The following is a 56,561-nucleotide window of genomic DNA, read 5'->3' as shown; positions in this document are numbered from 1 at the left end:
GCGGCTTCCTGCTGGGCGGTTGGACCTGCACGGTGGAGGCGGCGCAGTTGGTCGAGAGCGGCTGGGCCCTGCCGCTGGCCGCCGACCGCGAGCAGGTGCGCGCCGCCGCGCCGCTGGTGCGGACCGTCGGGGACGGCGATCTCGCGCGCGACGAGGCGGCCCGCGCCGCGCGGCTGCCCACACTGGCCTGGCAGGTCGTACGGGAGGGGTTGCGGCGGGGGCCCGTACTGGTCCAGGTGCCCCGGCGTGGCTATGTGCCCCGGATGGCGTGCGCCCAGTGCCGGGCGCCCGCCCGCTGCCGGCACTGCGCGGGCCCGCTGGAGGCGCAGGACGCGCGGGCACTGCGCTGCGCCTGGTGCGGGCGCGACGAGACCGCCTGGCACTGCCAGGAGTGCGGCGGCTTCCGGCTGCGCGCCCAGATCGTCGGCGCGCGCCGGACCGCCGAGGAACTGGGGCGCGCGTTCCCGGCCGTGCCGGTGCGCACCTCCGGGCGCGAGCAGGTGCTCGACACGGTGTCCGGGACCCCCGCCCTGGTGGTGAGCACCCCGGGCGCCGAACCGGTCGCCGAGGGCGGGTACGCGGCGGCCCTGCTGCTCGACGGCTGGGCCATGCTCGGCCGCCCCGACCTGCGCGCCGGAGAGGACGCGCTGCGCCGGTGGATCGGCGCGGCGGCCCTCGTGCGCCCGCAGGGCGAGGGCGGCACGGTCGTGGTGGTGGCCGAACCGACCCTGCGGCCCGTCCAGGCGCTCGTGCGCTGGGACCCCGTCGGGCACGCGGTGCGCGAACTCGCCGAGCGGGCCGAGCTGGGCTTCCCGCCGGTCTCCCGGATGGCGTCCGTGACCGGCACCCCGGAGGCGCTCGCCGGATTTCTCGCCGGCGCCGAACTGCCGCCCGACGCCGAGGTGTTGGGGCCCGTTCCGGTACCGGCCGCGGAGGCCGCGCGCGGACGCGGGCCCGGTGGGCCGCCCGCCGGGGAGCCGGTGGAGCGGGTCCTGGTCCGCGTACCGCCGGGCAGCGGCGCCGCCCTGGCGACGGCCCTGAAGACGGCCCAGGCCGCCCGCATGGCCCGTGGCGGCCAGGAGCCCGTACGGATCAGGATCGATCCGCCCGACATCGGGTGACGCCGGACCTGGACGGGCACGTGCGCCGGTACGAAGGCCCCCATCCCGGGGCGAGGCGGGGCGGACATGCGACTGCCTCCCGGGGCCCTGGCCGGGAGGCAGTTCCTGTGTCCGTGCGGGGGAGTGGTCAGCCGTTGCGCGGGCCCGGGAAGGCAGTGGGCCTGACCTCGTCGCGGAACGAGCTGCCGGCCGTCGGCTGGGTCGGCATCGAGCGGGCGGCGGGGACCGTGGGCACCGCCGGGAGCCCCGCGCCGACGGAGACCGTACGGGTGCTCGCCGCCTCGGTGGCGCGCTCCGCCTCGGCGGCGGCCTGGGCGGCGGCGCGGCGGGCGCCGTAACGCCGGTGCACCGCCTGCTTGGTGACGCCGAGGGCCGATCCCACCGCGTCCCACGAGAAGCCGAGTGAGCGGTCGAAGTCCACGGCGGCGGTGACCAGGGTCTCGACACTGTCCCGCAGCTCCTGGGCGAGGCGGACGGTCGGCGCGGGGGCACGCCCGTAGACGACGAAGCCCGTGGAGGGGCCGGAGCGGCGCGGGCGGTAGACGTTGCCCAGCTGGGCGGTGAGCGTGCGCAGTGCGTCCACCTGCCGGCGGACCCGCTCGATGTCCCGCACCAGCAAGTGCAGGCTGGCCCGAGCCTGGGCGTCGTGGGTTGCGTGGTCGGCCATGAACAAGCCTCTCGAACCGGCGTTGAATAGGATCGGGCCGCGATCGCGGCCCGCTGTGGTCAACTCTTCCTTGACCAACGCGTGGACGGGTGAGTGGTCACGCTGCGGGGGCGTGAGGACATACGCACGGGGCGCACCGGGGGACGTACGCCCCCTGTGATGCCGTCGGCGCGCCCCCGGGGCCCCGCGTCCGCGAGATCGGCTGCCCAGGCCCCCGGACCCGGCCCGGGAGAACCCCCGAGCCCGCCCGCCACGGGCGGCATAGACTGGTGCGCTGCCCCGCGCCGTGCCCTTCCGGGCTCGCGCGCGGGCCCGGAACAGCTCCCGCCCGAGAGGCCAACCGCCACCCATGAAGCTCGTCTTCGCAGGCACCCCCGAGGTCGCCGTTCCCGCCCTGGACGCCCTGATCGCCTCCGGGCGGCACGAGGTGGCCGCCGTCGTGACCCGGCCGGACGCGCCCGCCGGACGCGGGCGACGGCTCGTCGCGAGTCCGGTCGCCGCGCGCGCGGAGGAGGCCGGGATCGAGGTGCTCAAGCCGGCGAAGCCCCGCGACGAGGAGTTCCTGGCCCGGCTCCGGGAGATCGGCCCCGACTGCTGCCCCGTCGTCGCCTACGGCGCGCTGCTGCCCCGCGTGGCCCTCGACGTGCCCGTGCACGGCTGGGTCAACCTGCACTTCTCGCTGCTGCCCGCCTGGCGCGGCGCCGCCCCCGTGCAGCACGCGATCATGGCCGGCGACGAGATCACCGGCGCCTCCACCTTCCTGATCGAGGAGGGCCTCGACTCGGGCCCCGTCTACGGGACGGTCACCGAGGAGATCCGGCCCACCGACACCAGCGGCGACCTGCTGACGCGGCTCGCGTTCGCCGGTTCGGGCCTGCTCGCCGCCACCATGGACGGCATCGAGGACGGCACCCTCAAGGCCGTACCGCAGCCCGCCGACGGGGTCAGCACCGCCCCGAAGATCACCGTCGAGGACGCCCAGGTCGACTGGGCCGCGCCCGCCCTGCGGGTCGACCGCGTGGTGCGCGGCTGCACGCCCGCCCCCGGCGCCTGGACCGCCTTCCGGGACGAGCGGCTCAAGCTCATCCAGGTCGCCACCGTGCCCGACCGCACCGACCTCGCCCCCGGCGAGCTGTCCGTCGCCAAGAACAACGTGTACGTGGGCACCGGCTCGTACGCCGTCGAGCTGCTCTGGGTGCAGGCGCAGGGCAAGAAGCCGATGCGCGCGGCCGACTGGGCCCGCGGGGTGCGCATCCCCTCCGGGGAGCGGCTCGGGGTCTGACCTCGCCCCACGGCCGGCCCGCGCCCCGCGGCGTAGGCTGATGAACGCACCTTTTCCCGGATCCGGAGCACCTTTTTCGTGAGTGAGCAGTCCCGTCGGCCGAACAAGCCCGGCAAGCCCTACCGCCGCCCCCAGAAGGACCCGGTCCGCATGCTCGCCTTCGAGGCGCTGCGGGCCGTGGACGAGCGGGACGCGTACGCCAACCTCGTCCTGCCGCCGCTGCTGCGCAAGGCACGGGAGAAGGGCGACTTCGACGGCCGGGACGCCGCGCTCGCCACGGAGCTGGTCTACGGCACGCTGCGCCGCCAGGGGACGTACGACGCCGTCATCGCGGCCTGCGTCGACCGGCCGCTGCGCGAGGTCGACCCGCCGGTCCTCGACGTGCTCAGCCTCGGGGTCCACCAGCTCCTCGGCACCCGCATCCCCACCCACGCCGCCGTCTCCGCCTCGGTGGAGCTGGCCCGGGTGGTGCTCGGCGACGGGCGCGCCAAGTTCGTCAACGCCGTGCTGCGCAAGGTCGCGCGGCAGGACCTCGACGCCTGGCTGGAGCAGGTCGCGCCGCCCTACGACGAGGACCCCGAGGACCACCTCGCCGTCGTGCACTCGCACCCCCGCTGGGTCGTCTCCGCGCTGTGGGACTCCCTGGGCGGCGGCCGGGCCGGCATCGAGGACCTGCTGGAGGCCGACAACGAACGCCCCGAGGTGACGCTCGTCGCCCGGCCCGGACGCTCCACCGCCGACGAACTCCTCGGCTCGCTGGAGGAGGACTCGGCGCTGCCGGGCCGCTGGTCGCCGTACGCCGTGCGGCTCTCCGAGGGCGGCGAGCCCGGCGCGATCGACGCCGTGCGGGAAGGGCGCGCGGGCGTCCAGGACGAGGGCAGCCAGCTCGTCGCCGTCGCGCTCGCCAACGCGCCGCTGGAAGGGCCCGACCGGGTCTGGCTGGACGGCTGCGCGGGCCCCGGCGGCAAGGCGGCGATGCTCGCGGGTCTCGCCGCCCGGCGCGGGGCCACGCTGCTCGCCTCCGAGAAGCAGCCCCACCGGGCCGGACTGGTCGCCAAGGCGCTCGCCGGGAACCCCGGCCCCTACCAGGTCATCGCCGCCGACGGCACCCGCCCGCCGTGGCGCCCCGGCACCTTCGACCGGGTCCTGATGGACGTGCCCTGCACGGGCCTGGGCGCCCTGCGCCGGCGCCCCGAGGCCCGCTGGCGGCGCCGGCCCGAGGACCTCGACGGCTTCGCCCCGCTCCAGCGCGGGCTGCTGCGCACCGCCCTCGACTCGGTGCGGGTCGGCGGAGTCGTCGGCTACGCGACCTGCTCGCCGCACCTCGCCGAGACCCGCGCGGTCGTCGACGACGTCCTCAAGCACTACGAGGGCGGCTCCGCCGAACTCCTCGACGCCCGCCCGTTGCTGCCCGGCGTCCCGGCCCTCGGCGACGGGCCCGACGTCCAGCTGTGGCCGCATCTGCACGGCACGGACGCGATGTATCTGGCGCTCATCCGCCGCACGGGCTGACCGGCTGACCAACCGACCGGCCGACCGGGCCGGCGAGGTTCCTTGGCCTCAGCCCTGGGGAGCGGCCCGTGGCGGTGCCTCCCCGGGCTTCGGCGGGCCGGGATCGGGCGGGCCCGGATCAGGCGGGAGCGGATCGGGCGGGGGCGGTGATCCGCCGTCCTTGCGCCCGCCGTCCTCCTGCCGGCCGTCCTCGCGCGCCAGCCGGCTCGGCCACCACACCCTCGCGCCCACGTCGAGGAAGAGCGAGGTCACCAGCACCGAGCGCACCACGAAGGTGTCGAGCAGCACGCCGAAGGCGACCGCGAAGCCGATCTCGGCGAACCCCACCACCGGCAGGGTGCCCAGCGCGGCGAACGTGCCCGCGAGGACCAGGCCCGCCGAGGTGATCACCGCCCCGGTGGTGGCGAGGCCCGTGACCACCCCCGGCCGGGTGCCCTGCCGGGCCGCCTCCTCGCGGACCCGGGTGGTCAGGAAGATGTTGTAGTCGATCCCGAGCGCCACCAGGAACACGAAGACGAACAGCGGGAAGGACACGTCCTCGCCCGCGTAGTCGAAGACGTGCCGGAAGGCCAGCGCGCTCACACCGAGGGCGGCGGCCAGCGAGAGCACCACGGTCCCGATCAGCAGCAGCGGCGCGACCAGGGCCCGCAGCAGCACACTCAGCACCAGCAGGACCACGACCAGGACGAGCGGAATGACCAGGTAGTTGTCGTGTGTCTGCGCGTCCTCCATGTCCAGCAGGGCCGCGGTGCCGCCGCCCACCTTCGCGTCGGCGTCCGGCAGCGCGTGCACGGCGCCCCGTACCCGGTCGACCGTCTCCTTGGCCGCGTCGCTGTCGGACGGATCGCGCAGCGTCGCCTCGAACAGCACCCGGCCGTCGTGCTCCGGCGCCGTGCCCGGCGGCACCCCGATGCTCGCGGGCACCACCCCCGGGTCCGCCGCCACGGTACGGCGGACCCGGTCGCCCGCCGCCGCGTCGGACACCACCACCAGCGGATCACCGGCGCCCGCGGGGAAGTAGCGCTCGGAGACCTGCTGGCCGACGACCGAGTCCGGTTTCCCGGTGAACTGGTCCGCGCCGGGGATGCCCGCCGCCCGGAGCTGCACGAGCCCGACCGACAGCGCCGCCAGGACCAGCGCCGTACCGATCCAGGTCGTCCGGGGCCGCCGGGCGATACGGGACCCGACGCGTGCCCAGAAGCCGCCGCGCGTCGGGTCCGACGAGCCGACGTGCGGCACGGCGGGCCAGAAGATCCAGCGCCCGGACACCAGCAGCAGGGCGGGGAAGAGGGTGAGCATCGCCAGCAGGGCCACGGCCACGCCGATCGCCGCGACCGGACCGAGCCCGCGGGTCGAGTTCATCTCGGCGACCAGCAGCACCAGCATGCTCAGGACCACCGTCGCCCCCGAGGCGAGGACCGCCGGGCCCGCCCGGTTCAGGGCGAGCGCCATCGCCTCGTGGCGGTCCTCGTGCCGGCGCAGTTCCTCCCGGTAGCGGGCGACCAGCAGCAGGGCGTAGTCGGTGCCCGCGCCGAACACCAGCACCGTGAGGATGCCCGCGCTCTGCCCGTTGACGGTCAGCCCGGCACGGGTCGCCAGCAGATAGATCAGCGCCTGGGCGGTGAACAGGGCGACGATGACCCCGAGCAGCGGCACGAACAGCAGGGTCGGGCTGCGGAAGGTGATCAGCAGCATCACGATGACCACGGCCATCGCCGCGTAGAGCAGGGTCGAGTCGATGCCCTCGAAGGCCTTGGCGGAGTCCGCGGAGGTGCCGCCCGGCCCGGTGATGTGCACGGCGAGGCCGTCGCCGCCCCGGCCCGTCACATCGCGGACCGAGTCGACGGCGGGCGCGATCCGCTGCCAGCCGGCCGCGTCCATGGTGATCGGCACGTAGATCTGCGCGGCCCGCGGAGCGGCCGGCCGGTCGAAGACGGGCCCCCGGGTCTCCGCCCCGCGGATGCCGTGGTCCCGCAGCGTCCTGAGCTGCCGGACGTCCTCGGCGATCTGCCTCCGGTCGCGCGCGGTCAGTCCGCCCTCACGGGCGTAGACGACGACGGCCGGGATCTGTTCGGGACGGAACTCGCCCGAGATGTCGAGGACTTGGGTCGACTCCGCCGAGCCGGGCAGCCAGGACTGGGCGTCGTTGTCCTGGGCGTCGCTGAGCTTCATGCCGAGCGGGGCCACGAAGACGAGCACCAGCAGCCACAGGACCAGCACCAGCCACTTGGACCGGCGCCCGCACACCACCGCGATGCCCGCCCGCTTCCAGGCGCCGAGCCGCTTCATGCCCACCCCCGAGGCCGGACGCAGTGCCGCCGAGACGCCCAGAATGGCACGCGCGGGGCCCGTCGCACAGCGGCGAGGAGACCGAGGTCCGGACCGAGGAGAGCAACCGGCCCGGAACATGGCAGGCTTGGGGCATGGCCGCGCAGATCAACCCCAGCATCCTGTCCGCCGACTTCGCCCGACTCGCCGACGAGGCGGCGGCGGTGAAGGGCGCCGACTGGCTCCATGTCGACGTCATGGACAACCATTTCGTACCGAACCTCACCCTCGGGGTGCCGGTCGTGGAGTCCCTGGCGCGCGCGACAAAGACTCCGCTGGACTGCCATCTGATGATCGAGGACGCCGATCGGTGGGCGCCCCAGTACGTGGAAGCGGGGGCCGGCTCGGTCACCTTCCACGTGGAGGCGGCCGCGGCGCCGGTCCGGCTCGCCCGCGAGATCCGGGCCAAGGGGGCCCGCGCCTCGATGGCGCTCAAGCCGGCGACGCCCATCGAGCCGTACGAGGATCTGCTGCCCGAACTCGACATGCTGCTGATCATGACCGTCGAGCCCGGATTCGGGGGCCAGGCCTTTCTCGACATCATGCTCCCGAAGATCCGCCGCACCCGCGAGTTGATCAAAAAGCACGGTCTCGAGCTGTGGCTCCAGGTCGACGGCGGCGTCTCGGCCGCCACCATCGAGCGCTGCGCCGACGCCGGAGCCGATGTCTTCGTCGCCGGATCGGCCGTCTACGGGGCCGCGGACCCCGCCCAGGCGGTCCGTGCACTGCGCACCCAGGCCGAGGACGCGACGGCGCGCGCCTCCTGGGCGTGCGACCACTGAACCAAGGGAACGTGAACGCCGCCCATCGGGGCGGATCAAGTCCGCCGGATCTGCGAGGATGAACGGCGAATCCAGAGTGTGAACAGCAGTGAGGAGATCGCCGTGTCGGGTATGTCGGCGGGCCGGTCAGCCATGCGGATGGGACCCGCCGAGCTGGTGCAGGCGGCGGCCATGGCCCGCCGCTTCTACCTCGAGGGCAAGTCCAAGATCCAGATCGCCGAGGAGTTCGGCGTCAGCCGCTTCAAGGTGGCCCGGGTCCTGGAGACCGCTCTCGAACGGGATCTCGTGAGGATCGAGATCCGCGTCCCCGCCGAGCTGGACGCGGAGCGCTCGGACGCGCTGCGCGCCCGCTACGGCCTGCGGCACGCCGTGGTCGTCGAGTCCCCGGCGGACGCCGAGGAGTCGCCCGACCCGGAGAACCTCGGCGAGGTGGCCGCCGACCTGCTCGGCGAGCTGGTCAACGAGGGCGATGTGCTCGGCCTCGCCTGGGGCCGCTCCACCATCCACATGGCGGCGGCCCTGGACCGGCTCCCGCCGTGCACCGTCGTGCAGCTCACCGGTGTCTACGACGCCGGAACCGCCGAACGCGGCTCCGTCGAGGCCGTACGGCGCGCCGCGCAGGTGTCGGGCGGCGACGCCCACCCCATCTACGCGCCGATGCTGCTGCCCGACGAGGCCACCGCGGCGGCGCTGCGCAACCAGACGGGGATCGCCCGCGCCTTCGAGTACTTCGACAAGGTCACGGTCGCCTGCGTCTCCATCGGCTCCTGGGAGCCCGGCATCTCCACGGTGCACGACATGCTCAGCGACGAGGAGCGCGCCCACTACGCGTCCCTCGGTGTCGCCGCCGAGATGTCCGCCCACCTCTTCGACGCCGAGGGCCGGCGGGTCGGACGCGATCTGGGCGAGCGGTGCATCACGGTCGAGGCCGACCGGCTGCGGCGTATCCCCGAGGTGGTGGCGATCGCGGGCGGCCAGCGCAAGGCGGCCGCCATCGACGCGGTGCTCCGCTCCGGACTGGTCACCAGCCTGGTGACGGACACCTCGGCCGCCGACTATCTGATGACGGCGGGCACGGCCCCCCGGCCGGCGCTGAACCGGGCGGACCCGGACGGCCCCTGAGCCCGCTCCCACACGTGCCATGAGGGGACGGCCGTGGCAGCATCGACTCATGCTGCCGCGGCCGTCCCCTCGCACGTTCCCGGGCCTTGTGACGGCCGCCCTGCTGGTCTGTCTGGTGGCCTGCCTCGGGGCGCTGCTCGCGGGCTGCTCCTCGACGGACACCGCCGCGCCCGAGGGCCGGGTGACCCCCGCCGCGAGCCGCTCCGCCGCCCTCCCGTCCTGGGCGGACGGCATGCGGTCCGTCCGCGCCGCCGACCTGCCCGCCGAGGCCCGCGCGACCCTCGCCCTCATCGACCGGGGCGGCCCCTACCCGTACGCCAAGGACGGCAGCGTCTTCGGCAACTTCGAGCGGGAGCTGCCGCAGCGGCCCCGGGGGTACTACCACGAGTACACCGTGCGCACGCCCGGCGAAGGCGACCGCGGCGCCCGGCGCATCGTCACCGGGCGGAGCGGGGAGATCTACTACACCGATGATCACTACGACTCGTTCAAGGCGGTACTGAGATGACCCCTGGGCCGCTCGCGGAGCTGTGCCGCTCGGCCGGGTGGCAGGTCAGCGAGCTGGACCTCACCGGCGTCCTGGACAAGGCCGGCTTCATGGCCCGCTGTGTCCGCGCCCTCGACCTGCCCGAGTGGTTCGGCCGGAACTGGGACGCGCTCGCCGACGTGCTCGGCGACCCGGACTGGGGACCGGCCAGCCCGGGCAGGCTCCTCGTGGTGACCGGCTGGCGTCCGTACGCGCGGGCCCGGCCCGAGGAGTGGGAGACGGCCCAGGAGATCCTGGAATCCTCCTCCGGCCACTACCAGCAGTTCGACGCCACGCTCTCGGTCGTCCTCGTCCTTGGAGGATCCGACCAATTGCCCCCTGACCTGCCTGGATGATCCGTCCGGGCAACGCATACCGGCCGTCATGGGACAATGAAGTACGTGCTCTTCCCCCTGGCTGACCTGTCCGGGGGCCACCTCTGATCGACTGGGATGTGCAGCACGTGCGTTTCCTCAACGACATCCAGCCCCCGTACGACCTGACGTACGACGACGTGTTCATGGTGCCGAGCCGCTCCGCGGTCGGCTCGCGTCAGGGCGTGGACCTCAGCTCTCCGGACGGCACGGGCACCACCATCCCGCTCGTCGTCGCCAACATGACGGCGATCGCCGGCCGGCGCATGGCGGAGACCGTCGCCCGCCGCGGTGGCCTCGTCGTCATCCCGCAGGACATCCCGATCGAGGTCATCACCGAGGTCGTCTCCTGGGTCAAGGGCCGCCACCTGGTGCTCGACACCCCGATCATTCTCGCCCCCCACCAGACCGTCGCCGACGCGCTGGCGCTGCTGCCCAAGCGCGCCCACAACGCGGGCGTCGTCGTGGACGAGGAGGGCCGCCCGGTCGGTGTCGTCACCGACGCCGACCTCACCGGGGTGGACCGCTTCACGCAGCTCTCCGAGGTCATGTCCAAGGACCTGCTGCTCCTCGACGCGGACATCGAGCCCCGCGAGGCCTTCAACCGGCTCGACGCCGCCAACCGGCGCTACGCCCCCGCCGTGGACACCGACGGCCGGCTCGCCGGCATCCTCACCCGCAAGGGCGCCCTGCGCGCCACGCTGTACACGCCGGCCACCGACGCCGACGGCAAGCTGCGCATCGCCGCCGCCGTGGGCATCAACGGCGACGTGGCGGGCAAGGCCAAGCAGCTGCTCGACGCGGGCGTCGACACGCTCGTCATCGACACCGCGCACGGCCACCAGGAGTCGATGATCAGCGCCGTGCGCACCGTGCGCGCGCTCGACCCGCAGGTGCCGATCGTCGCGGGCAACATCGTCGCCGCCGAGGGCGTCAAGGACCTCGTCGAGGCGGGCGCCGACATCATCAAGGTCGGCGTCGGCCCCGGCGCCATGTGCACCACCCGCATGATGACCGGCGTCGGCCGGCCGCAGTTCTCCGCCGTCCTGGAGTGCGCCGCCGAGGCCAGGAAGTACGGCAAGCACGTGTGGGCCGACGGCGGTGTCCGTCACCCGCGCGACGTCGCCATGGCGCTCGCCGCCGGTGCCTCCAACGTCATGATCGGCTCCTGGTTCGCCGGGACCTACGAGTCCCCGGGCGACCTCCAGCAGGACGCCAACGGGCGCCTGTACAAGGAGTCGTTCGGCATGGCGTCGGCGCGCGCCGTCAAGAACCGCACCAGCGAGGAGTCGGCGTACGACCGGGCCCGCAAGGCGCTGTTCGAGGAGGGCATCTCCACCTCGCGCATGTTCCTCGACCCGTCCCGTCCGGGCGTCGAGGACCTGATCGACTCGATCGTCGCGGGCGTCCGCTCCTCCTGCACCTACGCGGGCGCCAACTCGCTCGAGGAGTTCGCCGAGAACGCGATCGTCGGCATCCAGAGCGCCGCCGGATACGCGGAGGGCAAGCCGCTGCACGCCAGCTGGAGCTGACCCCCGTACCGGATTCGGAACCGACCCGTACCGGTCGCCGGCCCCTGTTCTCCCTGCGGAGGACGGGGGCCGTCCGCGTACCCGGGGGACTGGCTCGGGGAATTGACGGGCCGTCGGTTCAGCGCGACGCGAACCCCTTTCACCTGCGAAAAGACGGTTTGCGCAACCATCGAAAGGCTCGGCGCAACGAACGCCCGCCGCACCGCGATGAACGCAACGATCATGCGAGTACGCGCAAGGTTGCTGCATTACGCCCGCGAAGCCGGACTCATAGGGTCAAGCGCTGTACACAGGCGTGGCGGGAACCCCGCTCGGCGGGTCCCTCCTGTCAGGGGTGCCGCCGGTCCCCGCCCTTTTCGACCGGCAGCGATGAAGGAGCCACCCGCGTGCTCGACCACGGCGCACCCCCGCAGTCCCGAACCACCTCCGCCCCACCGTCCCCGGGGCTCGGCGCGCGGCTGACGCGCCGCAAGCCGGTGGAACGCCTGGTCGCCGAGGGCGGACAGGGCGAGGGAGGCACCCTGCGCCGCTCCCTCGGCCTGTGGCAGCTCACGATGATCAGCATCGGCGCCACCCTCGGCACCGGCATCTTCGTCGTCCTCGGCGAGGCCGTCCCCAAGGCCGGCCCCGCGGTCACCCTCTCCTTCGTGATCGCCGGCCTGACCGCGCTCTTCTCCGCCCTCTCCTACGCCGAACTGGCGGGCACCATCCCGGTCGCCGGGTCCTCGTACTCGTACGCGTACGCGACGATGGGCGAGCTGATCGCCTGGATCTGCGGCTGGTGTCTGGTCCTGGAGTACGGCGTCTCGGTCGCCGCCGTCGCCGTCGGCTGGGGCGAGTACCTGAACGAACTGCTCGACGGCACGATCGGCGTCACCATCCCGGACGCGCTGTCCGCGCCGCCCGGCGACGGCGGGATCTTCAACCTGCCCGCCCTCATCGTCGTCCTGCTCGCCATGGCGTTCCTGCTCGGCGGGGCCAAGGAGTCGGCGCGCGCCAACACCGTCATGGTGACCGTGAAGATCGCCGCGCTGGTGATGTTCTGCGCGATCGGCGTCCAGGGCTTCCGCTCGGGCAACTACGAGCACTTCATGCCGCTGGGCATGGCGGGTGTCAGCGCCGCCGGCGCCACGCTGTTCTTCTCCTACATCGGCTTCGACGCCGCCTCCACGGCCGGCGAGGAGGCCAAGGACGCCCAGCGCGACCTGCCGCGCGCGATCATGCTCTCGCTGGTCATCGTGACCGCCCTGTACGTCCTCGTCGCGGCCGTCGCCGTCGGGGCGAAGCCCTGGCGCCGTTTCAACGACTCCGAGGCCGCGCTCGCCGAGATCATGAAGGACGTCACCGGGCAGACCTTCTGGGGCACGCTGCTGGCCGCCTGTGCCGTCGTCGCCATCGCCAGCGTCGTGCTCACCGTGCTCTACGGCCAGACCCGCATCCTGTTCGCCATGTCCCGCGACGGTCTCGTCCCCAAGGTCTTCGCCCGGGTCCACCCGAAGACCGGCACGCCCCGCGCCAACACGGTGATCGTCTCGCTGTTCTGCGGTGTCCTCGCCGCCGCGATCCCGCTCGGCCAGCTCGCCGACGCCACCAGCATCGGCACCCTCTTCGCCTTCGCGCTCGTCAACATCGCCGTCGTGGTGCTGCGCCGGACGCGCCCGGGCATGCGGCGCACTTTCCGGGTGCCGCTCGCCCCGGTGCTGCCCGCGATCGGCTTCCTGCTGTGCCTGTGGATGATGGCCAGCCTCTCCGCCGTCACCTGGGTGGTCTTCGGTGTCTGGATGGCCGTCGGGCTCGTGTTCTACTTCAGTTACGGCTATCGCCGGTCCCGGATGGCGACCGCGGCACCCGCCACCGACCAACCGTAGAACCCCGGCGAGCCCCGCGAGCCGGACAAGGACCCGGCCGGCCCCCGCGAGCCGGCGAAGGAACCCCGGCGAGCCGCCGCGAGCCGGACAAGAAACTCCGCAGGAACTCGCAGAAAAGTGAACCACCCGCAGTGCTGAACGATCTCGACGAACGCATCGTGCACGCCCTCGCCGAGGACGCCCGCCGCTCCTACGCCGACATCGGGCAACAGGTCGGTCTGTCCGCGCCCGCCGTGAAGCGGCGCGTCGACCGGCTGCGGGCCACCGGCGCCATCACCGGGTTCACCGTCCGGGTGGACCCGGCGGCGCTCGGCTGGGAGACCGAGGGGTTCGTCGAGATCTACTGCCGCCGCAACACCTCGCCGGAGACGATCCAGCGCGGTCTTGAGCGGTACCAGGAAGTCGTGGCCGCCTCCACCGTGACCGGGGAGGCGGACGCGGTCGTGCAGGTCTTCGCCTCGGACATGCGGCACTTCGAGCGGGTGCTGGAGCGGATCGCGGGGGAGCCGTTCGTGGAACGGACGAAGTCCGTGCTGGTGCTGTCGCCGCTGCTGCGGAGGTTTTCCTCGGGGTCGCCCGCGTAGCCGGCGTCTCCGGCAACGCCTTTGTGCCCGGGGGCCGCCGGTGCGCGGGTGCGGGTTCGTGGCGGCTGGTCGCGCGGTTCCCCGCGCCCCTTGGGGCACTTCCGCGCTCGGCGCCCGGACAGCGGCGGGCGGCGGGTGTTCTACTCGGCTGTTTTTCTCGCCAGGGCGTTGTTGTCTATCGAGTTGTGGACGCTGAAGCTCACCGCGTCGGAGCGGTAGCGGTCGTCGGACCATTCGACCGGGCGGCCCTCGCGGGTGGTGGTGACCCGGCGCACCCGCAGCAGGGGGCTGGTCCGGCGGACGCCGAGCAGGTCGGCGTCCTGGGCGCCCGCGGCGACCGCGTCGATGACGTGCTCGCCGTAGGCGAAGACCAGACCGGTGTCCTCGAAGAGGCGCTGGGTGACGGACGGGCACTCGGGTTCGATGGCCGCCACGGAGGCGGAGATCCAGTCCGCGTACACCGTACGCTCCAGCAGCACCGGCTCGCCGTCCAGGCCACGGACCCGCAGCACGTGCAACACCGGTGTCCTCTCCGGGAGTTGAAGCCGGACGGCGTCCTCCGCGGTCGCCGGGAGGTACTCCTGCGACACCACGTGCCCGGTCGCCTCGCGGCCCATCGCCCGGGCCCACTGGGCGAAGCTGCGCAGTTCGGCGAAGCTCTGGCTGCGGCGGCCGGTCAGGACCAGACGGCGGGCACCCTGGCGGGAACCGATCAGCCCCTCGGCGGTCAGGGCCGCGACGGCCTGGCGGACCGTGCCGCGCGAGACGCCGTAGTGGGACGCGAGATCGGTCTCCGCCGGCAGCAGGCTGCCCACGGTGTACTCCTCGCGGTCGATCGCCCGCCGCAGCTCCTCGGCGATCTCCTCGTGTCGCGCCGGCATGCTTCCCCTCTGACCGAACCACTGTGCACAGCGTGATCAGCCTAATCGACCGCCCGAGGTGGTCCGTGTCGGCCGGGATTGTGCAGGGAATCGAGGGTCACGGTTTCGCCAAAGTTTACGAACAGGACACCATCGCCGGGCCTACTGGGGCCAACTTGTTCAGACAAGTTCTCCCCGTCCCACCACCCTCGTGCGTCATCCTGGAGAGACCGTGACCGTGTTCCTGCCGAGGACCGCCCTCCTCACCGGCGGCCTCGCCGTCGCCGCAGCACTCGCCCTGAGCGCCTGCGGCGCCGCTCCCGACGACAAGTCCGACAGCGCAGGCGGCAAGAGCGCGGCCACCGCGACCTCCGCCGCGGACTTCGGCGGCCTCGACGCCCTGGTCAAGGCCGCCAAGAAGGAGGGCACGCTGCACGCGATCGCCCTGCCCCGCGACTGGGCCAACTACGGCGCCCTGATCGACGGCTTCACCAAGAAGTACGGCATCAAGATAGACGTCGAGAGCCCGGACGGCTCCAGCCAGGACGAAATCAACGCCGTCACCTCCCGCAAGGGCCAGGACCGCGCCCCGGACGTCCTCGACCTCGGCAGCTCCTTCGCCCTCAGCGCGGCACAGCAGGGACTGCTCGCCCCCTACAAGGTGGCCGCCTTCGGTGACATCCCCGAGGGGCAGAAGGACGCCGCCGGCCGCTGGTTCAACGACTACGGCGGCTACATCTCCATCGGCTGCGACGCCAAGAAGGTCAAGGAGTGCCCGACGACCTTCAAGGACCTCCTCAAGCCGCAATACAAGGGGCAGGTCGCCCTCAACGGCAACCCCACCAAGTCCGGCTCCGCGTTCGGCGGCGTCTACGCGGCGGCTCTGGCCAACGGCGGTTCCTTCGACGACATCCAGCCCGGCCTCGACTTCTTCGCCAAGCTGAAGAAGAACGGCAACTACACGCCCGTCGAGTCCACCCCGGCCACCGTCGAGAAGGGCGAGACGCCCATCAGCATCGACTGGGACTACCTGAACGCCGGTTACGCCGACGAGTTCAAGTCCAAGGGCGTGGACTGGAAGGTCGCCATCCCCTCCGACGGCGAGTACGCCCAGTTCTACTCCCAGGCCGTCAACAAGGACGCCCCGCACCCGGCCGCCGCCCGCCTGTGGCAGGAGTACCTCTACAGCGCCGAGGGCCAGAACCTCTGGCTCAAGGGCTACGCCCGCCCGGTCCTGATGCCCGCGATGGACAAGGCCGGCACCCTCGACAAGGAGGCCGCCGCCAAGCTCCCCGCCGTCTCCGGCACGCCGAGCTTCCCGACCGAGGACCAGCAGGGCAAGGCCAAGACCGTGCTCGGCCAGGGCTGGGGCAAGGCCGTCTCCGGATGACCACCGCTCTCACCGAGGCCCCGGCCGACGTGGCGCCCGCCGCTGCCGACAAGCAGCGGCGGCACCGCCATGCCCCCGGCTGGCTCGCCGTCCTCCCGCTGCTCGTGTTCGTCGCGATCGCCTTCGGCGTCCCCGCGCTCGCCATGCTGAACGGCGCCTTCACCGTCAAGGACCAGACGACCGGCGCCAGTTCGTACACCACGGACAACCTGACCGGCTCCTTCCAGGGCGCCTATCTGACCGCCCTCGTCGGCAGCGTCAAGCTGTCCGCGGTCTCCGCCGCCCTCGCGACCGTCCTCGGACTGCCGCTCGCCCAGGCCGTGGTGACCTCCCGCTTCCGCGCGCTGCGCGAGGCCGTGCTCACCGCCTCCGGCGTCCTCGCCAACTTCGGCGGCGTCCCGCTCGCCTTCGCCTTCGTCGCCACCCTCGGCAACTCCGGCGTCCTGACCCGGCATCTCGGCCTCACCGACAAGGGCTGGAACCTCTACAGCTTCTGGGGCCTGGTCATCGTCTACCTGTACTTCCTGATCCCCCTCATGGTCCTCACCATCACCCCCGCCCTCGACGGACTGCGCTCGCAGTGGCGCGAGGCGGCGCGGAACAACGGCGCGACCTCCGTCCAGTACTGGCGGCACGTGGCCCTGCCCGTCCTCGCGCCCTCCCTGCTCGGCGGCCTCGTGCTGCTGTTCGGCAGCGCCTTCGCCGCGTACGCCACCGCCGCCGCCATGGTCGGCAGCGCCGTCCCGCTGGTCACCCTCCAGATCGCCGACGCCATCTCCGGCAACGTGCTGGTCGGCCAGGAGAACGTGGCGCTCGCCCTCAGCCTCGACATGGTCCTCATCGCGGGCCTCGTCATGGCCGTGTACCTGCCCCTGCAACGACGGAGTGCGCGATGGCTCGCCTGAACCTGTGGCGCTGGGTGGTCCTCGCCCTCGCCGGGCTGTACTTCCTGGTGCCCATGGCCGCCTCCGTGGTCTTCACGGTCGACGTGCCCGGACAGGGCGTCACCTTCGACGCCTACACCCAGATCGTCTCCGCCGAGGGCTTCGTCTCCAGCCTGCTGCTCTCGCTGGAACTCGCCCTCGCCACCATCGTCGTGGTGCTGCTGCTGATGGTGCCGGCCACCGTCGCGCTGCGGCTCGGCGCGCCCCGGCTGCGGCCGGTCGTCGAGGTGGTGTGCTCGCTGCCGCTGGTCGTCCCGCCGATCGCGTTCGTCGCCGGCATGGCCACGGTCCTCAAGTGGGGGCCCGACCACCTCTCGCGCACCCCGCTGTTCCAGACCTTCGTGGCCATCCAGAACCCGGACTTCCCCGTCGTGCTCGTCCTCGCCTACGTCGTGATGGCGCTGCCCTTCGTCTACCGGGCACTGGACGCCGGACTGCGCGCCGTCGACGTCCGCACCCTGGTCGAGGCCGCCCGGAGCTGCGGCGCGAGCTGGCCGCAGGCGCTCGTCCGGGCCGTGCTGCCCAACCTGCGCGGCGCGCTGCTCAACGCCTCCTTCCTCACCCTCGCCCTGGTGCTCGGCGAGTTCACGGTCGCCCGGCTGCTCGGCTACCAGCCGTTCGCCGTGTGGATCTACAACGTCGGCGGCTCGCAGGCCCAGTTGTCCGTCGCCGTCTCCGTGCTCAGCCTGTTCGTCACCTGGGCCCTGCTCCTCGCGCTCGCCACCTTCGGCGGCCGCTCCCGTACCGCTTCCGCCTCCCGGGGATGACCATGACCCTCGCCACGCTCGAAAAGGCCGCCACCGTCGAATTCCGGGGACTGAGGCGGGAGTTCGGCCCGACCGTCGCTCTCGACGGTCTCGACCTCACCGTCCGGCCCGGTGAACTCCTCGCCTTGCTCGGCCCCTCCGGCTGCGGCAAGACCACCGCGCTGCGCATGCTCGCCGGGTTCGAACACCCCGACTCCGGCGAGGTGCTGGTCGACGGCGAGGACGTCACCCGGATTCCGGCGCACCGCCGGGACGCCGGGATGGTCTTCCAGTCGTACAGCCTCTTCCCGCATCTGAGCGCCGTCGACAACGTCGCCTTCGGGCTGCGGATGCGCAAGGTGCGGTCGGCCGAACGGCGCTCCCGCGCCGCCGAGTTGCTCGATCTGGTCGGTCTCGCGGACAAGGGGGAGCGGTATCCGCACCAGCTCTCCGGCGGTCAGCAGCAGCGGGTGGCGCTGGCCCGCGCGCTCGCCCTGCGGCCCCGCGTCCTGCTGCTCGACGAGCCGCTGTCGGCGCTGGACGCGAAGGTGCGCCTGTCGCTGCGCGAGGAGATCCGCCGGCTTCAGCAGGAACTCGGCATCACCACACTGTTCGTGACGCACGATCAGGAAGAGGCGCTGTCCATGGCGGACCGGGTCGCCGTGATGCGCGCAGGACAGCTCGAACAGTGCGCGGCGCCGGGCGAGTTGTACGGGCGTCCCGCCACCGCGTTCGTCGCCGAGTTCGTGGGCACGATGAGCCGGATCCCCGGGACCCTCGACGGCGAGTCGGTCGAGGTGCTGGGCCGCCGGCTGCCGGTGGACGGCCAGGCGCCCGCCGTACGGGAGGTGGATGTGCTGGTCCGGCCCGAGGCCGTGCGGGTCAGCGCCGACGAGGCGGGCACCGCGCGGCTCGTGGCCACCGCGTTCCTCGGCGCGGCCACCCGGGTCACCGTCCGCCTCGCCGACGGCACCGAGGTCAAGGCCGACCTGCCCACGCACGAGGCCGCGTCCCTCGCCACGGGCGCGCCCGTCACGGTCACCCTGCCGGACCGTCCCGTCCTCGTCGCCGAGCGCACGGGCTGAGGGGTGGACGCCGTTTCCTGACCCTGAAGGCGGTTCCGTGACGGCGCGGGCCCCGGCGGAGGACGACGACGGCCGGGGCGTCTCCCATGACCGGGACGAGGGCCGAGCCTCCCGTGACCGGGCGACGGCCGGGGCGTCTCCCGTGACCGGGGCGAGGGCCGAGCCTCCCGTGACCGGGGCGACGGCCGGGGCGTCTCGCGACCGGCGCCACGTGCCCGCGGCGGTGCCGCCGGGGCGTCGAGCCCCCGGCGCCCGTGAGCGGGCGGAGGGCCGCGGCGCGGCGGCGGCCCTCCGCCCCGCCGCGCGGCCGTGGACGCCCTCCCCGCCCACCCCGTCACCGAACGCCCCACCCGCGCGCACCCTTCTACGCCCCCACACATCCCCCACCGACGAAAGAGACCACCGTGAGCCACCGCACCGCCGCCCGACCCCCGCTCCAGGCCGTCCTGTTCGACATGGACGGCACGCTCGTGGACACCGAGCGACTGTGGTGGGAGGCGGTGGAACAGGTGGCCGACGCGCTCGGACACGTGCTCACGGGCGCCGACCAGCCCGAGGTGCTGGGACAGCCCGTGGAGTACACCGCCTCCTGGCTGGCCGGGATCACCGCGTCCCCGGCCGCGACGATCGCCGCCGAACTGCACCGCGAGTTCGCGGACCGGGTCAGGACCGGCATCGTGCCCCGCCCCGGAGCGACCGAACTGCTCGACGCCCTCGCCCGCGAAGGCGTCCCCACCGCCCTGGTCACCGCCTCCCCGCGCGCGGTCGCCGACACCGTCCTCGCGGCCCTCGGCGCCGAGCGCTTCGCCGTCTCCGTCACCGCCGACGACACCGAGCGCACCAAGCCCGCCCCCGACCCCTACCTCGCCGCCTGCCGCGCCCTCGGCGTCGAGCCCGCCGGCTGCGTCGCCGTCGAGGACACCCAGACCGGCGTCACCTCCGCCGAGTCCGCCGGCTGCGCCGTGCTCGCCGTGCCCTCGCTCGCGCCGATCGGGCCCGCGGCCGGGCGCACCGTGCTCGGCAGCCTGGAGGAGGTGACCCCGGAGCGGCTGCGGGCGATGGTCGCCCCGGCCGAGCTGCGCGTGCTGACCTGGAACCTCTGGTACGGCGGCACGAAGGTCGACGACCACCGCGAGAAGCAGCTCAAGGTCATCGCCGAGACCGGCGCGGACGTGGTCGGCCTCCAGGAGACGTACGGGGACGCGGCGCGCGAACTCGCCGACGCGCTCGGCTGGTACCACCACCGGGCGGGCGACAACCTCGGCGTGATCAGCCGCTACCCGATCACCGCCCGGCTCGGTGACCCGGACGTCGGCTTCTACGGCGGCACCGGCGTCCGCGTCGAGCTGGACGGCGGCCGGCGCGTGGACGTGTGGAGCGCCCACCTCGACTACACGCCGTACGGGCCCTACGAGGCGCGCTTCGACGGGCTCCCGGCGGCCGAACTGGTCGCGCACGAGAGCGGGCGGCTCGCCCAGATGCGGGCGATCCTGCGGATGATCGCCGACTCCGCCGACCCGGCCACGCCGGTCGTCCTCGTCGGGGACTTCAACACCCCCTCGCACCTGGACTGGCCCGATGTCGCCTGGCCGGTGACGAAAGCCGCGGAGGCGGCCGGCCTGCGCGACTCCTACCGCGAGGTCCACCCCGACCCCGTCGCACACCCCGGACACACCTGGTCGCCGGTGCACGCCGAGCACGAGGACGGCAGCGGGCGCCCCGAGCCCCAGGACCGCATCGACTTCGTCCTGCACCGAGGCCTGACCCCCCTCGACTCCCGCACGGTGGTCACCGGCACCCCGGCTCCGTGGCCCGACGTGCGGACCAACGACTGGCCCTCAGACCACGCGGCGGTCCTCACGGTCTTCGGGGTGCCGCGGGGGGAGTGAGGGACGGCCACGGGGGGAGTGGGCGGCGGCCCGTCCCCACCCCGGGCTCGCCCCGCCCCGGACTCGCCCCACCCCGGCCTCACCCCTCCCCGGCCCGTCCCCGGCCCGCGTCGGCCCCGGTGACCGCGGGGGCCTGCCCCTGTCGGCGAGCCCCATCCGGGGCCGTCTGTGACCGTCGACCAGGCTGCGGCCGTCGGCGCCGTGCCCCTTCGACGCCCGGGAGGGTCGGCGTGTCCCCTTCACTCCGGCCCGGGGTGAAGGGGACACCGTCACCTCGGGCCGGGCGCGCCTGTGACCCGCGTCTCCCCGGCCGGGGAGGGCACCCCGCCGGGTCAAGCCCCCGCACCGGGCGCGCAACGAATCTCCGCCGGAGGCGCACCCCACGCAACGATTCGTCCAGTGGCGCGCAACGGGTCCTTCTTGTCCCGTCGAGGGAGCCGACCGTACCGTCTAACAGGCCCCCCAAACCCCCTCCGTACCGGTGGAGAACACGCATGCGCACAGCCCTGCTCCAAAGCTCCGGCCGTCCCGGCTCGGTCGCCGAGAACCTCAAGGTGCTCGACGACGCCGCCGGCCGGGCCGCCGCGGCGGGCGCCGGGCTGCTCGTCACCGCGGAGATGTTCCTCACCGGCTACGCCATCGGCGACGACATCGGCCGGCTCGCCGAGCCCGCCGACGGAGACGCCGCCGACGCGGTCGCCGAGATCGCGGCCCGGCACGGCGTGGCCGTCGCCTACGGCTACCCCGAGCGCGGCACCGGCGGCGACAGCGCGCACGTGTACAACTCCGTGCAGCTCGTCTCCGCCGACGGCGCCCGGCTCGCGAACTACCGCAAGACCCACCTCTTCGGCTGCTTCGAGCGCGACCACTTCACCCCCGGTGACCAGCCCGTGGTCCAGGCGGAGCTGAACGGCCTGCGGGTCGGCCTCATGATCTGCTACGACGTCGAGTTCCCGGAGAACGTCCGCGCGCACGCCCTCGCCGGCACCGACCTGCTGCTCGTCCCGACCGCGCAGATGCACCCCTTCCAGTTCGTCGCCGAGTCCGTCGTCCCGGTGCGGGCCTTCGAGAACCAGATGTACGTCGCGTACGTCAACCGCACCGGCCCGGAAGGGGAGTTCGAGTTCGTCGGGCTCTCCACGCTGGCCGGCCCCGACGGAGTCGCCCGGGCCCGGGCCGGCCGTGGCGAGGAACTGGTCCTGGCCGACGCCGACCCCCGCCTCCTCGCGGCCTCACGCGAGACGAACCCGTATCTGAAGGACCGCCGCCCCGGCCTCTACGGGTCCCTCGTCTGACCCCGCGCCGGCCGCCCCCGGCCCGGCCCCGGTCGAACCAGCCCTCCCCTCACCAGCTTTCGCGCAAGGAGTCCGCACCCCATGACGTCCACCGTGCCCAACGCCGTCCAGCACGCCGACGTGCAGCAGCCGCCGATCACCATGTTCGGCCCGGACTTCCCCTACGCCTACGACGACTTCCTCGCCCACCCGGCGGGCCTCGGCCAGATACCCGCGACCGAGCACGGCACCGAGGTCGCCGTCATCGGCGGCGGACTCTCCGGCATCGTGGCCGCGTACGAGCTGATGAAGATGGGCCTCAAGCCCGTCGTCTACGAGGCCGACCAGATCGGCGGCCGGCTGCGCACCGTCGGCTTCGAGGGCTGCGACCCCTCGCTGACCGCCGAGATGGGCGCGATGCGCTTCCCGCCGTCCTCCACGGCCCTCCAGCACTACATCGACCTCGTGGGTCTCCAGACCCGCCCGTTCCCGAACCCGCTCGCGGAGTCCACGCCCTCCACGGTGGTCGACCTCAAGGGCGAGTCCCACTACGCGACCTCCGTCGACGACCTGCCGCAGGTCTACCGCGACGTGATGAACGCCTGGAACGCCTGCCTGGAGGAGGGCGCCGACTTCTCCGACATGAACCAGGCCATGCGGGAGCGCGACGTGCCCCGTATCCGGGAGATCTGGGCGAAGCTGGTCGAGAAGCTCGACAACCAGACCTTCTACGGGTTCCTCTGCGACTCGGAGTCCTTCAAGTCCTTCCGGCACCGGGAGATTTTCGGCCAGGTCGGCTTCGGCACCGGCGGCTGGGACACCGACTTCCCGAACTCCATCCTGGAGATCCTGCGCGTCGTCTACACCGAGGCCGACGACCACCACCGCGGCATCGTCGGCGGTTCCCAGCAGCTCCCGCTGCGGCTGTGGGAGCGCGAGCCGGAGAAGATCGTCCACTGGGCGTACGGCACCTCGCTGTCGTCGCTGCACGACGGCGCCCCGCGCCCGGCCGTGACCCGGCTGCACCGCACCGCGGGCAACGGCATCACCGTCACCGACGCGAACGGCGACATCCGTACCTACCAGGCCGCGATCTTCACGGCCCAGTCCTGGATGCTGCTCTCCAAGATCGCCTGCGACGACTCGCTCTTCCCGATCGACCACTGGACCGCCATCGAGCGCACCCACTACATGGAGTCCAGCAAGCTGTTCGTTCCGGTGGACCGGCCGTTCTGGCTGGACAAGGCCGTCGACGACAGGGGAAACCCGACGGGCCGGGACGTCATGTCGATGACGCTCACCGACCGGATGACCCGCGGCACCTACCTGCTGGACGACGGCCCGGACAAGCCCGCCGTCATCTGCCTCTCGTACACGTGGTGCGACGACAGCCTGAAGTGGCTGCCGCTGTCCGCGAGCGAGCGGATGGAGGTCATGCTGAAGTCGCTCGGCGAGATCTACCCGAAGGTCGACATCAGGAAGCACATCATCGGCAACCCGGTGACCGTCTCCTGGGAGAACGAGCCCTACTTCATGGGCGCGTTCAAGGCCAACCTGCCCGGCCACTACCGCTATCAGCGCCGCCTGTTCACGCATTTCATGCAGGACGCGCTGCCCGAGGACAAGCGGGGCATCTTCCTCGCCGGCGACGACATCTCCTGGACCGCCGGCTGGGCCGAGGGCGCCGTCCAGACCGCGCTGAACGCGGTCTGGGGCGTCATGCACCAGCTCGGCGGCACCACCGATCCGACCAACCCGGGCCCCGGCGACGTCTTCGACGAGATCGCGCCGGTCGAACTCCCCGAGGACTAGGGGTCGTTCGCTCGAAAGCCAGGAGTTGCGAGCGCTGCGGGAGTGGGCGCGGGCGGCGGTTCACACGCCGGCCGCCCGCGCCGCCTCGTACACCGCGGCGGCCACGTCCTTCAGTTCCTCGGCGTCCCGGACCGTGCTCTGCAGGTCGAGGAAGATCTCGTCCAGGCCCACTTCTGCATGGGCGGCGAGGTCCTCCACGATCTGCTCGACACCGCCGTGGAATGCCTGGCGGTCACCGCCCTCGTACCCCTTCGCCGCGTACCGGACGTTCGTCCGCAGGACCGCCCGGATCGGCTCCGTGCGCCCCCGTTCGGCGGCCAGGTCCCGCAACTCCCGCCACTCGGACGCCAGTCCGTCCGCGCCCGTCCCGATCGGCAGCCACCCGTCGGCGTGGTCCACGAGCCGCCGCCGCGCCCGGCCGGTGCCGGCGGCCAGCAGGACCGGGATCGGCCGGGCCGGCTTGGGCCCGACCACCGCTGAGGCGATCCGGGTGAGGCCGCCCTCGTAGACCACCGGGTCGGGGCCCCAGACCGCGCGGCACACCTCGATCACCTCGTCCAGGACCCGCCCGCGCTCCTCGAAGGGCCGCGCCGACGCCGCCGCGTACTCGTCGTGCGACCAGCCCGTGCCGAGGCCCGCGACGACCCGGCCGCCGCTCGCCGCGTCCAGCGTGGCGAGGGACTTGGCGAGCTGGAAGGGCGTGTGCAGCGGGGCGACCAGCACGCTGGTGCCGAGCAGCGCGCGCTCGGTGACGGCCGCCGCGAGCGTCAGGGTCACCAGCGGGTCGGCGACCGAGCGGTAGGTGTCCGGCCAGGGCAGGCCCTCGACGCCGTACAGCCCCTGGGTGGCCGGTTCGGGGAACAAGGCGCGCTCGAAGACCCACAGACTGTCGTAGCCGATCGCCTCGGCGGCGCGCGCCACGTCGGGCACGTCACGGCCGATGTCGTACTGCCGCATCTGCGGGAGGGCCAGACCGAGTCGCGTCGCCATGCTGTTCGCTCCTTCGTGCCGGGGTGTGCCGACCGGTCAACGTACAGCGGGCGCACCGGAGTTTCGGAGCCGGGCGCGCGGCATGGCCGGATCAGTCCGGCAGGGGAGTGAGCAGCATCCGGCCGGCCAGGCCGACGAGGGCGTCGAGGCGCTCGGCGAACTCCTCGGCCAGATCGGGCAGTCCGCGCAGCGCCCACAGGGCCCGGGCCGCGGACCAGGTCGCCTCACGGGCCCGCTCAAGGCTCCAGGAGCCGAGCAGATGGGTGAGCGGATCGGCGAGCTGGAGCAGATCGGGGCCCGGCATCAGATCCTCGCGGATGCGCTCCTCCAGCGTGCCGAGCAGGTCGCCGACCCGGTCGAACTCGTCCTCCAGATCGGCCGGTTCGCAGCCGAGCGTACGGCAGGTGTCCACGACGGCGAGCGCGAGGTCGTGCCCGATGTGCGCGTTGATGCCCGCGAGCGCGAACTGCAGTGGACGTACTCCCGGATGGCGGCGGAACTGGAGCAGCGGGCGCCAGCAGGCGGGCGCCCGGCCCTCCTCCGCCACCGTGAGATAGCGCTTGGCGAACCGCACGTTCAGGGTGGTCGCGGCCCTGTGGTCCGGGAAGAACCCGGAGTCCAGGAGCCGGTCGAACTCCTCGGTGACGGTGAGGTAGACACGGTTGAAGACCGCGATCCCGTCCCGCTCGGGCAGCGTCGCGTCCAGGACCCGCATGCGCGCGACGACCGCGTCTACGGGAGTGGTGAGGTGTGCCGACTGGGCCATGAGGGCAGCGTCCCAGCCCTAGGGTGGCCGCGGTGCCGCCGTGCCGGAGGCTTCCCCAGAACGGGGGAACGCGCGCGGGGCGCGGTGGGGGGAACGGGACGTGCCAGGCTTACGTGCCCAGCGGCTGTCCGAGCGCAGGGCGGCGCGCAGGCGCTCCGCCGGACGGGGGCTCATGGTCGCCGCGGCCTCCGTCGTGGTGGCCGTCGCGACGGTCACCGGGATGGTGTCCGCGCTCGGCGACGGACCCGCCTCCGAGGAGGCGGGGCCCCCGCTGACGGAGGCGACCGCGGTCCGTCCGCCGCCCGTCGTGCCGACACCGTCCCCCCGCCGGACCGCCCCGTCCCCCTCGGCCGCCGCGAAGAAGCCCGCCGCGCGCCCCTCGGTGCGGGCCGCCGCGCCCCGGACCGAGGCCGCCGCCCCCGGCCGCCTCTACGGCCACCCCGACTCCCAGGTCCGAGCCTGGGTCGACGCCCACCCGGGCGACGCGCGACGGCGGGTGATCGAGTCCCGGATCGCGAACCGGCCGGCCGCGGTGTGGTTCGCCGACTTCACCCCGTCCACCATCACCGCCCGGGTCAGGTCCGTGACATCGGCCGCCGCCAGGGAGGGCCGGGTCCCCGTCGTCGTGCCGTACGCCGTCCCGGAGCGCGACTGCGGCGGTGCCTCGGAGGGCGGCGCGCCCGACCTCGCCGCGTACGACGCCTGGATCGACGGCTTCGCCGCGGGGCTCGGCTCCGGCGAGGTCGTCGTCGTCCTGGAACCCGACTCGATCGCCCAGTCCGACTGTCTCGGCGAGGAGCGGCGGGCCGCCCGTTTCGCCTCCCTCGCCCGGGCCGGCCGGGTCCTGAAGGCGGCGGACCCGAAGGCGCGGGTCTACTACGACGCCGGACACTCCGACTGGAACCCGGCCGCCCGGCAGGCCGCGCTGCTCGCCCGCGCGGGCGCCGCCTCGGCCGCCTCCTCCGACGGCGTCTTCACCAACGTGTCCAACTTCAACCGGACCGGCGACGAGATCGGCTACGCCCGGGCCGTGCTCGCCGCGCTCGGCGGGCCGCCCGGTCTCGGCGCGGTCATCGACACCAGCCGCAACGGCAACGGCGCTCCCGCCGACGGCGAGTGGTGCGACCCGGCCGGCCGCCGCGTCGGACAGGCGCCGACCCTGGCCACCGGGGTGACCGGGATCGACGCCTATCTGTGGGTCAAGCTGCCCGGCGAGTCGGACGGCTGCAAGGGCTCGCCGGGCACCTTCTCGCCGGAGTACGCCTACGAGCTGGCCCGCTGATCGCCCGGCTCGTCGTAGGAGGACGTCCCGGAGTCGAGCAGCGGCTCCTGGGTCTTCAGGTGGGCCGGGGCCATCGCCCGCAGCGCGTGGTAGCCGGTGATGACGACGATCGTGCCGAGGGCGATGCCGTTCAGCGAGAAGTTGTCGGTGAACTTCAGGCTGACACCGCCGATCCCGATGATGATGCCCGCGGCGGCCGGCACCAGGTTCAGCGGATTGCGCAGGTCCACCCCGGCGTTGAGCCAGATCTGCGCGCCGAGCAGGCCGATCATCCCGTACAGGATGACGGTGATGCCGCCGAGGACACCGCCCGGGATCGCGGCCACCACCGCGCCGAACTTGGGGCACAGCCCGAACAGCAGGGCGAATCCGGCGGCGGCCCAGTAGGCGGCCGTGGAGTAGACGCGGGTCGCGGCCATCACGCCGATGTTCTCGGAGTACGTGGTGTTGGGCGGGCCGCCGACCGCGGTCGAGAGCATCGAGGCGACACCGTCCGCCGAGATCGCGGTGCCCAGCCTGTCGTCCAGCGGGTCGCCGGTCATCTCGCCGACGGCCTTGACGTGCCCGGCGTTCTCCGCGACGAGCGCGATGACGACGGGGAGCGCCACGAGGATCGCCGACCACTGGAACGAGGGCCCGTGGAAGGACGGGAGCCCGATCCAGTCGGCCTTGCCGACGGCGGAGAAGTCGAGGCGCCAGTGGTCGGTGACCTTGCCGCTCGCGTCCACCGCGTGGATACGGCCGAAGATCCGGTCGAAGAGCCAGGAGATCACGTACCCGAAGACGAGCCCGAGGAAGATCGCGATACGTGACCAGAAGCCGCGCAGGCACACCACGGCCGCGCCGGTGAGCAGCATCGTCAGCAGGGCCGTCCACTGGTCCTGCGGCCAGTAGGTGGACGCGGTCACCGGCGCGAGGTTGAAGCCGATCAGCATGACGACCGCGCCGGTCACGATCGGCGGCATCGCGGCGTGGATGATCCGCGCCCCGAACCGCTGCACGGCGAGCCCCACCAGGAACAGCGCGACGCCGACCACGAAGACCGCGCCGGTCACCGTCGCGCTGGTGCCGCCCTGCGCGCGGATCACGGCCGCGACGCCCACGAAGGAGAGCGAGCAGCCCAGATAGCTGGGCACCCGGCCGCGGGTGGCGAGCAGGAAGATGACCGTCGCGACGCCGGACATCATGATCGCGAGGTTCGGGTCGAGTCCCATCAGGACGGGGGCCACGAACGACGCCCCGAACATGGCCACCACGTGCTGGGCGCCGAGCCCCACCGTGCGGGGCCAGGAGAGGCGTTCATCGGGGCGGACGACCGCTCCGGGGGCGGGATTGCGCCCGTCGCCGTGCAGTTTCCAGCGCACGCCGAGGTCCATGGTGAGGGTTCGCTTTCTCTGTACGTGAATCTGTCCGGACCATTGTCGGGGGTAACCAGCCGCCCTCCAGCCGCCCTCCATCCGCCCGGTCCCGCTCGTGAACGCCGTCCATCGGCCTGACCGGAGGCCGTCCGGTGGCGGCGGACGCGGGGGAGCGGGTGGCGCGGGCGATGCTCCGCCTCCGAAGCCCCGGCCGGCCTCGCGGGCGGGGCCCCGCCTCCGAAGCCCCCGCCGGCCGACGGTCCGCCTGAGCGGTTGCTTAGAATGGGGGCGAGTTCTCGGCCACGAGACGCCCGGCGGACGGCGGGGCCCCGGCCGGCCGTCCCGTACGGCGTCTCCGCGGCCCGCCCCACCCGTACGCGCACACCGCGCGCAGCCCCCAGGAGAGTCCCGCCCGTGACCGCCGAAGCCCCCGCCGCCCCCGCCCTGTCCTACGGCCGGCTGCTGCCCGTCACCGTGCACTTCGACGACCTCGACGCGCTCGGACTGCTGCACAACGCCCGCTATCCGGTCCTCGTCGAGCGGGCCTGGACCGCGCTGTGGAGCGAGCGCGGTGTCGGCTTCGACGGCGACTGGGCGGCGGCGGGCGACGCCTGCAACGCGGTCATGGAACTCCGGATCACCTACGAGGCCCCGGTCAGCCGCCCGGGCGCGTACGCCGTCCACCTGTGGCTGGAACGGCTCGGCACCACCGGGCTGACGTACGGCTTCCGCTTCTGCTCCGCCGACGGCGCGGTGACGTACGCGCGCGGCACCCGCGTCCTGGTCCGGCTGGACGCGGCGACCCTGCGCCCCACGCCGTGGAGCGAGCCGTTCAGGTCCGCGGGCCGGGAACTGCTGCGCCCGGCCGACTGACCTCCGCACGGTCGCGGTCGCCCGCGCGCAGCACCCCCGCGAGCACGGTGAGCCCGCACACCAGCGCCGTGACCAGCGTGAACGACACCACCAGGCTCGTCGCCTGCGCCACCGAACCGATCAGGCTCGGCGCGACCAGCCCCGAGGTGTACGTGATGGTCGCGACGCCCGCGATGGCCTGGCTCGGGTTGGGGCCGCTGTGTCCGGCCGCCGCGAAGCACAGCGGGACGACGACCGCGATGCCGAGACCGAGCAGCGCGAAGCCGCACATCGCCGGCGCCACGCTGTCCGCCAGGACGATCAGCAGACCGCCCAGCGCGGCGAGCACCCCGCCGGCCCGCACGGTCCGTACGGCGCCGAAGCGGTTCACCACCGTGTCGCCGACCAGCCGGGCCACCGCCATGGTCAGCATGAAACCGGTGGTCGTAGCCGCCGCGAGTCCGGCCGAACTGTGCAACTGGCCGTGCAGGTAGACCGCCGACCAGTCGAGGCTCGCGCCCTCCGCGAACACCGCGCAGAAGCCGACCGCGCCGATGAGCAGCGCCGAGCGCGGGGGCAGCGCGAACCGCGGGGGCGGCTCCTCGTCCTCGGTGGGCTGGAGGTCGAGCACCCAGCGGCAGGCGACCAGCCCGAGCACGGTGAGGATCGCCGAGGCCAGCGCGTGATGCAGTCGCGCGTCCGAACCGAGGTGCGCGGCGAGCGTGCCGGCCGCCGAGCCCACCAGGGCGCCGGCGCTCCACATGCCGTGCAGCCCCGACATGATCGACTTGTCGAGCCGCTGTTCGACCTCGACGCCCAGCGCGTTCATCGCGACGTCCGCCATGCCCGCCGTCGCCCCGTACGCGAACATCGCGATGCACAGGGTGAGCAGGTTCGGCGCCACCGCCGGGAGGATCAGCGACAGCGTCCACAGGGCCAGCAGCCCGCGCAGCGCCGTACGGCTGCCGAAGCGGTGGGTGATCCGCCCGGCCAGCGGCATCGCGCAGGAGGCGCCGAGCGCGGTGAAGGCGAGGGCGAAGCCCAACTGGCCGGCGCTCACCGAGGCGTGGTCCTGGATCCACGGCACCCGGGTCGCGAACGAGCCGGTGACGGCTCCGTGCACGGCGAACACGGCCGCCACGGCGTACCGCGCACGCTTCACCGCGCCCTTGTCGTACCGGACTTCACTCATGCTCGGGCCCCTCCCCGGGAGACGCTTCCCCACTCTGCGGCGGTAAACTATCAGGAACCCTGCCTGATAGATAGACGACTGTTCGCCGCCCCCTCCGGAGGCGGCCCCGCCGATCTGGGAGGATTCCCGGCATGCCCGCATCCCCGAGCACCGCCCGGGCCATCAACGACCGGCTCGCCCTGCGTCTCCTCCAGCAGGAGGGCCCTTTGACGGCAAGCCGGCTGAAACAGCTCACCGGACTGTCCCGGCCCACCGTCGCCGACCTCGTGGAACGCCTCACGGACTCCGGGCTCATCACGGTCGTCGGAGAGTCGGGGGAGCAGCGGCGCGGCCCCAACGCCCGGGTCTACGGGATCGTCGCGGACCGCGCCCACCTGGCCGCGCTCGACGTCCGTACCGAAGGCGTCTCCGTGGTCGTCTCCGACCTCCTCGGCGACGTCCTCGCGGAGGCCTCCGTGCCCATCGGCGGCGACGCGGCGACCGGCCCCGCGGTCGAGCAGGCGGTCGCGCTGGTCGAACGCGTGGCCAAGGAGGCCGGGGCGCTCGGCTCGCCGCCGCCACCCGAACCCGGCCGGGGCTGGGGGCGGCTGCACACCGTCGGTGTCGGCGCGCCCGGCCTGATCGACCCCGCGACCGGCGAACTCCGCGACTCCTCCGGGCTGCCCGCCTGGCACCGCAGCCTGGTCGCCGTCCTCCAGGAGCGGCTGCCCGAGGCCCGCGTCCTGGTGGAGAACGAGACCAACCTCGCCGCCCTCGCCGAACAGCGCGACGGCGTCGCACGCGACCGCGACACCTTCGTACTGCTCTGGCTCGGCCTCGGCACCGGCGCCGCCGTCGTCCTCGACGGCGCCCTGCGCCGCGGCGCCTCCGGCGGCACCGGCGAGATCGGCTTCCTGCCCGTCCCTGGCACCACGACCCTGCCCTCGGCGACCGACTGCGAGGGCGGCTTCCACTCCCTCGCGGGCGCGGCGGCCGTCGCGGCGCTCGCGGCGGACCTCGGGCTCGCGGCGCAGCCCCAGGGACACGAACCGCACGCCGCCGCCCTCGTCCGCCGGGCCGTGGCCGACGCTCCCGGTTCACCGGCGGCGACCGCCTTCCTCGACGCGCTCGCCGACCGCCTCGCCATCGGCGCCGCCTCCGTCATCGCAGTCCTGGACCCCGGCTGCGTGGTCCTCGGCGGAGAGGTCGGCCAGGCGGGCGGCACCGCGCTCGCCGAGCGCGTCGAACGACGGCTCGCCCGGATGTCCCCCCTGCCGACGGAGGTGCGGGCGAGCACGCTGGGCGGGGGCGCGGTACTGCGGGGCGCGCTGCTGACCGCGCGGGACGGAGCCCAGGACGAGCTGTTCGCCCCGCCGGCGGGGCGGTAGACAGGCGGGGCCGGGGGCCCGGTCGTCACCGCCCCGCCGGATACCGCTCCCTCAGGAAGTCCTCGAACGTTCCCTTGCCCACCGCGTGATCCGGGGTGAGGTGGTGGCCGGCGCGGAAGGCGCGGTAGCTCTTGCCGAAGAGCGGCACTTCGAGGACGCGACGCCGCTTGCCGGTGGCGCGGAGGTACGCGACGGCCAGCGAGCGGAACGTCCGCACCTCGGGACCGCCCATGTCCGCGACCCGCCCCGCGGGCGCCCCCGCCGCCAGTTCCACGAGCCGGTCGGCCACCTCGCCGACCTCGATCGGCTGGTCGGACGCGCCGGCCGGAAGGAGCACCACCGGCAGCTTGGCGAACCCGCCGAGCACCTGGTCGACCAGATCGTGGAACTGCGTGGTGCGCAGGATCGTCCACCCGAGCCCCGACTCCTCGATCAGCCGCTCGACCGCCAGCTTGGACTTGTAGTAGCCCATCGGCACGCAGTCGACGCCGACGATCGAGATGTAGAGCAGATGGGGGACACCGGCCCGCCGCGCCGCCGCGACCAGCTGCGCCGCCGCCCGTTCGTCCCCGCCCCGCGGGCTCGACGCGCAGTGCACGATCGCGTCCACCCCCGAGACGGCCGTGTCCAGGACGGCGCCGCCCTCGCGCAGGTCGACGGCGTACGGCTGGGCGTGCCGGCTGAGCACCCGCACCTCGTGACCGTCCGCCCGCAGCCGCTCGCGGACGAGCCGCCCGAGCGTTCCGGTCCCACCCGTCACCAGAATCGTGGACATGCCGTTCAGCCCCTCTCGACGCGGGACGCTCCCGTGCGGAGCCTCCCCGCCAAGTAGGACTGGAAAGCCCGGGGAAACGTGACATCGGACGGTCCGCCGCGCGGCGGCGCGGGGCGCGCGATGCCGGTTGGGGAGACCCGGCGGCGGGGCAAGGGCCTTCGTCACCGCCGCCGGGTCGATCGTGGGGGGACCGGCGATGGCTGGCTGATCACGCAGTCTTGGTCGAGGACACTAAGAGGACTAGACCATAGCGTCAATAGGTATGGACCAATATTGCCGAGGCGTGATACGCGCTCAAGGCCCCACCGCTGGGCGGCGGTTGGCCGAGGACCCTGCGGCGGGGCCGCTCGGAAGTCCAGGGCGGCTCGCTGTGAGCCAGCCCACAGAGGTTCGCCCGCATGGCCGACGAGCGGGCGTGGCACACTGGCTGTGTACCAGAAGCAGCGCACTCCGGGGTCGGTGAAATTCCGAACCGGCGGTTACAGTCCGCGACCCGGCCGCTTCCAGCGGCCGGTTGACCAGGTGAAATTCCTGGACCGACGGTTAAAGTCCGGATGGGAGGCAGTGCGCGGCGGGCGGGCCTTCGTGCGCGCCGCCGTTTGTAGTCGTTCGTCCTTCGGGACGGGTGTCCTCTCGGCGTCGCTTCCGATGTGCCGTCGTCCGTTCGTTCTGTCGTCATCGACAGGCCCCGGAGTCCGTGCCCCATGAGGCAGGAGGACCCGGGAAGTGTTCACCGGAATCGTCGAAGAGCTGGGTGAGGTCACCGCCGTCGAGACCCTCGACGACGCCTCGCGTTTCCGTCTGCGTGGCCCCGTCGTCACGCAGGGCGCACAGCACGGCGACTCCATCGCCGTCAACGGGGTCTGTCTCACCGTCGTCGAACACGAAGGCGACGAGTTCACCGCCGACGTCATGGCCGAGACCCTCGGCCGCTCCAGCCTCGGCGCCCTCGCCGTCGGCTCCCGCGTGAACCTCGAACGGCCCATGGCCGTGGGCGACCGCCTCGGCGGCCACATCGTGCAGGGACACGTCGACGGCACCGGCACGGTCATCGAGCGCGAGCCGTCCGAGAACTGGGAGATCGTGAAGATCTCGCTGCCCGCCGGCCTCTCCCGCTACGTGGTCGAGAAGGGCTCCATCACGGTCGACGGCATCAGCCTGACCGTCGTGGACGCCGGCCCGGACTTCTTCACCGTCAGCCTCATCCCGACCACCCTCGACCTGACCACGCTCGGCCACAAGCAGCCCGGCGACCCGGTCAACCTGGAGGTCGACGTCATCGCCAAGTACGTCGAGCGCCTGCTCGGCGCCCGCGGTGAGCAGCCCGCCGGCCTGCCCGGCAGCCAGGAGGCCGGACGGTGAACTGGCTCAACTCCGAGGCCTTCGTCCTCCTCGACCAGCACATCAAGTGGTCGGACATGATCGGCAACGTGATCGGCCTGCTGGCCCTCGCGCTCGGCTGGCGCCGCTCCCTGTGGAGCTGGCCCGCCCAGTTCGTCTCCGGTGTCATCCTCTTCGCCGCCTTCGCCACCGCCCACCTCTCCGGCAGCGCCGGCAAGCAGGTCGTCGTCATGGTCGTCGCCGTCTACGGCTGGTGGCAGTGGAACCGCGGCAAGGAGCGCGACGGCTCCGTCGCCGTACGGTTCGCCACCTGGCGGGAGCGCGCCGCGATGGCCGCCGCCGCCGGACTCGGCACCCTCGCGGTCGCCGGACTGTTCACCGCCTACCCGTCCCTGTCCTGGGACCCCTGGCCGGACGCGTACATCTTCGTCGGCACGATCGTCGCGATGTACGCCCAGGCCCGCGGCATGGTCGAGTTCTGGATCGCCTGGCTGCTGGTCGACCTGGTGGGCGTCCCGCTCAACTTCGCCAACGGATTCGCCTTCTCCGGTTTCGTCTACGTCCTGTACGGCGCGCTCGTCCTGTGGGGCCTGCGCGACTGGTGGCTGCGTTCCCGCAAGGCCGGGCAGCCCGTCCTGGAAGGAGCCCCGGCATGACCACCACGCCGGTTTGGTACAGCACCGGGCACGATCAAGACGCCTCGGACTTCGCGCTCGACCCCGTCGAGCAGGCCATCGCGGACATCGCCGCGGGCCGCCCCGTAGTGGTCGTCGACGACGAGGACCGGGAGAACGAGGGCGACCTCGTCATCGCCGCCGAGAAGGCGACCCCCGAGATCGTCGCCTTCATGATGAGCGAGTGCCGCGGGCTGATCTGCGCCCCCATGGAGGGCGACGAACTCGACCGGCTGCGGCTGCCCCAGATGGTCGAGGACAACACCGAGTCGATGAAGACGGCGTTCACCGTCTCGGTGGACGCCTCCGCCGCGCACGGCGTCACCACCGGCATCTCCGCCGCCGACCGCGCCGCCACCCTGCGGCTCCTCGCCGACGGCACCTCCGGCGCCGACGACTTCGTCCGCCCCGGCCACATCTTCCCGCTCCGCGCCCGGCCCGGCGGCGTCCTGGCCCGCGACGGCCACACCGAGGCCGCCGTCGACCTGGCCCGGCTCGCCGGACTGCGCCCCGCCGGCGCCATCGTGGAGATCGCCGGCGAGGACGGCCGGATGCTCCGGCTGGCCGAGCTGATCCCCTTCGCCCGCAAGCACGGCCTGACGATCATCTCCATCGAGGACCTGATCGCCTACCGCGAGGCCGCCGAACTCACCCCCGTGGCCGGACACGGCACACCCCTGGCAGCCCCCGCCGTGCGCCGCGAGGCCGAGGTCCATCTGCCCACCGCCTTCGGCGAGTTCACCGCCTACGGCTACCGCTCCACCGCCGACGGCGTCGAGCACGTCGCCCTCGTCCACGGCGAGATCGGCGCCGGCGAGGACGTCCTCGTCCGCGTCCACTCCGAATGCCTCACCGGCGACGTCTTCCACTCCCAGCGCTGCGACTGCGGCCCGCAGCTCCAGACCTCCATGCGGCGCATCCAGCGCGAGGGCCGCGGCATCGTCGTCTACCTGCGCGGCCACGAGGGGCGCGGCATCGGCCTGCTCTCCAAGCTGCGCGCCTACGAGCTACAGGAGCGCGGCCGGGACACCCTGGACGCCAACCTGGAACTGGGTCTGCCCGCCGACGCCCGCGACTACGGGGCGAGCGCGCAGATCCTGGAGGACCTCGGCGTCCGCAGCCTGCGCCTGATGACCAACAACCCCGACAAGACCGACGCCCTCGTCGGGTACGGCCTGCGGGTCACCGCCCGCGAGCCGATGCCCGTCCAGGCCGGCGAGCACAACCTGCGCTATCTGCGCACCAAGCGGGACCGGATGGGCCACGACCTGCCCTGGCTGGACACGACCGCCGTGTCCGCCTGCGGAAGCCAGTGACACCGCCCGACCGGCACCGGCGGCACTGAAAGCACCACCGGCGCGACACAGCGCCTAGCACCGGCAACACAGCACAACGGAACCATCGGCAACACAGCACAACGGAACCATCGGCAACGCAGCACAACGGAACCATCGGCAACGCAGCACAGTGGGACTGAGGAGAGACGTGAGCGGCAAGGGTGCACCCGAACTGTCCGTACGCAACTGCGGCGACCTGCGGGTCGCGGTCATCGCGGCACAGTGGCACGACAAGGTGATGGACGGTCTGGTCGACGGCGCCCTGCGCGCCCTGCGCGAACTGGGCATCGACGAGCCGACCCTGCTGCGGGTCCCCGGCAGCTTCGAGCTGCCGGTCGTCGCCAAGGTCCTCGCGGGCCGCGGCTACGACGCGATCGTCGCGCTCGGCGTCGTCATCCGCGGCGGGACGCCCCACTTCGAGTACGTGTGCCAGGGCGTCACCCAGGGCCTCACCCAGGTCTCCATCGAGACCGGCGTCCCCATCGGCTTCGGCGTACTGACCTGTGACACCGAGGAGCAGGCCCTCGACCGCGCCGGACTGGAGGGCTCCAACGAGGACAAGGGGCACGAGGCGGTCACCGCCGCCGTCGCCACGGCGGCTACCCTGCGCTCGGTATCCGAACCCTGGCACTGAGCCACGGCACGGAGCGCGTAGGCTGAGGACCACCATGTCCAAGAAGACGTTCGAGGAGCTGTTCACCGAGCTCCAGCAGAAGGCCGCCACCGGCGACCCCGCCACTTCGCGCACCGCCGAGCTGGTCGGCAAGGGTGTCCATGCCATCGGCAAGAAGGTCGTCGAAGAGGCCGCGGAGGTCTGGATGGCCGCCGAGTACGAGGGCAAGGACGCCGCCGCCGAGGAGATCTCGCAGCTCCTCTACCACGTCCAGGTGATGATGGTCGCGCGCGGGATCTCCCTGGACGACGTGTACGCGCATCTGTAGGGGCCGACCCCCGTATCGCCCCCTGGCAGTGCCCGTCCGTCCCAGCCCATCAGCCCCGAACCACCTCACGCAAAGGAAGCCGACCTCATGCTGCGCATCGCCGTCCCCAACAAGGGTTCCCTCTCAGGACCTGCGGCGGACATGCTGCATGAGGCCGGCTACCAGCAGCGCCGCGAGTCCAAGGAACTGCGGGTCGTCGACCCGGTCAACGAGGTCGAGTTCTTCTACCTCCGCCCCCGCGACATCGCGATCTACGTCTCCTCCGGCCGCCTCGACATCGGCGTCACCGGCCGCGACCTGCTGATCGACTCCGGGGCCAGCGCGGAGGAGATCCTCCCGCTCGGCTTCGCCCGCTCCACCTTCCGCTTCGCCGCCAAGCCCGGCACCGCCGACGGTCTCGCCGGCCTCGCCGGCAAGACGGTCGCCACCTCCTACGAGGGCATCGTCGCCAAGTACCTCGCCGACCACGGCACCGACGCCTCGGTCGTCCACCTCGACGGCGCCGTCGAGACCGCCATCGAACTCGGTGTGGCCGAGGTCATCGCGGACGTGGTCGAGACCGGCACCTCACTGCGCAACGCGGGCCTCGAGGTCTTCGGCGAGCCCATCATGAAGTCCGAGGCCATCGTCATCCGCCGGATCGGCGCCGACCCCGCCGAGGACAGCGAGCCCAAGGTCCAGCAGTTCCTGCGCCGCCTCCAGGGCGTCCTCGTGGCCCGGACGTACGTGATGATGGACTACGACTGCCGCGCCGAGCACCTGGAGAAGGCGATCGCCCTCACCCCGGGCCTGGAGTCGCCGACCATCTCGCCGCTGCACAACGAGGGCTGGGTCGCCGTCCGCGCCATGGTCCCCTCCAAGGAGGCCCAGCGGATCATGGACGACCTGTACGCCATCGGCGCGCGGGCCATCTTGACCACGGCCATCCACGCCTGCCGGCTCTGACAGGACATCGGAACATGTCGGACCTTCCCGTACTTCCCTCACTTCCCGTCACCTTCCGCCCGTCCCGCACCCGGGCCGTGCTGCTCGGCGCGGGCGCCGCGATCCTCGTGGTCATCACCGCGGTCGCGCTGCTCCTGGAACAGCTCGGCCCGGGGGAGCGGCTCAGCTTCATCCTCACCGCCCTGCTGCTGTTCGGCGTGCTCCTGCTGCTCTCGCGGCCCAAGGTCGTCGCCGAGGAGACCGGGGTCACCGTCGTCAACATCGCGGGCCGGCGCCGCCTGGACTGGGCCGAGATCCTGCGGGTCAACCTGCGCCCCGGTGACCCGTGGGTGTTCCTCGACCTCAGCGACGGCACCAGCCTCCCGGTGCTCGGCATCCAGCCCGGCATCGCCAAGCAGCGCGCCATCGAGGACGCCCGGACCCTGCGCGCCCTCGCTGAGGCCCGCTCCGCGGGCGAGCCCGGCCGGCACCGTGACGAACATCCGGGCTGACTCCCCCCTTCCACCCTGCCCCGAGGGCCCGTGTCTTGATTAATCTGGTGGCGGAGGCGTTTCATCGCGCCTCCGCCTTCGATGTGGCCCCCGCCCTCAGAGGCTCCCTGCTACCCGAGGAGTGACTCCCTCCAGCGATGGACGGATCGTCCTGTAGTACCTGCGCCGCCCCCTCTCGACAGAGCGAGGCGGCGGCATGACCATCCCCCTGCTGCTCCTTGGCGCGGCGTTCCTGCTGATTCTCGCCAACGGCTTCTTCGTGGCCGCCGAGTTCGGCCTCGTGACCGTCGAGCGCCCCGACGCCGAGCAGGCCGCGGCCGCCGGCGACAAGCGCGCGGCCACCGTGGTCGAGTCGCTCAAGGAGCTGTCGTTCCAGCTCTCCGGAACGCAGCTCGGCATCACCATCACCTCCCTCGTCGTCGGCATGCTCGCCGAACCGGCGCTCGCCGGACTGCTGCACGGCCCGTTCACCGCGGTCGGCCTGCCCGAAGGGGCGGTGCCCGGCGTGTCCGTCGTGGTCGGCATGCTGCTGGCCTCCGCCGTGCAGATGGTGATCGGCGAACTCGTGCCCAAGAACTGGGCGGTGTCCAAGCCGCTCCAGGTCGCCCGGTTCGTGGCCGGCCCGCAGCACGTCTTCTCCCGGCTGTTCCGCCCGGTGATCGCCGCGCTCAACACCGTCGCCAACCGGCTCGTCCGGGCCCTCGGCGTCGAACCCGCCGACGAGCTGGCCTCCGCCCGCACACCCGGCGAACTCGTCTCCCTGGCCCGCCACTCGGCCCGGGCGGGCGCCCTGGAACAGGACACCGCGGACCTCTTCGTCCGCACCATGTCCCTCGCCGACCTCACCGCACAGCACGTCATGACACCGCGCGTGAAGGTCAGCGCCCTGCAGTCCTCGGCGACCGCCGAGGACGTCGTCAACCTCACCCGCGCCACCGGCCTGTCCCGCTTCCCCGTCTACCGGGAGCGCATCGACGAGATCGTCGGCATGGTGCACCTGAAGGACGCGCTCGCGATCCCCTCGCACGACCGGCTGCGCACCCCCGTCGGCCGGATCGCGCAGGCCCCGCTGCTCGTCCCCGAGACGCTGCCCGTGCAGCCGCTCCTGGAGCGGCTGCGCAAGGAGCAGCCGATCGCGGTCGTCGTGGACGAGTACGGCGGCACGGCCGGGGTGGTCACCCTGGAGGACATCGTCGAGGAACTCGTCGGCGAGGTCCGCGACGAGCACGACGACGTGCTCGGCGAACCGCCCGAGCTGGCCGCCGCCCCGCCGGAGGACGGCAGGCCCGCCTGGGACGCCGACGGAAGCTGCCGGGTGGACGTGCTCCGGCGCATCGGCCTGGACGTGCCCGAGGGACCGTACGAGACCGTGGCGGGCCTGGTCGCCGACCTGCTCGGCAGGATTCCGGCCCCCGGCGACAAGGCCGAACTCCCCGGCTGGCGGCTGTCGGTCCGGCAGGTCGGCCACTACCGCGCCGAACGGGTCCGCCTGGTGCGTACCGCGCTCGCCCCGGAGGCCGTCCGATGAGCGTTCTCCAACTCCTCCTCGCCGGACTGCTGGTGCTCGCCAACGGCTTCTTCGTCGGAGCCGAGTTCGCCCTGGTCTCGGTGCGCCGCAGCCAGATCGAACCGCTCGGCACCACCCGCTCCAGGCAGGTCCTCTACGGCCTGGAGCGCCTTCCGCAGATGATGGCGGCGGCCCAGTTCGGCATCACCGTCTGCTCGCTGACGCTGGGCGCGGTCGCCGAACCGACCGTCGCCCACCTGCTGGAACCGCTCTTCGAGGCGGTCCACCTGCCCGACGGGGTGATCCACCCCCTCGGCTATGTGATCGCGCTCGCCCTCGTCGTCTTCTTCCACCTCGTCATCGGCGAGATGGTCCCGAAGAACCTGGCGATGGCGGCACCCGAGAAGACGGCCCTGTGGCTCAGCCCCGGGCTGGTCGCCTTCGCCCGGCTGTGCCGGCCGGTCACCCTCGCGCTCGGCGCCTGCGCCCGGCTGATCCTCAGGCTGTTCCGGGTGGAGCCGAGGGACGAGGTCGAGGCGGTCTTCACCAGCGAGCAGCTCAACCGACTGGTGGAGGACTCCGGGCAGGCCGGTCTCCTCGACCCGGAGGAACAGGAACGTCTGGAGGACGCCCTCGAACTGGGGTCCCGGCCGGTCACCGACGTGCTGCTCGACGGCGACCTGCTGGTCACCGTGGACCCCTCGGTGACCCCGGGCCAGGTCGTCGCGCTCACCGCGCGCACGGGCTACTCGCGGTTCCCGGTGGTCGCGGAGAACGGCGCCTTCATGGGCTGCTATCTGCACGTCAAGGACGTCCTCGACCTGGAGGAGTCCGACCGTGCCGTACCGCAGGAGATGTGGCGCCCGATGACCACACTGCGGGCCGAACTCCCGCTGGACGACGCCCTCACCGTGATGCGCCGCGCCGCCACCCACCTCGCCCAGGTCGCCGATGCGGCGGGCAAGGTCCTCGGCCTCGTGGCCCTGGAAGACGTACTGGAACTGCTCGTCGGCGAGGTGCGTGACCCGGCGCACCGGGAGGTTCCGCCGGTCGCGGCCACGGAGCCCCGGCCGGACCGGAACCCGTCCCAGGGCCAGAGTCCGAGCCAGCCTCAGGGGCAGAGTCCGAGCCCGAGTGCGGCCCCGGCCGCTCCGGAGGAGGCGCTGGCGAGCTGACCGCGCGAGAGCCCCGGCTCTCCGCCGGCTCTCCGCCGCCGTACGACCGCTCCCGTGGTCGTACGGCGGCGGAGAGCCGGGGCCTCTCACACGGTCTCTCTCACCTGGACCGCGGCACACGGCCGGTCTCACCGGCCTGCCTTACGCGGCCGGTCTCACATGGCCGACGGATCGTGCGGGCCCCGGCCCGACAGGACCTCCCCGTAGGCCTGCATGAGGTCCGGCAGACGCAGCGTCGACAGGTCGTCGCGGGAGGGAGTCGAGGCGTAGCCCGTCAGCCGCAGATCGCGGTAGGCGCAGCTCTTCTCGTAGAGGGTGCGCAGGAACCGGCCGTTGCCCAGCTCGTCGATCCAGCCCTGGTCGACCACGTGGCCGGCGATGGAGCGCAGTTCGTCGAGCGCCTCCTCGTCCCAGACGTCGCCGTTCTCCGCGGCCAGCACCTCGCCTATCGAGGTCAGTTCGAGCGGGCGGTAGGAGGGGAAGTCGACCCGGCTGGTGAAGCGGGAGGACAGGCCGGGGTTGGCGGCCAGCAGCCGGTCCATGCCCTCGGGATAGCCGGCCAGGATGACGACGAGATGGTCCCGGTTGTCCTCGGCCCGCTTCAGCAGGACCTGGAGGGCCTCGTCGCCGTACGCGTCGCCCTTGCCGTAGCCGGAGTTGGACAGGGAGTAGGCCTCGTCCACGAAGAGGACGCCGCCGATCGCCGAGTCGATCAGCTCGTTGGCCTTCACGGCGGTCTGGCCGAGGTACTCGCCGACCAGGTCGGCCCGCTGCGCCTCCACCAGGTGGTCGCCGCCGAGCAGCCCGAGCGCGTAGAAGACCCGGCCGAGGATGCGGGCCACCGTGGTCTTGCCGGTGCCGGAGGGGCCGGAGAAGACGAAGTGACGTTTGGGCGGCTGCACCGGCAGGCCCTGCCCGGCCCGCAGCCGGGCCATGTTCAACTGCGCCGACAGCGCCTTGACCTGGCGTTTCACCGGTTCCAGGCCGACCATGCGCTCCAGTTCGGCGAGCGCTTCCTCAAGTAACGCGGGGTCGGTCGGGCCGGTGGGCGGCGGCTGCACCGGCACCGTCGCCTTCTCCCGGAAGACGTCCCGCTCCGGCTGGAGACCGCCGCCCGGCGGGGGGTCGGGCTCGGAGAGTTTCAGGTCCCGTCCCTCGGAGCCGAAAAGCGGGTCCACTCCGTCCGGGCCCTCCAGGACGTCCTGTCCCACCCCGGCGAGGGTGATCGCCGCGAGGTCGGCCGCGGCGTCGTCGTAGCCGTCCCCCTCGGAGATGGCGGCCAGCCGTGCCGAGGTGTCCATGAACGACGGGTCGACCCGGTGCACCGCCCGGTACAGGGGGAGGGCCGCCGCGGACCGGCCGGTGCCCTCGTGGGCGCGGGCCAGCCAGTAGCGCAGCTCCTTGCGCTGCGGCTGTTCGCTGCGGCAGCGCATCAGCGCGGCGGAGAGCAGCGGCTCCGCCTGTCCGAACATCTCCAGCCTGACCCGGGCCATGCCGCCGAACAGGCCGGCCTCTATGCCGAGCATTGGATCGTCGATGAGCGGGTCGGTGTGCCGGACCAACTGCTCCCAGTCCTTGACCAGATAGGCGCGGCACGCGTGCAGGAACCGGACCTGGTGGTCCGCGTCGACCGGCGGCAGACCGGCCAACGCCCGGTCCAGCTCCGGGACATGACGTCCGTCGAGCCAGTGCGAGGCGTGCGCGAGCAGCAGGTCGCGCGGGCTCTCCAGCACCGGCTGCACCCACCAGCCCAGCCAGTACCAGGAGTTGAGGGTGCGCCGATGGCGGGCGCGCTGTTCGCCGAAGCGCTCCCGGTGCCGGAACATGCGCAGCAGCGCGGTCGTCGTGTCCACCCGTAGCGCGTGCAGTCCGAGCCAGCCGTCCGCCATACCGGGGTCCATCCGGACCGCGGCGCGGAACTCCTCCTCCGCCTGCGGGTAGGCGCCCACCGTGTAGGCGTCCACACCCCGCAGCCAGGCGAGGTCGGCCGGGGCCTCGGAGCCCTGCGTGCCGAAGTCCATCACGTCCCCCACAAACCGTGCCCCCGATGGTCGGGAAGTGTCTCCTGGAGCGGGACACTCCCCTCGCCGCCGGGCAGGTGCCCGCCGGCATCTCTGGTCGAACGACTGTGCCGCGGACGGGAGTTGCACCCGGTGCGCAGAGCAGCCGTCCGAAGGTCGCACCGAGAGGCATCGTACCTGCGGTTCCCGGGCGTGCCGAAGGGTGCCGCACACCCCGTTCCACGAGGTGGGAGCAGACGGGGCGCACATCGGACGGTGACCCTGGGTGAGTGTTTGGCGGCGCAGGGCGTCCGGAAAGTGGGGGTGTGGGCAGAACGAAGCCCCCGATCACGGGGGAACAACCGGGGGCTTCGCGACTGCGGGGCGGCCTTCCGAAGGCCGCTCATTCAGAACGTAAGACCTGTACGGCCCCTCGGTCAAGGCGAGTTGAGGCACTGGGAGAACTTCTCCGGTGCCGCTCTTCACAAGTTCAGCACACTGCGGACGGTCCGTCACGGTGGGTGATGAACCGGCCCGGTTCCGGCGTCTCAGAAGGCCCCGGCAGCACCTCGTACCCCTCGGGACTCTGCCGCACCACATGGTCCGCGAAGGGCCGCGACGGGTCCTCGGCGAAGTGCCGGCGCTCCGCGCGGACCCATCCGGCCCAGAAGTCGCGCTGCGCCGCCCCGTCCCGTCGCATCCCGCGCGCCCAGGCCTCCTCGCACGGCAACTCCATCCACAGCAGCCGCGTGAGCCACGGCCGCAGCGCGCGCCGCCCCGCTCCGACCCCTTCGAGCAGTACCACGGGCGCGGCGGGCAGCTCCCTGACGGGACCGAACTCACGGGCGGTCCAGTCGTACGGCGCGTACCGCGCGCTCTCGCCGCGCTCCAGCGGCTCGACCACCTGGCCCAGCAGACGCCCGGTCCACGCGAACAGCTCCTCGTGGGTGGCGACGTCGTCCAGGTGCAGGACGGGCGCGCCACCGAGGGCCGCCGCCAGCTCCCCGGCGAACGTGGTCTTGCCGGAGCCCGCGTGGCCGTCGACGCCGACCAGCCGCACGGGCCCGCAGGAGGGCGGCAGCCCGCGCAGGCGCGCGGCGAGGTCGGCGAGAGCGTCGATGGGGCTTCCCGGGGGTGAGGGGCCGAGGCGGCCACGGCGGGCATATGCGTGCCGAACATTCTATCGAGGGGCCGCCTGGGCGGCTCCGGCGGCGGTGTCGCGACCGTCCGGGCCGGGGTGCCGCAGGTCATGCCAGTGGTCCCGACCAATATTGGTGGGCGTGGCATGGCCGAAAGTGCTGGCAGAAGTCACCCTCCGGCGTCCATAGTTGGCGCACAGCCGAGCTTGGACCCGTTCCGGACACCTGGGGGTCAACCACCCATGAGCAGCGCCGAACAGCCGTCCCGCAGGACAGTCCTCGCCGCCGCGGTGGCCGCGGCGGCGGTCGGGGCCACCGGTCCTGCGGCCGCCGCCGCCCCGCACCGCCCGGCCAGGGCGCACGGCGGCCTCGTCGACAACCGCGCCTGGACCTCGTACGCCGACTGGCGCGGCGGCACCGCGCGGGGCACGCGCGCGGTGCCCGGCGCCCGCCCCGGGCTGGTGATCATCGCCCGGGCCGGCACCACGGACTACACCGACCCGCACACCGGCAAGACCGCCACCTGGGAGTACGCGACCTGGACCAGCCCGGTCCACCGGCTCTCCGTACCCGCGACGGAGGTCATCGCCTCCTGGAACGCGCACACCCCGGCCGGCACCTGGCTCCAGGTGGAGCTGTCCGGCACCTACTCCGACGGTACGGCCACCCCCTGGTACGTGATGGGCCGCTGGGCCTCCGGCGAGCAGGACATCCGCCGCACCTCCGTGGACGACCAGAGCGACGGACGCAGCAGCATCTGGACGGACACCTTCGCCATCGACGACGCCGCCTCCGGGCTGCGCCTCGTCTCGTACCGGCTGCGCCTGACCCTGTACCGCCGGCCGGGCACCCGGCTCACGCCGACCGTGTGGCGGCTCGGCGCGATGGGCTCCGACATCCCGGACCGCTTCACCGTCCCGGCCTCGACCCCCGGCCTCGCCCAGGAACTGCGGGTACCGCGCTACTCGCAGGAGATCCACGCCGGCCAGTACCCCGAGTACGACAACGGCGGCGAGGCCTGGTGCAGCCCCACCTCCTCGCAGATGATCATCGAGTACTGGGGCCGCAAGCCCACCGCGGAGCAGCTCGCCTGGGTCGACCCGGGCTACGCCGACCCGCAGGTGTGTCTCGCCGCCCGCTCCACCTTCGACTACCAGTACGACGGCTGCGGCAACTGGCCGTTCAACGCGGCCTACGCGGCGACGTACAAGGACCTCCAGGGCGTGGTGACCCGGCTCGGTTCGCTCACCGACCTGGAGACGCTGATCGCGGCGGGCATCCCGGCCATAACGTCGCAGTCGTTCCTCAAGACCGAGCTGACGGGCGCCGGGTACGGCACCTCGGGTCACCTCATGACCGTCATCGGCTTCACCGCCGAGGGCGATGTGATCGCCAACGACCCCGCGTCCCCGAGCGACGACGCCGTCCGCCGGGTCTACAAGCGCTCCGAGTGGGAGAACATCTGGCTCAGGACCAAGCGCTACAACGCCTCCGGCGGCGTCTCCTCCGGAACGGGCGGTGTCTGCTACCTGTACTTCCCCGCCCATCCCTCTCCGCGCCAGCTCAAGGCGCTCGCGGCGGTGGGCGTCCGCTGAACCGACGGGCGGTCCCCGCCGGGTGGGGGCCGCCCTCCGGCCCCACCCGGCGTGTGAGGTGACCCACACCCGGCAGGGGCGGTCGCCTCATTCCGGGCGTCCGGGGCCGGCCGGGACGCCGGCGTGAGCTAGCTCTCTACCGCCGGGGCCGGGTCCGGTGGCAAGGTGGTCGGGCCGGTGGGGAGCCGGCGGGGGTGGGCGATTCCACCGCACCACTACGTCAGCGAGATGCCATGACCGCCAGCTCCGTCGCCGCCGCTCGACTCCGTGCCCGCACCGGAGGCCCCCAGGAGGACGGCCCGAAGATCCTCGAGCACGTCCTCGGCTGGACCCTCGTGATCGTCATGGCGATGCTGGTGACCCAGCTCGGCCTGCTCTGAGCACCCCACCCCCGGCCGCACGCCGGCTGGGCCCCCGCCTTCTCGTCGTCTCCTGTCGTCGTCTCCCGTTGATCGCGCGCGACGTGACGGTCGCCACGGTTCTGCCATACTGCGGATGTTCCGTCGGCAGTCGGAGACCAGGGCCGGAATTGAATAATAGTCAACAGCGCGATGCCGAACGCCCCCGTGCGCGCGGCACCGACCGCTCACTGGCGCGTCGCGCCGAACTCATCGCCATCGGGCGGAAGTTGTTCGCCGACACGTCCTACGACGCGCTCTCCATGGACGACATCGCGCGTCAGGCGCATGTCGCCAAGGGGCTGATCTACTACTACTTCACGTCCAAGCGCGGCTACTACCTCGCCATCGTCGAGGACTCCGTCGCCGACCTCGTCTCCCGCGCGGCGGGCGGTCTTGACCTGCCCCCGGTGGAGCGGGTCCACCGCACCATCGACGCCTATCTCCGCTACGCCGAGCACCATCAGGCCGCCTATCGCACCATCATCGCCGGTGGCGTGGGGTTCGACGCCGAGGTGCAGGCGATCCGGGAGGGCGTGCGCGAGGTGATCGTGGAGACGATCGCCGAAGGGGCGTACGGCCGGGGCGCGATCGGGCCGGTGCCCCGCATGGCGCTGCTCGGCTGGCTGCACGGCGTCGAGGGCGCCACCCTCGACTGGATCGGCCACCCGACGCTGTCCCGCGACGTCATGCGGGAGTTGCTGGTCAAGATGCTCGGCGGCACCATGCGCGCGATCGAGGAGATCGATCCCGCGTACGTCGCGCCGCCGGATGCCCGCAGGGACGGCTGACGCCGGCAGGGACGGCTGCCACCCGCAGGGGGGACTGACGCCGGCAGGGACGGCTGACACCCGCAGGGGCGACTGACGCCCGCCGGGAGAGAGACGCGAAGGGGCGGGCGCCGTGACCGGCGTCCGCCCCAACTGCCTTACCGCCTCGGTCAGTTGATCGACTTGATCAGCTCACCGTTCGTGGTGTCGCCGCTCAGCTCCCAGAAGAAGGTGCCGCCGAGCCCCTGGGCGTTCTTGTAGCTCGTCTTGCTCGCGATGGTCGCCGGGGTGTCGTAACTCCACCAGTCGGAACCGCACTTCGCGTACGCCGTGCCCGCCACCGTGCCGGTCGCCGGGCACTTCGTCTTGAGCACCTTGTAGTCGTCGATGCCCTGCTCGTACGTTCCCGCCGCCGGGCCGGTCGCCGTGCCGCCCGGGGCCGCCTGCGTGACGCCGGTCCAGCCGCGTCCGTAGAAGCCGATGCCGAGGAGCAGCTTCGAGGCCGGGATGCCGAGGCCCTTGAGCTTCGCGATGGTCGCCGAGGTGTAGTAGTTCGCCTTCGGGATGCCGGTGTAGGAGTTTAGCGGCGAGTGGGGCGCCGTCGGTCCGGTGGTGTCCCAGGCGCCGAAAAAGTCGTACGTCATCGGGTTGTACCAGTCGACGTACTGGGCGGCCCCCGCGTAGTCGGTCGCGTCGATCTTGCCGCCGGTCGTGGCGTCGGCGGTGATCGCCGCGGTGACCAGGTTGCCGCTGCCGAACTTGGCGCGCAGCGCGGCCATCACGTTCTTGAACGCCGCCCGCCCGCTCGTGTCGCAGGACAGGCCACAGGAGTTGGGGTACTCCCAGTCGATGTCGATGCCGTCGAAGACGTCGGCCCACTTGGAGTTCTCGACGAGGTCGTAGCAGGACTGGGCGAACGCGGCCGGGTTCTTGGCGGCCTCGGTGAAGCCGCCCGACCAGGTCCAACCGCCGAAGGACCAGAGGACCTTGAGGTTCGGGTGCTTCTTCTTCAGCTCGCGGAGCTGGTTGAAGTTGCCGCGCAGCGGCTGGTCCCAGGTGTCGGCCGTGCCGTCGACGGACTGGTCGGCGGTGTAGGCCTTGTCGGTCGCCGCGTAGGAGTCGCCCATGGCGCACTTGCCGCCGGTGACGTTGCCGAAGGCGTAGTTGATGTGGGTCAGCTTGGCGGCCGAACCGGACGTCTCGATGTTCTTGACGTGGTAGTTCCGGTCGTAGACGCCCCACTCGGTGAAGTAGCCGACGACTTTGGAGCCCGCCGCGGCGGCGCTCGCGGACTGTGCGGCACTGGTGGTGCCGGTGGCGTTCTTCTGGCTCGCGGTCCCGCTCGTGTCGGCGGTCGCCGTGCCGGCACCGGCCAGCAGTCCGGCGCCGAGGACGGCGCAACACGCGGCCGAGACGAGCGCGCGGACCGATGTGTTCGTGGCGCGGGGTGAACGCCTGGCGGGGGAGAGGGCGCGGGGGAGGTGCGGTCGGAGCATCGGTTCTCCTCGTGGGGGAGGGGAGCGTGGGGGTGTTTCGTGCCGGGACCTGCCGGCGGCCGTGAGGGACCGCCGTATGCCGTTTGGCATGAACGCGGTGAGGCGTTGGGGGAACACTAGGAGGACTAGACCAGTGCGTCAATGGTTCGTACCAACTCCCCGGCGCCTGGGCGAGCGTTCCCCAACCCCCCACGCGCAGCTCCGGATCGCGGCACCGACCGGCGGCTTTGGATCGGCTTCGGACTGCTCCCGCTCGCTGGTCAGCCGGCGGGCTTCTCCCAGACCGAGACGTGCTGACGGCTCTCGCTGGTGAAGGGCGCCCGCGTCCATCCGTCCCACCGCTCGCGGAGCCGCAGCCCGGCGAGCTGCGCCATCAGGTCGAGTTCCGACGGCCAGACGTACCGGAAGGGGATCGACCGGTACTCGCCGCGGCCGTCCACCACCTCGATGTAATTCGAACTCGTCTCCTGCGTGGCCACGTCGTAGATGTCGAAGGCCCATCGTGTCGGGCTCACGTGCTGGGGCACGACGTTCTGCCCGGCCGGAAGCCCGCGCAGTTCGGGGACGATCACCTCGATGACGAAGCGGCCCCCGGGCTCCAGATGGGCCGCCGCGTTGCGGAAACAGGCCACCTGTTTTGCCTGGGTCGTGAGGTTCATGATCGTGTTGAAGAGCAGGTAGACGACGGAGAAGCCTCCGTCCACCCGGGTCGTCGCGAAGTCGCCGATCGTGACGCCGATCGCGTCTCCGCCGGGCTTGGCCCGCAGCCGGGCGGCCATGGCCCGCGACATGTCGATGCCGTGGACCGGGACTCCGCGTCGCGCCAAGGGCAACGCGATGCGGCCCGTCCCCACGCCCAGCTCAAGAGCCCGTCCCCCGTCGGCCAGGCCCGCCAGGAAATCGACTGTCGGCTCGATGACGTCCGGCGCGAACATCTCCCCGGACGACTCGTCGTAGGCCGCCGCAACCCGCTCGCCGAAGTAGCCGTCCTGATCATCCATGGCCGGACCGTACTGTGGGGAGCGGTTGGGGCGCGCGGGGATTTTCGCGAGGGGCTGGGGCCGAGCGCGGGGTCAGCGCGCGGCGCCCTGCGGGTCCCGGTGCGCGCCGAGTTCGCCGCGCTGGGAGCGTTGCGCGTTGAAGTCGCCCTGCGGGTCCCGGTGTGCGCCGAGTTCGCCGTGCGGGCTGTGCTGGGCGTTCAATTCGCCTTGCGGGCCCGGGCCCGCGCTGAAGTCGCTTTGGCGGTTGGGCGGGGTGGCGTTGAAGTCGCCGCGCCGGTCGGGAGGGGTGGTGCTGAAGTCGCCTCGCCGGGCGGGCGGAGTGGTCGCGAACTCGCCTCGCCGATCGGGCGGGGTGGGGGTGAACTCGCCGTGCCGGGCGGGGGCGGACGCGTCGAACTCGTTGCGCCGCTCGGGTGCCGGTGCGGCGTCGAACCCGCCGCGCCGGTCGGCAGGGGTGGTCGCGAACTCTCCTCGCCGGTCGGGCGGCGTTGCACCGAACTCGCCCCGCCGGTCGGCCTGAGGGGCCCCGAACTCGCCCCGCCGGTCGGACGGCGTCGCCCCGAACTCGCCTCGCTGGTTGGCCGGAGTCGCCCCGAACTCGCCCCGCCGGTCCGGTGCCACGCCGAACTCGTTGCGGGGGTCCCCGGCCGCGTTGAACCGCGTGTTCCCCCGAGGATCACGGACCGGGACGAACCGAGGCTCCCCGCGCGGGTCCTGGCTCGCGCCGAGCGTGCCGTACCCGTACATCGCCGACGGAGCCGCCAGGCGTACCCACTCCGGGTCCTGGCGCCCCGGCAGCGTGCGGCCGCGGTCGGCCCACGCGCGCATCAGGGCGCGGTAGATGGGCGGGTCCTGGACCGGCGGAGGCGGCGGGGAAGGTGCACGGTGAACCGATTCTGCCGGAACCGGGACGAGGATCCGGCGCCGACGCCCGGTCGCAGCGTAGGTGGGGTTCATACCGGGCCAACGCCGGGGTGGGGCGACAGGTCACCCGCTCACGGATTCGGGTGTGCGTTCGCGACGGACCCCGTGAGGGGGCTACGGGGCCGAGTGCGGGCGGACTACGGGTCACTGGCGCAGCCCGGAAACGCCCCGCGCCTCTCCGAGGCGCGGGGAACCGCGCGCCCCGGCCCCCACCGCGGCGCACCCGGCAGTGCGACCCCGACCAAGCAGGGACGCGGGCCCCACCTGACCCACACCGTCTGGTCGCGGCTCGGTATCTGACGTACCGTCAACTCTGCCGCCGGGGGCCGTACCCCTCCGGGTGACGTCAACTGCCGCGCGCCCAGGGAGACCTGCCGTGACCGACGACCGCCCCGTTCCCCTCGACGAGTACCCCGTGCACCAGGTCCCGCTGTCGATGAAGCACGTCGCCGGTGGTGACCGGAACGCCTACGACCGCTGCATCTTCCACGTCCTCGACCACCAGGGCCGGGCCCTGCTGATCCTCGGCCTCGGCGTCTACCCCAACGTCGGGGTGATCGACGCCTACGCCACCCTCAGACGCGGCGACACCCTGCACGCGGTCCGCGCCTCGGACGCGCTCGGCGACGACCGGACGAACCTCGCGGTCGGCCCGCTGCGGATCACCGTGGAGGAGCCGCTGCGCCGGTTCCGGCTGCGCTCGGACGACGGCTTTCTGGCGTACGACATCACCTGGACCGCCGGCTTCCCCGCACTCTGGGAGCCGCACCACCTCCAGCGCCGGGGCGGCCGGCTCACCTTGGAGGGGCGCCGTTTCGTCCAGGCCGGCGGGGTCGAGGGCGTCATCCGCGTCGACGGCGACGAGATACCGGTCGGCCCCGAATGGACCGGCACCCGGGACCGGAGCTGGGGCGTGCGCCCGATCCCGGGCGAGGAGGGCGGCCGGCTCGCCGCCGAGAACCCGGCCGAGGGGTTCCACTGGATCTGGTGCCCGGTGCGCTTCGAGGACCGCTTCCTGATGGTCGTCGTCCAGGAGGACGCCGACGGGTACCGCACCCTCAGCGACGCGACCCTGGTACGCGAAGGTCACCGCGACCTCCAACTCGGCTGGCCCCAGGCCGACATCACCTATCGCTCCGGCACCCGCGTCCCCGCCTCGGCCGTGCTCCACCTCACTGACCCCAAGGACCGCAAGCCGCTGGAGCTGGGCGTCGAGGTGCTCTGCTCGTCGCCGCTGGCGGTCGGCGCCGGGTATCCGCCCGCCGACGACTGGCAGCACGGCACCTGGCGCGGTCGCGGCTGGACCGACCGCCGCGTCTACGACCTCGCCGACCCTGCCGCGCACCCCCTCGCCGGCTACGGAGTGACCGACCACGCCGCCCGCTTCACCCTCGACGGGCAGGTGGGACACGGGATCTTCGAGCACGGCTCCTTCGGCCGCCACGACCCGAGCGGCTTCACCGGCTTCGACTCGGTCGCCCCCTGAGAGGAGTGGCGTCATGGCCACGGCACCCCGCCCGCGTACCACCACCCGCGACCCCGAGGAACTCGCCCGCAGGCTGACCGCCTGGCTCGACGCCCGGCTGCCCGGCGCGCGGGCGGTGGACGTGCGGGTCCCCGAGTCCAACGGCATGTCCAGCGAGACCCTGCTCTTCGACATCGACCACCCCGAACCACCGCTGCGCGCCTGCGCGTTGAGGCTCGCCGCGGACCCGGCCGCCTACAGCGTGTTCCCCGTCTACGACATGGCGCGCCAGTACCGCACGATGCGCCTGGTCGCCGAACGCACCGACCTGCCGGTACCCCGGGTGCGCTGGCTGGAGGAGGACCCCGGCCCGCTCGGCGCGCCCTTCTTCGTCATGGAGCGGATCGCCGGACGCGTCCCGCCGGACGTCATGCCCTACACGTACGAGGGCAACTGGCTGCACGCGGCGAGCGAAACCGAACGCGAACACCTCGAAGCCGCGTCCATCGCCCTGATCGCCCGACTGCACGACCAAGTACCCCTGAAAGAGGCGGATTTCCTCGGCCTGCCGGGTGACGGCAGCCCGCTGCGACGCCATGTGACGTCCCAACGCGCCTACTACGCCTGGGTGATCGAGAGACTCGCGCCGTCACCGCTCATCGAGACCGCCTTCGACCGGCTCGAAGCACTCTGGCCGCGTGACGAGGGCGAGGCGGTCCTCAACTGGGGCGACGCGCGCATCGGCAACGTCGTCTACGACGGCTTCGACCCCGCCGCCGTGCTGGACTGGGAGATGGCGGCGCCCGCCCCGCGCGAGGTGGACCTCGGCTGGACGATCTACCTGCACCGCTTCTTCCAGGACCTGACGGTGAGCTTCGGACAGCCGGGGCTGCCCGGCTTCCTGCGCCGCGACCGTGTCGAGGCCCGCTACGCCCGGCTCACCGGACACACCCCGCGCGACATGGACTTCTACACCCTGTACGCCGCGCTGCGGCACGCGATCGTCATGCTGCGCATCGCCTACCGCCAGGCGTACTTCGGCGAAGTGGCCGTCCCCCGGGACCCGGACACACTGATCCTGCACCACGACAGCCTGCGGGCCATGGTGCAGGGCAGCTACTGGGACGGGCCGGACATCGCCCGGTGAACGTGAAAGGGCCTGCCGCTCAAGCGGCCTGACGCGGCGTCACGGGCACCGCCCGCAGCGGACGCGAGCCCGGTCCGCCCACGTGGGAGAACGGCTGCGTACGCCAGTCGAGCCCCTGAGGGAGCGTCAACAGCAGGGCGGTGTGCTGCTCCTGGGGCTCCGCGGTCGCGTCGGCCGGCCGGGCCTCGGCGGCCGTACGCCCCGTGCCCGAGCAGGCCGTGAGCCCGAAAGGGTTCCACGGGGAGGCGCACAGCGCGTGCTCCGGCAGGACCTCCTCGTCCGCCAGCAGCGCGATCGGCTGCGCGCAGTCCGGGCAGATCACCCGGTACATCTCGAAAGTGTCGTACGCGTCGAACTCGTCGCCGTCCAGCGCGTCGGTTTCGACGCCCTCCGGCTCGGGCTCGAGTACGGGCTGCTGCCGCTTGGGCGCGGTACGACCAGGGCGCTTAAGACTCTGCATGGGATTCTCCCCCTCGGGTGGGCCGACAAGGCGCTGCGACCTCGACCACAGCAAGCACTTCCCGTCCCGTCTCTGCGGTAATCACGACAACATCACGGACTCGGTTGCATCCATGTGGCGTTCGTCACATGCCGCCCGCAGGTGCCTGGCCCGGCGGATTTGTCCGCCCGGTGGCGCACACGTGACTCTAAGCCACATCACAAACCGGCTATGACCTGCGCCGGTGAGTATCCCGGGGATCAAGGGCCCTGTAGGTTCTTGCGCCATGGAGGAGCTGGACCGACAGATCGTGCAGCTGCTCGTCGCAGACGGGCGGATGAGCTACACCGACCTGGGCAAGGCCACGGGCCTGTCCACGTCCGCCGTGCACCAGCGGGTGCGCCGGCTGGAGCAGCGTGGCGTCATCCGCGGCTATGCCGCGGTCGTCGACCCGGAGGCCGTCGGGCTGCCTCTGACCGCCTTCATCTCAGTGAAGCCGTTCGACCCGAGCGCCCCCGACGACATCGCCGAACGCCTCGCCGGCGTACCGGAGATCGAGGCCTGCCACAGCGTCGCCGGAGACGAGAACTACATCCTCAAGGTGCGCGTCTCCACTCCGCACGAACTGGAGGAACTGCTCGCGCGCCTGCGCGGCCTCGCCGGCGTGTCGACCCGCACGACGGTCGTCCTGTCGACCCCGTACGAGTCACGCCCCCCGCGCATCTGACCGCTCCCGCCGGCGACCCGGCCTCGGACGCTCCCCTCATCACGCGTACGGGCACGCGCGCACCGGCGCCCGCCCGTACGCGCGTGCCCGTACGCGTGCGCGGGCGCCCGCCGACCGAGGGGCGCGCGGTTCGTCGGGTGGGCCTACCCGGGCGACGGCCCGCCGCGCGGAGGCGCGAGACTGTTCCCATGAGTGAGAGCACCGCCCCGTCGGTCACCGTGCTGCTGCGCGGTGGAGAAGTCCACAGTCCCGCAGACCCCTTCGCCACCGCCATGGTCGTCGAACGCGGCCAAGTCGCCTGGGTCGGCTCCGAGGGCGCCGCCGACGCCTTCGCCGCCGGGGTGGACGAGGTCGTGGACCTGGAAGGCGCCCTGGTGACCCCGGCGTTCACCGACGCCCACGTGCACACCACCGCCACCGGCCTCGCGCTCACCGGCCTCGACCTGTCCGCCGCCCCCTCCCTGGACGCCGCGCTCGCCCTGGTCCGCGACTTCGCCGCCGCCCGCCCCGCCGACCGGGTACTGCTCGGCCACGGCTGGGACGCGGCCCGCTGGCCCGGCGGCCGGCCCCCGACCCGTACCGAACTCGACGCGGCAGCCGGCGGACGCCCGCTCTACCTCTCCCGTATCGACGTGCACTCCGCCGTCGCCACCACCGCGCTCCTCGACCTGGTCCCCGGCGTCACCGCGCGCAGCGGATACGCGCCGGACGGCCCGCTGACCGGCGACGCCCACCACGCGGTGCGCGCCGCCGCCCTCGGCGCGGTCGACGCCGCCCAGCGCACCGAGGCACAGCGGGCGGCCCTCGCCCACGCCGCCTCCCTCGGCATCGGCTCCGTGCACGAGTGCGGCGGCCCCGAAATCTCCTCCGAGGACGACTTCACCGGCCTGCTGCGGCTCGCCGCCGAGGAGCCCGGACCGCGCGTCGTCGGCTACTGGGCCGAGCGCGACATCGACAAGGCGCGGGCCCTCGGCGCGGCCGGCGCGGCCGGCGACCTCTTCGTCGACGGCTCCCTCGGCTCCCACACCGCCTGCCTGCACCAGCCCTACCTGGACGCGGACCACACCGGGGTCGCCCACCTCGACACGGACGCCGTCGCCGCCCACGTGGTGGCCTGCACCGAGGCGGGCCTCCAGGCGGGCTTCCACGCCATCGGGGACGCCGCGGTGGCCTCCGTGGTCGACGGCGTCCGCGCCGCCGCCGAGAAGGTCGGCCTGGCCCGCGTCCGCGCCGCCCGGCACCGCGTCGAACACGCCGAGATGCTCACCCCGGAGACCATCGCGGGCTTCGCCGAACTGGGCCTCACCGCCTCCGTGCAGCCCGCCTTCGACGCGCTCTGGGGCGGCGATGAGGGCATGTACGCCCAGCGCCTCGGCGCCGAACGCGCCCGCACCCTCAACCCCTACGCCGCCCTGCTGCGCACCGGCGTGCCGCTGGCCTTCGGCTCCGACAGCCCGGTCACCCCGCTCGGCCCCTGGGGCACCGTCCGCGCCGCCGCCTTCCACCGCACCCCCGAGCACCGCGTGTCGGTCCGCGCCGCCTTCACCGCCCACACCCGGGGCGGCTGGCGCGCGGTGGGCCGGGACGACGCCGGCGTGCTGGTGCCGGGCGCCCCCGCCGACTACGCCGTGTGGCGCACCGCCGAGCTGGTCGTGCAGGCTCCCGACGACCGGGTCGCGCGCTGGTCCACCGACCCGCGCTCGGGCACCCCGGGCCTGCCCGATCTGACCCCGGGCAACGGCCTTCCCGTCTGCCTGCGCACCGTGGTCGGCGGGCAGACCGTATTCGTACGGCCTAACGAGTGATGTCCCGGCGGTCCGCCGCCGCGATCTTCGCCCGCCACCCCGTCGCGCGACCTGCGCATCCTCCGCGCTGACCAGCGCATAGGCCCGGAAGCCGCAGCTCACGCGAGTGTTGACAGCGAGCCGCACGGGGCCGGTAGGTTCGGCCGGGTCCACCACCGGACGTCCGACCGGGGAACTTCCGCGCTGCTTCGCAGTGCCGCTGGGTCAGGGGTGGTGCGCCGCACCGGCGCATCCCCACTGGCAGCCAGGCCCAGCGACCGCGCAGCGAGGCGAGGGAACGTTCCGACAAGTCGGCAGGTGTGACCCGGGTGGGGCCCGGACGTTCAGTAGACAACGGCTTTCGGTCGACCCGCAGCCAGCGGGTCCCTGGTCGGCCCGAAGGGCGCCGGGCCCCGATCCGCAGGACGCGCCGCGCCCTCCGCGCGACCCGTCCCGTCCGGCTCACCCGTATTCGACACCCCCGGACGCACTCGGCGTCACAGCAGTGCAGGCCGGGCGCACTATGGTGGTCCCCTGCGTACGGATACGAAGGGGCAGCAGTGAACGACGGCGACGGGACCCTCGCGGCGGAAGCCCAGGGGAGGCGGTTCGGCCCGCTCGGCACGGCCTTGGTGATCATTCCGACCTACAACGAGGCGGAGAACATCAAGAAGATCGTCGGCCGGGTGCGAGCGGCCGTGCCCGAGGCGCACGTGCTGGTGGCGGACGACAACAGCCCCGACGGCACCGGCAAGCTGGCCGACGAACTGGCCGCCGCGGACGAGAGCGTCCAGGTGCTGCACCGCAAGGGCAAGGAAGGTCTAGGCGCCGCCTACCTCGCGGGCTTCCGCTGGGGCATCGAGCACGGCTACGGCGTGCTCATCGAGATGGACGCCGACGGCTCGCACCAGCCCGAGGAACTGCCCCGCCTGCTGACCGCCCTCAAGGGCGCCGACCTCGTGCTCGGCTCGCGCTGGGTGCCCGG

The 56,561-nt window shown here is 72.8% G+C and carries 50 protein-coding genes, 1 pseudogene and 1 riboswitch (2 of these 52 cut by a window edge); of the genes and pseudogenes, 37 read left to right on the top strand and 14 right to left on the bottom strand.

Annotated elements, in window-relative coordinates:
- Positions 1–1,121, top strand: the 3' portion of a protein-coding gene (locus AB0912_RS18805; RefSeq protein WP_366701001.1) for a primosomal protein N'. It extends 1,054 nt beyond the left edge of the window; the window shows 1,121 of its 2,175 coding nt (coding positions 1,055–2,175); its start codon lies off the left edge, out of view; its stop codon occupies positions 1,119–1,121.
- Positions 1,122–1,248: 127 nt separating this feature from the next.
- Here the strand turns inward: AB0912_RS18805 and AB0912_RS18800 are convergent, their stop codons facing one another.
- Positions 1,249–1,788, bottom strand: a complete 540-nt coding sequence (locus AB0912_RS18800) for a hypothetical protein (protein WP_366700999.1) — start codon at positions 1,786–1,788, stop codon at positions 1,249–1,251.
- A gap of 349 nt (positions 1,789–2,137) precedes the next feature.
- Between AB0912_RS18800 and fmt the strand changes: the two genes are divergently transcribed.
- Both fmt and AB0912_RS18790 read left to right on the top strand, forming a co-directional pair.
- Positions 2,138–3,070: a methionyl-tRNA formyltransferase gene (gene fmt, locus AB0912_RS18795; RefSeq protein WP_366700997.1), complete on the top strand. Its 933-nt coding sequence runs from the start codon at positions 2,138–2,140 to the stop codon at positions 3,068–3,070.
- A gap of 78 nt (positions 3,071–3,148) precedes the next feature.
- A complete protein-coding gene (locus tag AB0912_RS18790) occupies positions 3,149–4,582 on the top strand; it encodes a transcription antitermination factor NusB (protein WP_366700995.1) in 1,434 nt (477 codons plus the stop codon).
- A 48-nt stretch (positions 4,583–4,630) separates the two neighbouring features.
- Here the strand turns inward: AB0912_RS18790 and AB0912_RS18785 are convergent, their stop codons facing one another.
- Entirely contained in the window at positions 4,631–6,871 is a 2,241-nt protein-coding gene (locus AB0912_RS18785) for an MMPL family transporter (RefSeq protein ID WP_366700993.1), read from the bottom strand.
- 134 nt (positions 6,872–7,005) lie between these two features.
- Between AB0912_RS18785 and rpe the strand changes: the two genes are divergently transcribed.
- The 7 genes from rpe (at position 7,006) to AB0912_RS18750 (ending at position 13,698) form a co-directional block, all read left to right on the top strand.
- The gene (rpe, locus tag AB0912_RS18780) at positions 7,006–7,692 is read left to right on the top strand and encodes a ribulose-phosphate 3-epimerase (protein WP_366700991.1); all 687 of its coding nucleotides are present in this window, start codon (positions 7,006–7,008) and stop codon (positions 7,690–7,692) included.
- A gap of 78 nt (positions 7,693–7,770) precedes the next feature.
- Positions 7,771–8,814: a sugar-binding domain-containing protein gene (locus AB0912_RS18775; protein ID WP_366700989.1), complete on the top strand. Its 1,044-nt coding sequence runs from the start codon at positions 7,771–7,773 to the stop codon at positions 8,812–8,814.
- A gap of 49 nt (positions 8,815–8,863) precedes the next feature.
- Positions 8,864–9,322, top strand: coding sequence for a ribonuclease domain-containing protein (locus tag AB0912_RS18770; RefSeq protein WP_366700987.1), 459 nt, complete (start codon positions 8,864–8,866; stop codon positions 9,320–9,322).
- Positions 9,319–9,696, top strand: coding sequence for a barstar family protein (locus tag AB0912_RS18765; RefSeq protein WP_366700985.1), 378 nt, complete (start codon positions 9,319–9,321; stop codon positions 9,694–9,696). Before AB0912_RS18770 ends, AB0912_RS18765 begins: the two co-directional genes overlap by 4 nt.
- Before the next feature lie 107 nt (positions 9,697–9,803).
- Positions 9,804–11,246 (top strand): GuaB1 family IMP dehydrogenase-related protein, encoded by a 1,443-nt coding sequence (locus tag AB0912_RS18760; protein WP_366701034.1) that lies wholly within the window; start codon positions 9,804–9,806, stop codon positions 11,244–11,246.
- Between the two features lie 386 nt (positions 11,247–11,632).
- On the top strand, positions 11,633–13,114 hold the full coding sequence (locus AB0912_RS18755; protein WP_366700983.1) for an amino acid permease: 1,482 nt from the start codon (positions 11,633–11,635) through the stop codon (positions 13,112–13,114).
- 131 nt (positions 13,115–13,245) lie between these two features.
- Positions 13,246–13,698 carry an Lrp/AsnC family transcriptional regulator gene (locus AB0912_RS18750; RefSeq protein ID WP_366700981.1) on the top strand — a complete coding sequence of 151 codons (453 nt, stop codon included), beginning with the start codon at positions 13,246–13,248 and terminating at the stop codon, positions 13,696–13,698.
- Positions 13,699–13,838: 140 nt separating this feature from the next.
- On the opposite strand, the gene AB0912_RS18745 is transcribed toward AB0912_RS18750, so the two are convergent.
- Entirely contained in the window at positions 13,839–14,579 is a 741-nt protein-coding gene (locus tag AB0912_RS18745; RefSeq protein WP_366700979.1) for a GntR family transcriptional regulator, read from the bottom strand.
- 211 nt (positions 14,580–14,790) lie between these two features.
- Here AB0912_RS18745 and AB0912_RS18740 point away from each other — a divergent pair, with 211 nt between their 5' ends.
- From AB0912_RS18740 to AB0912_RS18710, 7 genes are all read left to right on the top strand, one after another.
- Positions 14,791–15,948: an extracellular solute-binding protein gene (locus tag AB0912_RS18740; protein ID WP_366700977.1), complete on the top strand. Its 1,158-nt coding sequence runs from the start codon at positions 14,791–14,793 to the stop codon at positions 15,946–15,948.
- Positions 15,945–16,853: an ABC transporter permease subunit gene (locus AB0912_RS18735; RefSeq protein WP_366700975.1), complete on the top strand. Its 909-nt coding sequence runs from the start codon at positions 15,945–15,947 to the stop codon at positions 16,851–16,853. Before AB0912_RS18740 ends, AB0912_RS18735 begins: the two co-directional genes overlap by 4 nt.
- Entirely contained in the window at positions 16,841–17,659 is an 819-nt protein-coding gene (locus AB0912_RS18730; protein ID WP_366700973.1) for an ABC transporter permease subunit, read from the top strand. Before AB0912_RS18735 ends, AB0912_RS18730 begins: the two co-directional genes overlap by 13 nt.
- Entirely contained in the window at positions 17,656–18,723 is a 1,068-nt protein-coding gene (locus tag AB0912_RS18725; protein WP_366700971.1) for an ABC transporter ATP-binding protein, read from the top strand. Before AB0912_RS18730 ends, AB0912_RS18725 begins: the two co-directional genes overlap by 4 nt.
- A gap of 404 nt (positions 18,724–19,127) precedes the next feature.
- A complete protein-coding gene (locus tag AB0912_RS18720) occupies positions 19,128–20,612 on the top strand; it encodes an HAD-IA family hydrolase (protein WP_366700969.1) in 1,485 nt (494 codons plus the stop codon).
- A gap of 494 nt (positions 20,613–21,106) precedes the next feature.
- Positions 21,107–21,907 carry a carbon-nitrogen hydrolase family protein gene (locus tag AB0912_RS18715; protein WP_366700967.1) on the top strand — a complete coding sequence of 267 codons (801 nt, stop codon included), beginning with the start codon at positions 21,107–21,109 and terminating at the stop codon, positions 21,905–21,907.
- A gap of 81 nt (positions 21,908–21,988) precedes the next feature.
- Entirely contained in the window at positions 21,989–23,698 is a 1,710-nt protein-coding gene (locus tag AB0912_RS18710; RefSeq protein WP_366700965.1) for an NAD(P)/FAD-dependent oxidoreductase, read from the top strand.
- A gap of 60 nt (positions 23,699–23,758) precedes the next feature.
- Here AB0912_RS18710 and AB0912_RS18705 read toward each other — a convergent pair whose 3' ends face one another.
- Together AB0912_RS18705 and AB0912_RS18700 are read right to left on the bottom strand one after the other, a co-directional pair.
- Positions 23,759–24,688 carry an LLM class F420-dependent oxidoreductase gene (locus AB0912_RS18705; RefSeq protein WP_366700963.1) on the bottom strand — a complete coding sequence of 310 codons (930 nt, stop codon included), beginning with the start codon at positions 24,686–24,688 and terminating at the stop codon, positions 23,759–23,761.
- A gap of 91 nt (positions 24,689–24,779) precedes the next feature.
- Positions 24,780–25,454: a DUF5995 family protein gene (locus AB0912_RS18700; RefSeq protein ID WP_366700961.1), complete on the bottom strand. Its 675-nt coding sequence runs from the start codon at positions 25,452–25,454 to the stop codon at positions 24,780–24,782.
- A gap of 172 nt (positions 25,455–25,626) precedes the next feature.
- On the opposite strand from AB0912_RS18700, the gene AB0912_RS18695 reads away from it, so the two are divergent.
- Positions 25,627–26,736: a glycoside hydrolase family 6 protein gene (locus AB0912_RS18695; protein WP_366701032.1), complete on the top strand. Its 1,110-nt coding sequence runs from the start codon at positions 25,627–25,629 to the stop codon at positions 26,734–26,736.
- Here AB0912_RS18695 and AB0912_RS18690 read toward each other — a convergent pair.
- Positions 26,718–28,112, bottom strand: a complete 1,395-nt coding sequence (locus AB0912_RS18690) for a solute carrier family 23 protein (RefSeq protein ID WP_366700959.1) — start codon at positions 28,110–28,112, stop codon at positions 26,718–26,720. The genes AB0912_RS18695 and AB0912_RS18690 overlap by 19 nt on opposite strands.
- A gap of 396 nt (positions 28,113–28,508) precedes the next feature.
- On the opposite strand from AB0912_RS18690, the gene AB0912_RS18685 reads away from it, so the two are divergent.
- Positions 28,509–28,967: an acyl-CoA thioesterase gene (locus AB0912_RS18685; RefSeq protein WP_366700957.1), complete on the top strand. Its 459-nt coding sequence runs from the start codon at positions 28,509–28,511 to the stop codon at positions 28,965–28,967.
- Here AB0912_RS18685 and AB0912_RS18680 read toward each other — a convergent pair.
- On the bottom strand, positions 28,927–30,138 hold the full coding sequence (locus AB0912_RS18680) for an MFS transporter (RefSeq protein WP_366700955.1): 1,212 nt from the start codon (positions 30,136–30,138) through the stop codon (positions 28,927–28,929). The two genes, AB0912_RS18685 and AB0912_RS18680, sit on opposite strands and share 41 nt — an antisense overlap.
- A 131-nt stretch (positions 30,139–30,269) precedes the next feature.
- On the opposite strand from AB0912_RS18680, the gene AB0912_RS18675 reads away from it, so the two are divergent.
- Positions 30,270–31,505, top strand: a complete 1,236-nt coding sequence (locus tag AB0912_RS18675; RefSeq protein WP_366700953.1) for an ROK family transcriptional regulator — start codon at positions 30,270–30,272, stop codon at positions 31,503–31,505.
- 25 nt (positions 31,506–31,530) lie between these two features.
- Here the strand turns inward: AB0912_RS18675 and AB0912_RS18670 are convergent, their stop codons facing one another.
- The gene (locus tag AB0912_RS18670; RefSeq protein WP_366700951.1) at positions 31,531–32,280 is read right to left on the bottom strand and encodes an SDR family oxidoreductase; all 750 of its coding nucleotides are present in this window, start codon (positions 32,278–32,280) and stop codon (positions 31,531–31,533) included.
- 441 nt (positions 32,281–32,721) lie between these two features.
- Positions 32,722–32,852, top strand: a riboswitch (FMN riboswitch).
- A gap of 154 nt (positions 32,853–33,006) precedes the next feature.
- Here AB0912_RS18670 and AB0912_RS18665 point away from each other — a divergent pair.
- From AB0912_RS18665 to AB0912_RS18625, 9 genes are all read left to right on the top strand, one after another.
- Positions 33,007–33,642 (top strand): riboflavin synthase, encoded by a 636-nt coding sequence (locus tag AB0912_RS18665; protein WP_366700949.1) that lies wholly within the window; start codon positions 33,007–33,009, stop codon positions 33,640–33,642.
- Complete coding sequence (locus AB0912_RS18660) at positions 33,639–34,277, top strand: nicotinamide mononucleotide transporter family protein (RefSeq protein ID WP_366700947.1); 639 nt, start codon at positions 33,639–33,641, stop codon at positions 34,275–34,277. The genes AB0912_RS18665 and AB0912_RS18660 overlap by 4 nt, the downstream gene beginning before the upstream one ends.
- Positions 34,274–35,611, top strand: coding sequence for a bifunctional 3,4-dihydroxy-2-butanone-4-phosphate synthase/GTP cyclohydrolase II (locus AB0912_RS18655; RefSeq protein ID WP_366700945.1), 1,338 nt, complete (start codon positions 34,274–34,276; stop codon positions 35,609–35,611). Before AB0912_RS18660 ends, AB0912_RS18655 begins: the two co-directional genes overlap by 4 nt.
- 169 nt (positions 35,612–35,780) lie before the next feature.
- Entirely contained in the window at positions 35,781–36,266 is a 486-nt protein-coding gene (gene ribH / locus AB0912_RS18650; protein WP_366700943.1) for a 6,7-dimethyl-8-ribityllumazine synthase, read from the top strand.
- Between the two features lie 34 nt (positions 36,267–36,300).
- Positions 36,301–36,573 (top strand): phosphoribosyl-ATP diphosphatase, encoded by a 273-nt coding sequence (locus AB0912_RS18645; RefSeq protein WP_081223298.1) that lies wholly within the window; start codon positions 36,301–36,303, stop codon positions 36,571–36,573.
- 87 nt (positions 36,574–36,660) lie between these two features.
- Positions 36,661–37,518 (top strand): ATP phosphoribosyltransferase, encoded by an 858-nt coding sequence (hisG, locus tag AB0912_RS18640; RefSeq protein WP_366700941.1) that lies wholly within the window; start codon positions 36,661–36,663, stop codon positions 37,516–37,518.
- A gap of 14 nt (positions 37,519–37,532) precedes the next feature.
- Complete coding sequence (locus AB0912_RS18635) at positions 37,533–38,009, top strand: PH domain-containing protein (protein WP_366700940.1); 477 nt, start codon at positions 37,533–37,535, stop codon at positions 38,007–38,009.
- Between the two features lie 196 nt (positions 38,010–38,205).
- Entirely contained in the window at positions 38,206–39,537 is a 1,332-nt protein-coding gene (locus AB0912_RS18630) for a hemolysin family protein (RefSeq protein WP_366700938.1), read from the top strand.
- Complete coding sequence (locus AB0912_RS18625; RefSeq protein ID WP_366700936.1) at positions 39,534–40,691, top strand: hemolysin family protein; 1,158 nt, start codon at positions 39,534–39,536, stop codon at positions 40,689–40,691. Before AB0912_RS18630 ends, AB0912_RS18625 begins: the two co-directional genes overlap by 4 nt.
- 155 nt (positions 40,692–40,846) lie before the next feature.
- On the opposite strand, the gene AB0912_RS18620 is transcribed toward AB0912_RS18625, so the two are convergent.
- Positions 40,847–42,712 (bottom strand): AAA family ATPase, encoded by a 1,866-nt coding sequence (locus AB0912_RS18620; protein ID WP_366700933.1) that lies wholly within the window; start codon positions 42,710–42,712, stop codon positions 40,847–40,849.
- 469 nt (positions 42,713–43,181) lie between these two features.
- Complete coding sequence (locus tag AB0912_RS18615) at positions 43,182–43,811, bottom strand: hypothetical protein (protein ID WP_366701030.1); 630 nt, start codon at positions 43,809–43,811, stop codon at positions 43,182–43,184.
- A 261-nt stretch (positions 43,812–44,072) separates the two neighbouring features.
- Between AB0912_RS18615 and AB0912_RS18610 the strand changes: the two genes are divergently transcribed.
- From AB0912_RS18610 to AB0912_RS18600, 3 genes are all read left to right on the top strand, one after another.
- A complete protein-coding gene (locus tag AB0912_RS18610; RefSeq protein WP_366700931.1) occupies positions 44,073–45,425 on the top strand; it encodes a peptidase C39 family protein in 1,353 nt (450 codons plus the stop codon).
- A 233-nt stretch (positions 45,426–45,658) separates the two neighbouring features.
- The gene (locus tag AB0912_RS18605) at positions 45,659–45,805 is read left to right on the top strand and encodes an SCO1431 family membrane protein (protein ID WP_366700929.1); all 147 of its coding nucleotides are present in this window, start codon (positions 45,659–45,661) and stop codon (positions 45,803–45,805) included.
- Between the two features lie 149 nt (positions 45,806–45,954).
- Positions 45,955–46,614 (top strand): TetR/AcrR family transcriptional regulator, encoded by a 660-nt coding sequence (locus AB0912_RS18600; protein ID WP_366700927.1) that lies wholly within the window; start codon positions 45,955–45,957, stop codon positions 46,612–46,614.
- Between the two features lie 149 nt (positions 46,615–46,763).
- On the opposite strand, the gene AB0912_RS18595 is transcribed toward AB0912_RS18600, so the two are convergent.
- From AB0912_RS18595 to AB0912_RS18585, 3 genes and pseudogenes are all read right to left on the bottom strand, one after another.
- Complete coding sequence (locus tag AB0912_RS18595; RefSeq protein ID WP_366700925.1) at positions 46,764–48,089, bottom strand: glycoside hydrolase family 18 protein; 1,326 nt, start codon at positions 48,087–48,089, stop codon at positions 46,764–46,766.
- A 260-nt stretch (positions 48,090–48,349) separates the two neighbouring features.
- Complete coding sequence (locus AB0912_RS18590) at positions 48,350–49,090, bottom strand: class I SAM-dependent methyltransferase (RefSeq protein ID WP_366700923.1); 741 nt, start codon at positions 49,088–49,090, stop codon at positions 48,350–48,352.
- Between the two features lie 753 nt (positions 49,091–49,843).
- Positions 49,844–50,047, bottom strand: a pseudogene (locus AB0912_RS18585) (hypothetical protein); the annotation flags it as partial.
- A gap of 343 nt (positions 50,048–50,390) precedes the next feature.
- On the opposite strand from AB0912_RS18585, the gene AB0912_RS18580 reads away from it, so the two are divergent.
- Together AB0912_RS18580 and AB0912_RS18575 are read left to right on the top strand one after the other, a co-directional pair.
- Positions 50,391–51,500 (top strand): hypothetical protein, encoded by a 1,110-nt coding sequence (locus tag AB0912_RS18580; RefSeq protein WP_366700921.1) that lies wholly within the window; start codon positions 50,391–50,393, stop codon positions 51,498–51,500.
- A gap of 13 nt (positions 51,501–51,513) precedes the next feature.
- Positions 51,514–52,626 (top strand): phosphotransferase family protein, encoded by a 1,113-nt coding sequence (locus AB0912_RS18575; protein ID WP_366700919.1) that lies wholly within the window; start codon positions 51,514–51,516, stop codon positions 52,624–52,626.
- 19 nt (positions 52,627–52,645) lie between these two features.
- On the opposite strand, the gene AB0912_RS18570 is transcribed toward AB0912_RS18575, so the two are convergent.
- Entirely contained in the window at positions 52,646–53,086 is a 441-nt protein-coding gene (locus AB0912_RS18570) for a hypothetical protein (RefSeq protein WP_366700917.1), read from the bottom strand.
- A gap of 265 nt (positions 53,087–53,351) precedes the next feature.
- On the opposite strand from AB0912_RS18570, the gene AB0912_RS18565 reads away from it, so the two are divergent.
- The 3 genes from AB0912_RS18565 to AB0912_RS18555 form a co-directional block, all read left to right on the top strand.
- On the top strand, positions 53,352–53,792 hold the full coding sequence (locus AB0912_RS18565; RefSeq protein ID WP_366700915.1) for an Lrp/AsnC family transcriptional regulator: 441 nt from the start codon (positions 53,352–53,354) through the stop codon (positions 53,790–53,792).
- A gap of 188 nt (positions 53,793–53,980) precedes the next feature.
- On the top strand, positions 53,981–55,597 hold the full coding sequence (locus tag AB0912_RS18560; RefSeq protein ID WP_366700913.1) for an amidohydrolase: 1,617 nt from the start codon (positions 53,981–53,983) through the stop codon (positions 55,595–55,597).
- 539 nt (positions 55,598–56,136) lie between these two features.
- Positions 56,137–56,561 carry the 5' portion of a polyprenol monophosphomannose synthase gene (locus tag AB0912_RS18555; protein ID WP_366700912.1) on the top strand. The gene runs 367 nt beyond the window's last position, so 425 of the gene's 792 nt are visible here — the first part of the coding sequence; its start codon is at positions 56,137–56,139; the stop codon falls past the right edge of the window.

It is taken from the genome of Streptomyces sp. NPDC007084, assembly GCF_040703595.1.
GTDB lineage: Bacteria > Actinomycetota > Actinomycetes > Streptomycetales > Streptomycetaceae > Streptomyces.
This window is presented reverse-complemented; position numbering and strand designations above follow the sequence as displayed.

Bases quoted from the DNA above. Each gene is read 5' to 3' on its own strand.
- AB0912_RS18730 (WP_366700973.1), top strand. From the start codon at position 16,841: ATGGCTCGCCTGAACCTGTGGCGCTGGGTGGTCCTCGCCCTCGCCGGG.
- AB0912_RS18700 (WP_366700961.1), bottom strand. From the start codon at position 25,454: ATGGCCCAGTCGGCACACCTCACCACTCCCGTAGACGCGGTCGTCGCG.
- hisG (WP_366700941.1), top strand. From the start codon at position 36,661: ATGCTGCGCATCGCCGTCCCCAACAAGGGTTCCCTCTCAGGACCTGCG.
- AB0912_RS18655 (WP_366700945.1), top strand. From the start codon at position 34,274: ATGACCACCACGCCGGTTTGGTACAGCACCGGGCACGATCAAGACGCC.
- AB0912_RS18560 (WP_366700913.1), top strand. From the start codon at position 53,981: ATGAGTGAGAGCACCGCCCCGTCGGTCACCGTGCTGCTGCGCGGTGGA.
- AB0912_RS18595 (WP_366700925.1), bottom strand. From the start codon at position 48,089: ATGCTCCGACCGCACCTCCCCCGCGCCCTCTCCCCCGCCAGGCGTTCA.
- rpe (WP_366700991.1), top strand. From the start codon at position 7,006: ATGGCCGCGCAGATCAACCCCAGCATCCTGTCCGCCGACTTCGCCCGA.
- AB0912_RS18575 (WP_366700919.1), top strand. From the start codon at position 51,514: ATGGCCACGGCACCCCGCCCGCGTACCACCACCCGCGACCCCGAGGAA.
- AB0912_RS18645 (WP_081223298.1), top strand. From the start codon at position 36,301: ATGTCCAAGAAGACGTTCGAGGAGCTGTTCACCGAGCTCCAGCAGAAG.
- AB0912_RS18725 (WP_366700971.1), top strand. From the start codon at position 17,656: ATGACCATGACCCTCGCCACGCTCGAAAAGGCCGCCACCGTCGAATTC.
- AB0912_RS18710 (WP_366700965.1), top strand. From the start codon at position 21,989: ATGACGTCCACCGTGCCCAACGCCGTCCAGCACGCCGACGTGCAGCAG.
- AB0912_RS18770 (WP_366700987.1), top strand. From the start codon at position 8,864: ATGCTGCCGCGGCCGTCCCCTCGCACGTTCCCGGGCCTTGTGACGGCC.
- AB0912_RS18765 (WP_366700985.1), top strand. From the start codon at position 9,319: ATGACCCCTGGGCCGCTCGCGGAGCTGTGCCGCTCGGCCGGGTGGCAG.
- AB0912_RS18625 (WP_366700936.1), top strand. From the start codon at position 39,534: ATGAGCGTTCTCCAACTCCTCCTCGCCGGACTGCTGGTGCTCGCCAAC.
- AB0912_RS18570 (WP_366700917.1), bottom strand. From the start codon at position 53,086: ATGCAGAGTCTTAAGCGCCCTGGTCGTACCGCGCCCAAGCGGCAGCAG.
- AB0912_RS18590 (WP_366700923.1), bottom strand. From the start codon at position 49,090: ATGGATGATCAGGACGGCTACTTCGGCGAGCGGGTTGCGGCGGCCTAC.
- AB0912_RS18565 (WP_366700915.1), top strand. From the start codon at position 53,352: ATGGAGGAGCTGGACCGACAGATCGTGCAGCTGCTCGTCGCAGACGGG.
- AB0912_RS18785 (WP_366700993.1), bottom strand. From the start codon at position 6,871: ATGAAGCGGCTCGGCGCCTGGAAGCGGGCGGGCATCGCGGTGGTGTGC.
- AB0912_RS18610 (WP_366700931.1), top strand. From the start codon at position 44,073: ATGAGCAGCGCCGAACAGCCGTCCCGCAGGACAGTCCTCGCCGCCGCG.
- AB0912_RS18620 (WP_366700933.1), bottom strand. From the start codon at position 42,712: ATGGACTTCGGCACGCAGGGCTCCGAGGCCCCGGCCGACCTCGCCTGG.
- AB0912_RS18630 (WP_366700938.1), top strand. From the start codon at position 38,206: ATGACCATCCCCCTGCTGCTCCTTGGCGCGGCGTTCCTGCTGATTCTC.
- AB0912_RS18670 (WP_366700951.1), bottom strand. From the start codon at position 32,280: ATGTCCACGATTCTGGTGACGGGTGGGACCGGAACGCTCGGGCGGCTC.
- AB0912_RS18635 (WP_366700940.1), top strand. From the start codon at position 37,533: ATGTCGGACCTTCCCGTACTTCCCTCACTTCCCGTCACCTTCCGCCCG.
- AB0912_RS18715 (WP_366700967.1), top strand. From the start codon at position 21,107: ATGCGCACAGCCCTGCTCCAAAGCTCCGGCCGTCCCGGCTCGGTCGCC.
- AB0912_RS18705 (WP_366700963.1), bottom strand. From the start codon at position 24,688: ATGGCGACGCGACTCGGTCTGGCCCTCCCGCAGATGCGGCAGTACGAC.
- AB0912_RS18695 (WP_366701032.1), top strand. From the start codon at position 25,627: ATGGTCGCCGCGGCCTCCGTCGTGGTGGCCGTCGCGACGGTCACCGGG.
- AB0912_RS18675 (WP_366700953.1), top strand. From the start codon at position 30,270: ATGCCCGCATCCCCGAGCACCGCCCGGGCCATCAACGACCGGCTCGCC.
- AB0912_RS18680 (WP_366700955.1), bottom strand. From the start codon at position 30,138: ATGAGTGAAGTCCGGTACGACAAGGGCGCGGTGAAGCGTGCGCGGTAC.
- AB0912_RS18605 (WP_366700929.1), top strand. From the start codon at position 45,659: ATGACCGCCAGCTCCGTCGCCGCCGCTCGACTCCGTGCCCGCACCGGA.
- AB0912_RS18745 (WP_366700979.1), bottom strand. From the start codon at position 14,579: ATGCCGGCGCGACACGAGGAGATCGCCGAGGAGCTGCGGCGGGCGATC.
- fmt (WP_366700997.1), top strand. From the start codon at position 2,138: ATGAAGCTCGTCTTCGCAGGCACCCCCGAGGTCGCCGTTCCCGCCCTG.
- AB0912_RS18800 (WP_366700999.1), bottom strand. From the start codon at position 1,788: ATGGCCGACCACGCAACCCACGACGCCCAGGCTCGGGCCAGCCTGCAC.
- AB0912_RS18690 (WP_366700959.1), bottom strand. From the start codon at position 28,112: ATGGACCTCGGCGTGCGCTGGAAACTGCACGGCGACGGGCGCAATCCC.
- AB0912_RS18735 (WP_366700975.1), top strand. From the start codon at position 15,945: ATGACCACCGCTCTCACCGAGGCCCCGGCCGACGTGGCGCCCGCCGCT.